This window comes from Micromonospora sp. NPDC048905 (assembly GCF_040649655.1).
Taxonomy (GTDB): Bacteria; Actinomycetota; Actinomycetes; order Mycobacteriales; family Micromonosporaceae; genus Micromonospora.
This window is the reverse complement of the sequence record NZ_JBEZFV010000015.1, coordinates 1-56,189: the sequence shown is the minus strand read 5'-3', so window position 1 is coordinate 56,189 and position 56,189 is coordinate 1. Positions and strand designations below refer to the sequence as shown.

Sequence of the window (56,189 nt, the reverse complement as noted above, 5' to 3'; positions counted from 1 at the left end):
GCGGGCGGTCCTGGTCTACCTGGAAGCACCGGAGCGCCTGGACGGTCTGCTGGCCGAACTCGACAAGATCAGAGAGACCGGGCACAAGGCCGAGTGGCTTGATCTGACGTGCGTGCCGCCCGCCTGAGAGAGGACGTGAACGATGACGGAACTGCGCAGATTCGACCTGGACGGCGGCGGCTCGGTGGTGGTCGAGGTCGACGGTCGGGCCGGCGTGACGCCGGCCGGCAACGCCGGCAAGGTGGTCCGTGAGGCGCGGGCGACGTTCGACCGGGCGCTCTCGGAGGTACGTGATGCCGCCTCCGCCGCGCTCGGGCAGTTCCAGTCGATGGCCCACCGTCCGGACGAGGTCGAGATCTCCTTCGGGGTGCAGTTGACCGCGGAGGCCGGCGCGGTGATCGCCCGCACCGGCGTCCAGGGTCAGTTGACGGTCACGGTGCGCTGGCAGCGGCCACCACACGGCCCCACCCCACCGCACCCCGAGGCGCCCGTCTCGCCGGAGTGATCAGGAGGTTCGCCCCCGGTCTCAGGCCGGGGGCGAGCCTCCTGATCGAGGGAACACCTAGGCGCCTGGGCGGGGGAAGGCCACCGGGCTGCGGAGGTTGTTGTGGCCCACCGCGCGGATGCCGAAGAAGACGTTGTCCTTGGACAGGTCGATGCTGACCTCGGTGACGTCACCGACGCCGATCACCCGCTGCCACTCGGCGGCCGTGGTCTCCCGCCACACCACCTCGTAGCCGGCCAGGCCCGGTTCGTCGCCGCGCTGCCAGCGCAGGGTGGTGTTGTTGGTCAGGTCGGTGGTCACGATGATGGCGCCCCGGGGTGTCCCGGGCGCCTGGGCCAGCGACCAGAGCGCCGCGCCGTTCACCCGGGCCACCCGGGCGATGTACGCGAAGTCGCAGAACTCCGGCAGGTCACCGAACTGTTGGCCGTCCTGCATCCGGACGTCCTGGTGCTGGTGGGCGAAGTCCTCGTTCGGCTCGGTGAACCGGGCCGCCGGCCAGCCCTCGCGCAGGAACGAGATGTGGTCGCTGCCGCGCAGGTAGCGGTCGCGGCGGTAGATCACCCGTACTCGCATGGCGGTGGCGTCGTTCTCCGCCACATCTCGAACGAACCGGGCGAGCTGCCGTGACGGTGAGTCGTTCTCGCCGCCGACGGACTGTCGGGTGGTGGCCTCCGCCGGGGTTTCCGCCGTCGGCACCCCCTCCGCGAAGAGTCGCACCGCGTGCGGGTCGCGGGTGCCGTCGTCGGCGGTGCTGCTGCCCACGATGTCGTCGCTGAACATGCCCTGCACGTCCGCGCCGGCCGCCTTGAGCTGCCCGGCGAGGTACGCCGAACCGTACAGGCCCTGCTCCTCGGCGGCGACCGCGGCGAACACGATGGTGGCCGCGGTGGGGCGGGTGGCCATCAGTCGGGCCAACTCCAGCACCACCGCCACCCCGGAGGCGTCGTCGTCGGCGCCCGGCGCGTCGCTGACGGCGTCCATCACGTCGGTGACCCGGGAGTCGTAGTGGCCGGTCACCACGTAGGTGCGGTTCGGCGCGCTCTGGCCGCGCAGGGTGGCCACCACGTTGGTGATCCGGGTGGCGGTGGGGATCCGCGACGCGGGTTGCTGCACGTACGACTGGAGTTCGACGGTCATCCGGCCGCCGGAGGTGGCCGCGTACTCCTGGAGCCGGGCGTGGATCCAGTCCCGGGCGGCGCCGATTCCCCGCTGGGGGTCGTCCTGGCTGGAGAGGGTGTGCCGGGTGCCGAACGCGGCCAACCGCCGTACCGTCGCCTCGATTCGGCGCGGATCGACCTGCCGGAGCAGTTCGCGCAGTTCACGGTCGGGTCGCTGGGCGCGGGCCGGGCGCCCGGGGCCGGCGGGGACGGGGTCGGCGGCGGCCGGCGCGGCGAGCGCGGGCACCGCGACGGTGGCGGCGGTCGCGGCGGTGGCGGCGGCCGAAGCGGACAGGAAGGTGCGGCGGGTCGGCCTCGTGGGCCGTGCGCCGGTGTCGTCTGATCCCATCCCGGCATCCTGCCCATCGACGGTGGTGTCTGTCTATATCGCTGCTCGTGGATGTTTCGCCGCTCGCACCCGAGCGGCGGTTCCACGTTTGTCCTGGGCTTCGACGGGAAACGGCCCGCAATGACGAAACCTCGTGTGGTGATCGTGGGGGCCGGGTTCGCCGGTTACCACGCGGCGAAGACGTTGAGCCGGATCGCCCGTGATCGGGCCGAGATCGTGGTACTGAACTCCACCGACTACTTCCTCTACCTCCCGTTGCTGCCCGAGGTGGCGGCCGGGGTGGTCGAGCCCAAACGGATCGCGGTGCCGCTGACCGGGACGCTCAAGGGCGTACGTGTGGTGGTCGGCGAGGCGGACCACGTCGACCTGCAGAACCGGTGGGTCGGCTTCACCCAGGCGGAGGGGGAGAAGAACCGGTTGGCGTACGACCGGCTGATCCTCGCCGTGGGCAGCGTCAACAAGCTGTTGCCCATCCCGGGGGTGACCGAGTACGCGCACGGCTTCCGCGGTCTGCCCGAGGCCGTCTACCTGCATGATCACATCGTTCGTCAGGTCGAACTGGCCGAGCAGGCCGAGGACCCGGCCGAGCAGCAGGCCCGCTCCACCTTCGTGGTGGTCGGGGCGGGTTACACCGGCACCGAGGTCGCCGCGCACGGGCAGTTGTTCACCGACGCGCTGCACGCCCAGCGGCCCCGGCTCACGGTCCGGCCGCGGTGGATGCTGCTCGACGTGGCGCCGCGGGTGCTGCCCGAGATGGACGAGCGGATGTCGAACACCTCGCACCGGGTGCTCAACCGCCGGGGTGTGGACGTGCGGCTGGGCACCTCCGTGGTGGAGGCGACCTGCGACGGGGTGAAGCTCACCGACGGCGAGTACGTGCCGACCTGCACCCTGGTGTGGTGTGTGGGGGTGCGCCCCGACCCGTTCGTCAACGAGTTGGGCCTGCGCACCGACCGGGGGCGGCTGGTGGTCGACGAGTTCCTCAACGTCCCCGGCTACCCGGAGGTGTTCGCCTGCGGCGACGCCGCCGCGGTGCCCGACCTGGTGAACCCGGGCAAGATCTGCGGGATGACGGCTCAGCACGCGCAGCGGCAGGGCAAGCGCGCGGCGCACAACATCGCCGCGTCGTACGGCTTCGGCAAGCGCAAGCCGTACAAGCACCACGACCTGGGTTGGGTCGTCGACCTGGGGGGCAAGGACGCGGCGGCGAACCCGTTGCAGGTCAACCTGGGCGGGCTGCCGGCCAAGACGGTCACCCGGGCGTACCACCTGATGGCGATGCCGGGCAACCGCACGCGGGTCAGCGCCGACTGGGTGCTCGACGCCGCGCTGACCCGCTCGGCGGTCCAGTTGGGGCTGGTCCCGGCGAACGCGGTGCCGTTGGAGAGCACCACACCCGAGGTCGCGTCCCGAGCCCGCTGAGCGGGGAGCCCACGCGCCGGCCGGTCAGCCCCGAGGGGCGGGACCGGCCGGTCGCCGCGCGCCGGGACCGGCCGGTGGGGCGGGTCGCAGTCGGCGCGGGCCGTACTCGCGCAGCAGGGCCTGGATGATGCCGGCGGCGGGGATGGCCAGCAGCGCGCCGAGCAGACCGGCCAGCTCCGCCGCGAGCAGCACACTGACCAGTACGGTCAGCGGGTTGAGCCGGACCGCCCGGGACAGGATGAACGGCTGGAGCAGGTGGTTCTCCACCTGTTGGTAGACCACGAAGAAGACGAGCACCACCACCCCGGCGGTGGGGGAGTGCAGGAAACCGGCCCCGGCCGCGATCACCGCGCCGAGCGTGGCGCCGACGAGCGGGATCAGGTCGGCCACCGCCACCAGCAGGGCGATCACGGCCGCGAACGGCACGCCGGTGAGGGCCAGCACCACGTAGGTCAACACCCCGCAGATGACGCTGATCAGCAGGTTTCCGGTGAGGTAGCCGGTGACGGTGCGCGACACCTCCCGGCCCACCCGGCGCAGCCGCTCACCCTGACCGTCCCCGGCCGCCGCGAGCAGGCCGCGGGTGATCCGCGGCGCCTCCAGGACCATGAGGTACGCCAGCACGATGACCGTGACCACCCCGGCGACCGTCTCGACGACGCCGCGCAGCACGCCCACCGCGGGTTGCCGCAGTCGGGTGCCGAAATCACGGAGCTGGTCGGAGTGCTCGCTGACGTAACGCCGCACTCCGGTGCGTTCCAGCAGTTGCCCCAGCGGGCCACGACCGGCGCGGGCGTCGTGCAGCAGCTCGGGCGCCCGGTCGGCGAACCGGGCCAGTTCCCCGGACAACGGCACCAGGATCAGCGCGGCCAGGATCGCCAGCAGCACGAACGCGACGAGGAACACCAGCAGCGTGGCCAGCGAGCGTCGCCGCACGAGACGGCGTTGCACGCGGTCGACGAGGGGTTTGAGCGCCACGGCGAAGAACGCGGCGACCACCGCCCAGACCAGCACCCGGCGGGTCGCGTACACGAGGACCAACGCGAGCGCGGTCGCGAGCAGCAGACCGATCACGATCAGGGTCCGGCGGGCGGTCGCCCGGTCGTCGGCGGTGCTCATCCGCCGCGCCTTCCCCGCACTCGCCGTCGGAAACCCGGCATTGCGGACGGAACGGCCGCTCTGGTCCTTCCGTACGGGTCAGCCGCGCTCGTCGGCGTCGGTGACCGGGTGCGCACCGGCGACGAACGTGTCGAGCGCGGCGGCGTGCAGCAGCCCGCCCGGCACCGGGTCCCGCAGGGCCGCCACCGCCAGCCGGCCGACCGGCAGCCCGGCGGGTCGGGACGTCGCGGCCAACACCAGGTTGCCGTACCGACGACCGCGCAGCATCCGCCGGTCGCCGAGCACGCACACGTCGGCGAAGACCGCCCGCAGGGTGGCCACCTGCACCCGGGTGGCGACGAGCGGCGGCAGGTCCGTGACGTTGACCAGGAACATGCCGTCGGGGCGCAGGACGCGGGCCACCTCGGCGGCGAACTCGACGGTGCGTACGTGCGGGGGCATCCGGGCCGCCCGGTAGATGTCGGCGATCACCAGGTCGTGGGAACCGGCCGGGGTGGCGCTGACCGCGTCCCGGGCGTCGGCGACCTCCACCCGTACCTGCGGCGGCAGCGGCGGCAACTCCCGGGCCACCAGCTCGACCACGGCCGGGTCCCGCTCGACGACGCGTTGCGGGGAGCCGGGGCGGGTGGCGGCCAGCCAGCGGGGCAACATCAACGCGCCGCCGCCCAGGTGCAGCACGCTCAGCGGGACGCCCGTCGGGGCGGCCAGCTCGACCGCGGCGGCGATCCGTCGCACGTACTCGAAGTGCAGGTGGCGGGGATCATCGACATCCACGTACGACTGCTCGACCCCGGCGGACAGCAGGATCCGCCCGGTCCGCCGGACCGGGTCGGCGACCAGCTCCAGCCGGTCGGCGGCGCGGTTCATGACGGGCACGCTAGCCCAGGCCGACGACCGAGCCGGCGCGCGGCCCGGCACGGCCGACGGGCCGGCGGAGCGGGAGGTCCCGCGTCCACCGGCCCGGCGGTGCCGTCGTAGCCGATCAGCTGCCGGCCATCCCGGCACCCACCTCGTCGATCGCGTCGTCGATCCGGTGGGCGAGGTCCACGTCGAGCGCGGTCACCCCGTTGGCCTGACTGGTGCGCACGGTCAGGACGGCGGCGGTGTCTCCCGGACGTCCGATGCTCGGCCCGCGTCCGCTGTCCTGGCGCATCCGGTCGAGCCGGTCGAGCACCCGGTCCAGGTTGTCCGGCGGCAACGCGACCACCCGGTGCAGACCCTGGGTGTCGCCAGCCCAGTAGGGCAGGTCGTCCAGCGCCGCGTCGACGGCGTCCGGGTCCAGGGTGGGCGTGGTGGTGGAGGCGCCCACCAGGCCGCCGCCAGCTTCCGGTGGGTTCAGCAGGTCACGCAACCCGTCGGGTACGTGCAACGACTCGACGAGGTCGCCATCCTGCTCGGCGAGCGCGGCGATCGTCGCCTCCGCCTGGTATCGGGCCTGCTCGGGGGTGTTGCCACTGATCCGGCCCACCTCGGCGAGGAAGCCGGGCAGGTCGCGGTGTCGCTCGATGCCGTCGACGGGCAGCACGTCGTGCAGCGACGCCGGCACCGCCGCGAGCAGGCGTTGCCGCTCGGCGGCTTCCAGGGCGAAGGCGAGGACGAGCACGGTCGCCTCGGTGCCGACCTTCGCCGTCTTGAAGTCGACCCCGGCCCGACGCCGGACCTCGTCGACCAGGTCGTGGTAACCCATGCTGCTGACCCCGGCCGCGCCGGTCGGCGGGGACGGCTGCGGCCTCGGATTGTCGGCGCTGCCGACCGGCGGCGGCGCCGGCCCGCCGCGCGTACTGTCCGGCTTGTGCGGTCCGGCCGCCGGTGGACCGGATCGCCTGCTCTGGTCCAGGCTCGTGAGTTGCTTGGAAGCGCTCAGGCTGGCACCGATCTCACTGGGCTGGCGACCCTGTTCGCGGGCCTGCCGGGCCAGCGCCCGACGCCGCTGGTTGTCGCCCTCCATCTGCTTACGCATGGTGGCACCCCTTCCGCTGGGGATCGTGGGCTGTGTCAGTCGCGTTCCCGCCGCCCCGGGAGCCGAAACGGGCGCCGCCGGGGCGGGTCGGCCCGGTGTCCGCGACGCTTCATCCGGCGGGGGTGAGGGGTGCTCACCCGCTCGGAGCGCACGATCGGGTCAGGACCGAAGTTCTTCCGAGGTACGCGGAAGGAAGGTCGTCATGAAGCAGATCGTCGAGATCGTCCCCGCCCGACGTGGCTGGTACGCCCGCTGGCAGCTCACACCCGAGGTCACCAGGTGTTACCCGGTGAGCCTGTGGGCCCTGCTGGAGGAGGCCGACGGGACCGGCCGTGAGGTCATCGGGATGGACTGCATCGGCCAGTGGCCCGGCGCGGACGACAACGAGGCGGGTGGGCAGTTCGTCCGCTACCTGTACCAGACGCCCGATTCGGGAGAGCCCGACGACGTCGATCCGGCCCCGACGGGCGAGCTGCGCGAGAACGGGCCTCGACTCCAGCCGATGACGACACCCTAGAGACATTCCTCCGGCCCCCGACCCCAGGTCCCAGGGTCGGGGGCCACCCCGGCTGCCCGGAGGTGGCCGCGAATCAGCCGATGGCGCGCAGGTCGTCGGTGGCGTGCTCCACCGTCAGCAACTCGGTCAGACCGGTGCGGTCCAGCATCCGTTGCAGTTGCGGGCCGGCCCCGGTCAGCCGGATCGCCCCGGCGGCGTGGTGCACCACCAGCAGCGCGCTGAGCCCGGAGGAGTCGCAGAGGCTCACGCCGGTCAGGTCGACCAGCACCTGCTGGTCGTCGCGCAGATCGGCGGCGGCGGCGATCAGCTCGGGCGCGGAGGCGTAGTCGAGCTCGCCAGTCAGCCGCAGTCGGACGTGCCCGGCGTCGAGCCGGGTGGTCTCGATGATCAACAGCTGGTCGGACATCCCACCATGTTCCCAGCCCGGTGGGCGAATGCAAATCGGGGGCCGGCGACACGCCCGCTCGCGCTCGCCCAGCCGCTGGTGGCGGCACCTCGCCAGCCACGCTGAGATGCCGCTTCGCGCGTCCCGGCGTAGGGTGGGCGGGAGAGTTTGGACCATGGACGCCGGTTCCGGTACGGGTTCGGGTGGACGACAAGGAGTGAGGCTCAGCTGGTGACTGCATCCGACGTCAGGGACTGGGACCCGGGCGACGGACGGGTCTTCACGCCGAGCACGACACAGTCTCCGGCGTGGAGCGCCGACATGTCGCCCCGCCCCGCCGCGGCCCCGCCGCCCCGATCCGCCCCGGGCCTACCGCCGACGGCCCTCGACCGCGATGACGCCGCGTCCGACTGGTTCGAGGTCGCCGAGCACCTCCGTGAGGGCCTGGTGGTCTGCGACGTCGACGGCGTCGTGCGGTACGTCAGCCCGGTGGCCGAGCGGTTGCTGCCCGGTGTGACGCCCGGCGAGCCGCTCAGCGCGGCCGGTGTGCCCGGCCTGAGTGAGGGCGACCCCGGCGGCTTCACCCATCGCGGACGTCGGCTGACCGCCCGCCAGGTGCCGCTCTCCGGCGGCCACTGCTGCTGGTACGTCGAGGACGTCACCGACCGTCTCGGCCGCGCCGACGCGCTGCTCGCCGAGCGGGCCCGCTCGACCTTCCTGGCCGTGGTCGGTGACAAGCTGGGCAACCCGCTGCACCCCGCCCGGGCCGCAGCCGCGATCGTCCGGCTCGCCGTGCCGACCCTGGCCGAGGTGGCTGTGCTGGTTCTCGCACCGCGCGCCGGTCGGGCCGGCTGGTGGCGGGCCGCGGGCACTCCCGACGAGCAGGCGTTGGTGGACAACGGTGTGCTGGCCGCCGGCGAGCTGCCCGCCGCCATCGCCGACGGGCTGACCGGGGTCGAGCCGCACGCCCTGGACTGGCTGGTCGAGCAGGCGGTCGACGCCGGCTGGCTGCCCGAGTTCGCCGGCGTCGCGACCGCGGCGCGGGTCGTCCCACTGCCGGGCCGGGACGCGCCTGTCGGTGTGCTGCTGGTCGCCCGTCGCGCCCCCGACTCGTACGACGAGGCCGACGCGGAGCTGATCCGCGCGTTCGCGGCCCGCGCCGGCGCGGCGATGACCACCGCGCTGCTCTACCGCGACCAGACGGAGGTCGCCGACACCCTCCAGGCCAGCCTGTTGCCGGTCGAGCCGGCCGAGGCCGCGGGCGTGCAGTGGGGCGCCGCGTACCGGCCCGCGCAGGCGGGGCTCCGCATCGGTGGCGACTTCTACGGATCGCACCGGCTCGCCGACGGCGGCTCGGTGTTCTTCCTCGGCGACGTGTCGGGCAAGGGGGTCGAGGCGGCCGTCTTCACCGGCCAGCTGCGCCAGTGCCTCCAGGCGCTGCACCGCTTGGAGTCGCACCCCGGGCGGTTGCTGCGGCTGCTCAACGACGCGTTGCTGGAGACGACCCAGGCGCACGGTCAGGGCCGCTTCGCCACGATCGTGCTCGGCCTGGCCCGTCCCCACCGCGACGGTGGCCTCACCCTGACCATGGCCGGCGGTGGGCATCTGCCGCCGCTGGTGCTGCGCGCCTCCGGCGAGGTGGAGTCGGTGCCGCTGCGCGGCATGCTGATCGGGGTCGTGCCCGACCCGCGCGTCGGCGAGGTGACCGTCCGGCTGGCACCGGGCGAGACCTGCCTGCTCTACAGCGACGGGGTGACCGAGGCCCGCGGTGGCCGCCGTGGCGACGAGCAGTTCGGCACCGAACGGCTGGTCGCCACGGTGACCGGCTGCCAACGGATGCCGGCGCCGGCCCTGGCCGAGCGGGTCGAGCAGGTCACCTGCGACTGGTTGGCGCAGGGCGATCACGACGACATCGCGGTGCTGGCGCTGCGGGCGGCCGGCCCGGGTGGGCGCGCGTCGCGGCACCTGCACTCGGTGCCCGCACCGGCCCTCTTCGAGCAGCGCGGCGAGGTCGAGGCGTGACCGCCGCCCCGGCCCGCTCCGACCAGCGCGGCGAAACCGCCGCCACCGACCCGGGCGACGCCTACGTCGGTTACCTGGACTGCCTCGCCGACGCCGACGAGGACGCCGCGATCGACCTGGCGATCGGCCTGCTCGACGCGGGAGTGCCCGCGGAGCGGGTGCTGCTCGACCTGGTCGCGCCCGCCCAGGCCGAGGTGGGTGAGCGGTGGGCGCGCAACGAGTGGAGCGTCGCCCAGGAGCACGCGGCCACCCACATCAGCGAGCGGGTGGTGGCGGCGGTCGCCACGCACGTCAACCCGCGCCCGACCGGCGGGCGGGTCGTCGTCGCGTGCATGGACGGCGAGTGGCACGCCCTGCCGCCCCGGCTGGTGGCCGAGGTGCTGCGGTTGCGGGGCTGGCAGGTGACGTTCCTGGGCGCCAGTGTGCCGGCGGCCCACCTCGTGTCGTACCTGCACCGTTATGACGCGCACGCGGTCGCGTTGGCGTGCGCGCTGCCGATGCGGCTGCCGCACGCCCACCGGATGATCGAGGCCTGCCGCCGCTCGGACGTGCCGGTGGTGGTTGGTGGGCGCGGGTTCGGTGCGGACGGCCGGTGGGCGCGTCGGCTCGGCGTGGCCTGGGCGCCGGACGCGCCCTCGGCGGCTGAGCTGATCTCCGACGAGCGGGCGTTGCGCAGGGTGCCGCCGGCGCGGCTGGGCCACCTGGCCGACGACGAGTACGCCAGCCTGGTGCGGCGTCGTGGCGAGCTGATCGACAGCGCGTTGGGCGACCTGCGGGAGCGGGTGCCGGCGACGCACACCTACACCGCCAGCCAGCTCGACTCCACGGTGAGCGACCTGGGTCACCTGGTGGATTTCCTGGCCGCGGCGGTCTACGTCGACGACGCCTCGTTGTTCATGGAGTTCGTCGAGTGGCTGGCGGGGATCCTGTCGAGTCGGGGGGTTCCCGGGTCGGCGCTCGCCCGGTCCCTGGAGCACTACGCCGGCACGTTGCGCGACTTCCCCCGGGCGGAGCGCATGGTGGCCCTGGGGCGCGCCGGGCTGCCCGCCGCCGACCGCTGAGGGTCCACCCGCCGACGTCGCTGTCGATCACCGCGCCCTACGGCCGATGCGCCGACCCTGCGTATACTTGCCGCACCGCAAATGTCCACCCGCGGGTGGAGCGAGGGGGAGAACGGTGACGTTCAGCGTCAGCTACGTCGAGCGCGACGGCGGTGGCGCCTGCCTGCGTCTGGCGGGTGAGCTGGACATGAGCACGTCCCCCGAGCTGACCGCCGCGATCGACCGGCTCACGGCCGCCGGCGAGTCCCGGGTGCTGCTCGACCTCACCGACCTCACCTTCTGCGATTCCACCGGGATGGCGGTGTTCGTCCGGGGGGACAATCAGGCTGCGGCCGACGGTGGTTGGCTCCGGCTCGTCGGCGCCAATGGTCGCGTCGAGCGGGTGTTGCGGATGACCGGTCTGGCCGACGTGTTGAGCTACGAACCGGAATCGGTCGACCCCGCGTCCCGCAGCGCCTCCTGATGGGCTAGATTTCCCCGCCAGCGCGGTGACCGTCAGGTCCCGTCCCCGCCGACCCGAGGCAGGTAGTGATGGGCGCAGACAGCCCGCAGCCGGTACGCATCCTGGTGGTCGACGACGACCCCGGTGACGTACTGATGATCGAGGAGGCGTTGGCGGACTCTGACGTCGACAAGGTCATCGACGTGGTCAGCGACGGCGAGGAGGCGATGGAGTTTCTCCGCGCCGAGGGCCGGCACGAGCAGGCCCGCCGGCCCGACGTGATCCTGTTGGACCTGAACATGCCCCGGATGGACGGCCGGCAGGTGCTCAGTGCGGTCAAGCAGGACGAGGATCTGCGGACCATCCCGATCGTGGTGTTGACCACGTCCAACGCCGACACCGACATCGTCGGCAGCTACACGTTGCAGGCCAACGCGTACGTCACCAAGCCGATCGACCTGGACGACTTCAACGACGTGGTCCGCCGCATCGACGAGTTCTTCGGCCGGGTGGTCGTGCTGCCCAAGCGCGCCTGACGCGCCCCCGTGCGCGCATGCTGAACATTTTTCCCGAACCCCCTCGGTCGTCACCGTCGCGGCCGAGGATCCAGAAGGGGAAGTAACAGCGGCTGCCTGGGGGGCGACGGGATGAGGTTCTCCATCGTTGAGACCGGTTACGACACGCGGCAGGTGGATTCCTGCCTGGACGAGTTGGGGATCCGGCTGTCCCGGCTCGCGGCGCGCGCCGAGGGGGCCGCCGACGCCTCCGGCGAGTGGGACGAGATCCGGCAGGAAGCGGCGTGGCTCAGCGGGCTCCTCCAGCGGTTGGACCTCGGCGACACCACCGTCACCCGGGACGCCTCCGCCGGGGAGCGACGGGCGGCCGCCGAGATCCTGGCCCAGGCCCGCGCCGAACTGGACGAGGCCCGCGCGGAGGCCCGACAGGTGCGCGAGCAGGCGTACGAGGAGGCGGTGCAGGCCCGGCGCGACTTCGAGGCGGCACTGTACGTCCGGCGGCGGCGCGAGGCGCAGGTGGACCAGCTCCTCGGTCAGGTGACCGAGGATCAGGTGCCCGCCGACACCCCGACCGCGGCTGCCGGCCTGGCGGGGCGCCGGGTGGGAGTCGGCGGGCTGGACGCGGGTGCGGAGCCGCCCTCGGGCCGTCGCTGAGAGCGGTCGGCGCGGAGTTGAGCTGTCGGCTCAGGTGGTGAGCGCCGCCGCGACGGTGGACGCCCGATCCTCGTGCTGGGCGTACGCGTCGGGGTAGGCGGAGATCTGCACGGCCTGGGCGGCGGCGGTCACGCTCATGTCCTGCCAGCCGGGGATCTCGTTCAGCGCGCTGTAGAAGGCCCGCGCGGCGTACGACGGGCGCATCAGCTCGGCCACCGTGCCCCAGCCGCTGCTGGGCCGTTGCTGGAACAACCCGAGCGAGTCGTGGTCGGAGCCGCTGCCCTGGTTCGGGTAGTCGGCCGACTCGGGGAGGACGTCGCTGGCCAGGTTGTAGAGGTTGCTCTCCTGCATCGCGGTGGCCAGGGCCACCACCAGGGCGCGACGCGGCATCTTCATGTCCCGGCCGACGTCCACGATGATCTTCGCGTTGTCCATCTGTGCCTGGTCGAGACCGGCCACCGGACGGGGTCGGCGGGGCTTGACCGGCTTCTTCGGCGCCTTGCGGGCGACGGTGGGCGCGGGGGTCGGCGTCGCCGTCGGGCTGGGCAGGACCCGCGCGGGGGCGAGCTCACGGTCCAGCGACCGGGAGGCGCGCTCGTCGGCGATGGCGGCGCGGTCGGCCACCGCCTCGGCGAGCGGCTCCACCGAGCGGGCAGACTCGTCGTCGTTGCCCCGGGCGGTGGCGACCGCGACGAGGCTGAGACAGCAGGTGACGCCGGTGGCCAGGGCTACCCGGATCGGGGTCGAGCCCAGCAGGGGCCGCCGGGGCGGTTCGGGGACGCGGTGCCGGCCGATCGTCCGTTCGGTTGATGCGACATCGCCCGATGGGGTGCTCGGATGCGCGTCGGTCAGCTTCTGGTCGGAGGGGTCGTCGGGATGCACCTGACGAGGTTAAAGACCCAATTGCTCGAATTCGCCGGCCCGTGGGGTGGCCTGCGCCACAATTTGCCCCGATCCGGGGGATTTCCAGGGGCGAAGGTAGTGCAAGGCCTACCAACCTCGCGGATCGGGCCAGACCGGCATTTCCGATTGGCTGGGCGAAGGCGGTCAATTGACCGAGTCGCCGTGTCGAAGCGTGCCGTCGAGGGGGCCTCACCTCTTCGGGTGAGCCCCCCTCGACGGAACGGGCCAGTCCGGTCTGCCCGCCCGGTCCGCAGGGATAGAGGTCTCCCCACGCGTCGCCTGACGTTGAATCGTCCGGCCAGACCTCAGTGTCGACCGTTCTCCGCCGGCGTGACGGTCAGCCGATGCCGGCTCGTGTCGCCGCTGGAGAACGGCCAGAGCCGGTCCGCGTACTCCACCAGGTCGGCCAGTTGATCTCGGCTCAGGCCGGCGGACGAGATCGAGGCGTGCACGTCGGCCCGGTACAGCCCGTCGTCGTCGCGCCCCAGCTTCGCCTCCGCCCGTACCTGCACGGTGTGCGCCTCGTTGGTGATCTCCCCGGCCGCCTCCACCGCCGCGTGATGCAGGCAGGACGCGAAGGCGGCGGCCAGCAACTGCTCTGGTCTCAGCCCCGTGCAGTGCGCCGCCAGCGGCGAGGCCAGCGGGGTGGAGAGCCCGCCATCGTCGGTGCGTACGTGACCGCCCTCGGCGGTCGCGGTGGCCTCACGCAGCCAGGAACTCTGATCCGGCATCGCGTTTCTCCCGTCGCTCGGCAGGTCGGCTACCCGGCCGCCGCCCGCCGAAACGCCCGTGCGCCTCCGGTCAGCGCCCGGAGGCCCCCTCCGGCTCGTCGAGCAGGACCACCGCCTCGGTCGCCTCGGTGGCGGCCCGTTCGGTCCACTCCGACGTCGGCACGGGCCGGCGGGCCGTCGGCATCGTCATCGGGACGTACACCCGGGCGTCCACGGCCTCGGCCAGCAGCAGCGCCGCGACCATGCTGCTCGGGCGCAGCGCGGGATCGTCGGCCAGGCAGGAGCGGCACAACTCGGCCACCTCCGGCGGCAGCCCGTCGATCTCGGGCAGCGGCTCCGGTGGCTGACAGCGGCGTACGCCGAGCAGTTCGTTGAGGGTGGCCGCGTGGTACGGCAGACGGGCGGTGAGGCTGTAGTAGAGCAGGACGCCGAGGGCGTACATGTCGGCGGCGGGGGTTGCCGGCGCCCGCTCCAACTGCTCGGGCGCGAGGTAGGCCGGGGTCCCCAACACCATCCCGGTCGGGGTCGGATCGGGTGCGCCGGCGGGGACGGCGATGCCGAAGTCGAGCACCTTCACGCCCGACGGGGTGAGCATGACGTTCGCGGGTTTGACGTCGCGGTGCACGATGCCCTCGGCGTGCGCGGCGGCCAGCGCCGCGGCGACCTCCGCGCAGACCCGTACCGCGATCCGCCAGTCCAGCGGCCCGGCCCGCAGGTGCGCGGCGAGCGTCTCGCCCTCGGCCAGCTCCATCACGATGTAGGGCACGGCACGGCCCGGCCAGGTGGAGGCGGTGCCGAAGTCGTGCACGCTCGCCACGTTCGGGTGCACCAGGCGGGCGGCCGACCGGGCCTCCGCGCGGATCCGGTCCACCGGGCCGCCCTGGCGGTGCCGGCCGTCCTGGTCGTCCGGGCCGGGGAGGATGAGCTTCACCGCGACCGGCCGGTCCAGCACCTGGTCGTGCGCCCGCCACACCTCCGACATCCCACCCACACCGATGCGCTGCTCGAGCTGATACCGCCCGTCCAGTGTGCGCATCGACCACTCCTCGCCCTCGCTCCGCCGACGGCGGGTGCTCCGATCGCGGTACCCGAGCGTCAAGCTGGGCAAACCGCAGCGGTGTTCGGGCGATCGGCGCTGCGCCGACGGTGGCGGGTGCGGTAGCTTGCGAGCCAGAGCCGGCGTCACCGATTGTGTCGGCACGGTCACCCGAGGGGGCGCCGCGATGAGCGAGGTCACCGTACGCTTCGTCGGCGGGCCCGCGGACGGCCTGGTCCGCCTGCTGCCGGCCGGGTCGGACGGCGCCCCACCGCAGCGCTGGATCATGCGGCACCCGGACGGCACCGGGCCGGTGCAGCCCGGCCCCGACCACCTCTACGAACGCGGCCAACCCGACGACGCGGGCGGTTGGAGCATGCGGTTCGTGCGCACCGACGCGTACGGGGTGTCCGAGTGACCACGAGGCGGGGCTGACGGTGGTGAGGCCGGCGTCCCGTCGGGTCGACCGCACAGCTGGCGCACAGCTCCCGCAGGGGCGTGGCACAGGCGTCGCGGCCACGATGGGACCCATGGGCACCAACGGGCAGGCCGCGCTGAGCCGGATCGAATTGCGTCGTCCCGACGGCGAGCCCGTCCGGGTGCTGGTGGTCGACGACGAGGCGACGCTCACCGACCTGCTGTCGATGGCGCTGCGCTACGAGGGCTGGCAGGTCCGCAGCGCCGGCGACGGCATGGCGGCGTTGAGCGCCGCCCGACAGTTCCAGCCGGACGCCGTGGTCCTCGACGTGATGCTGCCCGACCTGGACGGCTTCCAGGTGCTGCGCCGGCTGCGTGAGCACGCCCCCACCGTCCCGGTGCTCTTCCTGACCGCCCGCGACGCCGTCGAGGAACGCATCGCCGGCCTGACCGTCGGCGGCGACGACTACGTGACCAAGCCGTTCAGCCTGGAGGAGGTGATCGCCCGGCTGCGCGCGCTGCTGCGCCGCTCCGGCTTCGCCGTCGCCGCCCGGGAGGACGCGGTCCTCACCGTCGGTGACCTCAGCCTGGACGAGGACAGCCACGAGGTCCGCCGCGACGGCCAGCTGATCACCCTCACCGCAACCGAGTTCGAGCTGCTGCGGTACCTGATGCGCAACCCGCGTCGCGTGCTCAGCAAGGCGCAGATCCTCGATCGGGTGTGGCACTACGACTTCGGTGGCCAGGCCAACGTCGTGGAGCTGTACATCTCGTACCTGCGCAAGAAGATCGACGCCGGTCGCGCGCCGATGATCCACACGCTGCGCGGCGCCGGCTATGTCCTCAAGCCCGTCGAGTAGCCGCCACCCCCTGCGCGCCGTCCGCCGGTGGCTGGCCGGCCGCTCCCTGCGTACCCGACTGGTGTTTGCCCTTCTCGCGCTGCTGGCGGTGGTCAGCGTCGCCGTCGCCGGCCTGACCACCGTGGCGCTGCGGCACGTCCTGATCGACCGGCTGGACGCCGAGTTGGCGCCCGCCACGGTGATGCGGGGTGACCGCCCGGGACGGCCGGCGTTCCCGGGCAGCGGCCCGGCCATCCCACCCGGGTCCCCGTCCGGCACGGTGGTCGCCGAGATCACCGACGGCCGGGTGACGAGCGCCCGGACCCTGACCAAGAGCCCGTCGGGCGACGACCCGTTCCCCGACGAGCAGACCGTCGCAGTCGGGGAGGTCGCCGCACTGGCGGACCTGCCGGTCGACGCCACACCGCGCACCGTCGACCTGGGCGCCCGCGGCGACTACCGGGCCGTGGCCCGGCAGTACTGGGACGGCCGGGTACGCGTCGTCGCCGTCCCCCTGGCCGGGGTGCGGGAGACCGTCCAGCGGCAACTCGCCGCACAGGCCGCGGTGGTCGCCCTCGGGCTGCTCGTCGCGGGCGCCGCCGGGGCACTGATCGTGCGGGTCACGCTGCGCCCGCTCAGCCGGGTGGCCGCCACCGCCACCCGGGTCACCGAACTGCCCCTGGACCGCGGCGAGGTGGCACTCGCCGTCCGCGTCCCGACGGCGGACACCGATCCGCGTACCGAGGTCGGCCAGGTCGGCGCGGCGCTGAACCGGATGCTGGGCCACGTCGCCGACGCGCTGTCCGCGCGGCAGGCCAGCGAGACCCGGGTACGCCAGTTCGTCGCCGACGCCAGCCACGAGCTGCGTACGCCCCTCGCGGCGATCCGCGGCTACGCGGAGCTGGCCCGGCGCGGCCGCGACGAGGTTCCCGCCGACGTGGCGCACGCGCTGCGCCGGGTGGAGTCGGAGAGCACCCGGATGACCAGCCTCGTCGACGACCTGTTGCTGCTGGCCCGCCTCGACTCCGGTCGCCCGCTCGCGGCGGACCCGGTCGACCTGACCGCCCTGCTGGTGGACGCGGTCAGCGACGCGCACGTCGCCGGCCCCGACCACCGCTGGCAGCTCGGCCTGCCCGAGGTGGCGATCCGGGTGCCCGGCGACGCCGCGCGACTGCACCAGGTGGTGGCGAACCTGCTCGGCAACGCCCGGGTGCACACCCCGCCCGGCAGCACGGTGGTCACCACGTTGGCCGTCGACGCCGACAGCGCCGTGCTCACCGTCGCCGACGACGGACCCGGGGTGCCGCCGGAGCTGCGACCGGAGATGTTCGAACGGTTCGCCCGCGGCGACAGCTCCCGGTCCCGGGAGCACGGCAGCACCGGCCTCGGCCTGGCGATCGTGGCGGCCGTGGTGGAGGCCCACCACGGCACGGTCGCGGTGGACAGCCGCCCCGGCCGGACCGTGTTCACCGTCCGGTTGCCCGGTCCCAGCACGGACACCTGATCGGTCCGCGCGGACACCCGTGGGTCAGCCGCGCAGCACCTCGGCGAGGACCTCGACGACGCGTCGCGTGGAATGTCCGTCGGGGTCCTCGTCGGTGTTCAGGTCGGTCACGCTCATTCCGAGCAGCCGGTCGGCACGGGCCAGCGGGGTGACAAGCGCGATCAGGTCGGCCCAGCGCAACCCGTCCGGCTCGGGGTAGGTCACCGCGGGCAGATCGCGCGGGTCCACCACGTCCAGGTCGAGGTGCAGCCAGGCCGGCCCGTCGGAGTCGGTGGCCAGGCCCGCCCCGACCGTCGCAGCACCTCGGCGCAGCACCTCGGCGGCGTTCACCTGGCGGATCGCCGGGTCGATCCGGGCCGCCTCGACCCGGCTGCTCTCGTCGGTGGCCGGGCGGTGCCCGAGCAGACAGACGCGGCTCGGCGCGATCAGCGTGCCGTCCGGGCCGACGGCGGCGGCCGGGCCGTGCCCGGTGACCACCGAGAGGTCCATGTCGGCGGCCTCGCCGGTGGGGGAGGTCGCACCGTCGAGGAAGTCCGGGTGGGCGTCGACGAACCACAGCTCGGTTCCCGGCGGCAGGGAACGGCAGATGCCGGGCAGGATCGCACAGTCCCCGCCGAGCACCAGCGGTCGGTGGCCGTCCGCCAGGAGCGCGCCAACCCGCGCGGCGATCGCGCCACCGGCCCGGACCAGGCCCGCGGCACCGATCACCCCGCTGGCCGGGTCCCGGACCGGGTCGCGCAACCGGGCCTCGTCGATCTGCCCGTCGTCGTCGGCGGACAGGGCGTCGATCAGGCCGGCCCGGCGCAGCGCGGCGGGGGCCCGTTCCTCGCCGCGCCCAGCGCCGGAGGAGTCCAGCGGCGCGTCCACGATCATCCAGCGCACGTCCGCAGCGTACCGGTGCGGTCGGGCGTTTCGACCACATTCTGTGGCGAGGCTGGGAGTACGCCGATGTGCCCGCGACGGCGATGACGAGCGGCGTACGGTGTGGGACAAGTCCGGCTTTCTGGGTCAAAAGCCTCACCGGTATTGCGGCCGGGACGCCGGTGTCGAAACGGCGAGCGCAAGGAGCGATCGGTGATACATCTGGCCTACCTGGACGCGGGATCCGGCAGCCTGATCGTGCAGGCGGTCGTCGGCGGGGTGGCCGGCGCAGCGGTCGCCGCCAAGCTCTACTGGCGACGCCTCGTCGACCGGTTCCGCCGGCAACCGACCGACCAGCGGTGAGCGGACCGGTCCCGACGATGGCGATCTCACCCACCGAGGTACGACCCGAGCCGGCCTCCTTCCGCGACCCCGCCAACCGCGTCTTCCACGTCGGCGACGAGGTGCTGCGCGGGCTGGACCCGCAGGCCGCCGAGCACTGGCGTGCCCTCACCGGCAGCACGTTCTTCCCGGCCCTGGTCGCCGCCCGCAAGGTCTGCGCCACCGAGGACGCCCCGTCGACACTGGTGCCCGCCGCGACCGGCGCGCCGTGGGCCGCCGTGCTGCGCCACGAGCGCATCCCGTTCGTCTCCCACCCGTACGAGTGGTCGTTCGGCATGCTGCGCGACGCCGCCCTGCTGCACCTGGAGATTCTGCACGCCGCGCTCACCGACGGCTTCACCACCAAGGACGGGTCGGCGTACAACCTGCAGTGGCGCGGCGCCGAGCCGGTCTTCATCGACATCGGCTCCTTCGAGCCGGTCCACGACGGCGAGCCGTGGGCCGGTTACCGGCAGTTCTGCCAGACCGTGCTCTACCCGCTGATGCTCACCGCCCACCTGGGCGTCGACTTCCAGCCCTGGCTGCGCGCCCGGGTCGACGGCATCGAGGCCGACGAACTACGGCCCCTGTTCGGCGGGACCCGTCGGCTGCGCCCCGGCGTGCTGACGCACGTGCACCTGCACGGCGCCATGCAGCGCCGCAACGCCGCCGCCAGCACCACCGACGTCCGCGACCAGCTCCGGGCCGCCGGCTTCTCCCGGGAGTTGCTGCTGGCCACGGTACGCGGCATGCGGAAACTGGTCCGCAAGCTGGACCATCGTCCGGCGGAGACCCACTGGTCGGACTACCAGCAGACCTGCGGCTACTCGGCCCGCGACCGCGTGGCGAAGGAACAGTTCGTCGCCGCCGCGGTGGCCGCCGGCGCCCGCCCCCGCCTGGTGCTCGACCTCGGCGCCAACGACGGCCGGTACTCCCGACTGGCCGCCGGGCACGCCGACTACGTGGTCGCCGTCGAGCAGGACCCGGCGGTGGTCGACCAGTTGTACCGGACCCTGCGCGCCGAGGGGCAACGGCGCATCCTGCCGCTGGTGCTGGACCTCGCCGACCCGTCGCCCGGCGGCGGCTGGCGGGGCGTCGAGCGGGCCGGCTTCGCCGAACGGGCGTCCGCCGACGTGGTGCTCGCCCTGGCCGTGGTGCACCACCTGGCGATCGGGCGCAACGTGCCGCTGCCGGAGGTCGTCGACTGGCTGACCGGGCTGACCGCGCCCGGCGGCGCGGTCGTGGTGGAGTTCGTCGACCCGCAGGACCCGATGGCGACCCGACTGCTCGCCAACAAACCCGCCGGCCTCTTCCCGGACTACCGACGCGACACGTTCGAGGCGTTGCTCGCCGCCCGGGGCCGGATCACCGACCGGCTGGAACTGCCCTCGGGCACCCGCACGCTCTACCGGACGGTGGTGGGTGGCTGACCCGGCCGCCCACCCACCAGCCCCGGACGCCCGGTCGCGACCGGCCGCCACCCGCTGGTACCGGGGCTGGCGGGGCGAGCTGGGCCGGCTGCTGGAGGTGGTCGCCCTGGTCGGGCTGGTCGTCACCCAGCCCCTACTGGACGTACTCGGGCGCAGCCCCGACTTCTTCCTGTTCCACCGTGCCGACCCGGCCCAGATCCTGCTGCTGACCGCCCTGGTCGCGGTGCTGCCCACGACTGCGGTGGCCCTGCTCGGCGCGCTCAGTCGACTGGCCGGCCGGACCGCCCGCGCCCTCACCCACACCGGCCTGGTCGGGCTGCTGCTCGCCGCCCTCGCCGTGCAGGTGGGCCGGCACGTGACGCCGCTTCGGGGCGTACCCCTGCTGCTGGTGGCCGTGCTGGCCGGTGCCGGCGGCGCGGCCGCGCACCGGCGGTGGCGGGCGCCGGGCCGGGCGCTGCGACTGGCCGCCGCCGGGCCGGTGGCGTTCGTGGCGCTGTTCCTGCTCGTCTCACCCACCTCGGCGGTGGTGCTGCCGCGCGGCGACGGCGGCGCGGCCGGCACCGCGCAGGGCACCGGCGTACACCCGCCGGTGGTCATGCTGATCCTCGACGAACTGCCGCTGGTCAGCCTGCTCGGGACGGACGGACGGATCGACGCCACGCGGTACCCGCACTTCGCCGAGCTGGCCGCCGGCTCGACCTGGTACCGCAACGCCACCGGGGTCAGCGGCTGGACGCCCAACGCGCTGCCCGCCATGCTCACCGGCCGGTACCCGGCGAAGCCCGTCGCCCCGCACTACTCGCAGTACCCGGACAACATCTTCACCGCCTTCGGCGGCCTGTACGACATCCGCGCCGAGGAGAGCATCACCCGACTGTGCCCGCCCAGTCGCTGCGAACAGGCGGTCGCCCCCGAACAGGGGCTCGGCGTGCTGGCCCGGCAGACCGGCAGGCTGCTCGGCCAGCTCGCCGGGCCGACGGAGAGCGCCGTCGACCCGGAGGACTCCTACCGGGAGCAGACCCGGGCCGAGGCCGGCCTGGACGCCGCCGAGCCGGTGCCGGCCGACCCGACGTTCCGCTGGGACAGCCTGGACGACAACCAACCGGCCCGGTTCACCACCTTCCTGGCCGGGCTGAAACCGACGTCCCGGCCCACCCTGCACTTCCTGCACCTGCTGATGCCGCACTCACCGTGGGCCTACCTGCCCTCCGGGGCGCGCTACGACGCCCCCGAGGACCTGCCCAACGACGGCGCCGGCTGGATCGACCTCGCCCGGCAACGCCACCTCGCCCAACTCGGCTACACCGACCGGCTGATCGGCGAGACCCTGCGGACGCTGCGCGCCAGCGGCCTCTACGACCAGGCCCTCGTCGTGGTCACCGCCGACCACGGCGTCAGCTTCCGCCCCGGCGCGCAGGGCCGGGGCATGGACGCGATCAAGGCCGCCGCCGGTGAGGTCGCCTGGGTGCCGACGTTCGTCAAGGAGCCGCGGCAGCGGACCGGGCGGGTGGACGACCGCAACTGGGAACACGTCGACCTGCTGCCGACCGTCGCCGACGAGGCCAACCTCCGGCTGCCCTGGCCGGTCGACGGCCGCTCCGCCCGGCAGGCCCCCCGCGCCGACGGCACGAAACACTTCTACGACCGCCCGGGCGTTCCGGTCACCTTCCCCGGCGGGGTGCCCGCCCCACCGCCGCCGCCGACACCGCACCCCCTGGTCGGCACCGAGGTGCGCGCCGGACCGGCCGGCGGCAACGCCCGGGTGGCCGACCTGGCCGCGTTCACGGCCATGGACCCGGACACCGGCACCCTCCCGGCGCTCGTCTGGGGCGACGTCCCGGACCGGATCCCGGACGGCACGCTGCTGGCGGTGGCCGTCAACGGCCGGATCGGGGCGGTCGTCCCGGTGGTGCCGCCCGACCCCGGCGGTCGTCGGTTCGCCGCGTTGCTCACCGACGACAAGCTGTTCCACGCCGGTAGCAACCAGCTCGACGTCTACCAGGTCGCGACGGACGGTACGCTGCGACGCCTCGCACTGTCCTGAACCGGTCGTCCCGCCCACCGGGAAGCCGGGTTTCCCGGTGGCCCGGTCGGGAATCGGGTGACGCATACCTCACCGCCGAACCACGGCGGGCGTTGTCCCCCGAGCCGCAATTACGGTAGAAGCGAAGGCAATTCAACGTAGATCTGCCGGCGAAGCGAGGAACCACATGACGGAAGTCAAGCTCGATCACCCCGGTGGGCAGCTGTCGATGCCGGTACACCCAGCGGTCGACGGCCCCGCCGGTATCGGGGTGAGCAAGCTGCTGAAGGAAACCGGGATGACGACATACGACCCCGGTTTCGTCAACACCGCGGCCGCCTCATCGGCGATCACCTACATCGACGGCGACGCGGGGATCCTGCGGTACCGGGGATACCCGATCGAGCAGCTGGCCGAGAAGTCCTCCTTCCTGGAGGTCTCGTACCTGCTCATCTACGGTGAGCTGCCGACCGAGCAGCAGCTGACCGAGTTCACCGAGTGGATCCGGCGGCACTCGCTGCTGCACGAGGAGATGCGCCGCTTCTTCGACGGCTTCCCCCGGGACGCCCACCCGATGGCGGTGCTGTCGTCCGCGGTGAGCGCCCTGTCGACGTTCTACCAGGACAGCCTGGACCCGTTCGACTCCGAGCACGTGGAGATCTCCACGGTCCGGCTGATGGCGAAGGTCCCCACCATCGCCTCGTACGCGTACAAGAAGTCCATCGGGCAGCCGCTGCTGTACCCGGACAACTCGCTGGGGTACGTGGACAACCTGCTGCGGATGACCTTCGGCGTGCCGGCGGAGCCGTACGAGGTCGACCCGGTGATGTCGAAGGTGCTGGACATGCTGTTCGTCCTGCACGCCGACCACGAGCAGAACTGCTCCACCTCGACCGTCCGCCTGGTCGGCTCCAGCAACGCCAACCTGTTCGCCTCGGTCTCCGCCGGCGTGAACGCGCTGTTCGGCCCGCTGCACGGCGGTGCCAACCAGGCGGTGCTGGAGATGCTCCAGAAGATCCACGCCGGCGACGACGACGTCCGCTCCTTCGTCCGCAAGGTGAAGAACAAGGAGGACGGCGTCAAGCTGATGGGCTTCGGCCACCGGGTCTACAAGAACTACGACCCGCGGGCGGCGATCGTCAAGAAGGCCGCGCAGGACGTGCTGGGCCGGATGGCCAAGCCCGACCCGCTGCTGGACATCGCCATGGAGCTGGAGGAGATCGCCCTCGCCGACGACTTCTTCGTCTCCCGTCGGCTCTACCCGAACGTGGACTTCTACACCGGCCTGATCTACAAGGCCATGGGCTTCCCGACGAAGATGTTCACGGTGCTCTTCGCGCTCGGCCGGCTCCCCGGCTGGATCGCCCAGTGGCGCGAGATGATCAGCGACCCGGAGACCAAGATCGGCCGTCCTCGGCAGGTCTACGTCGGCGCGCCCGAGCGGGACTACGTCCCCTTCGCCGAGCGCTGACACCCGCTCCTCGCTTCACCAGCAGGCCGTCGACCCCTTTCGGGTCGGCGGCCTGCCGCTTTCCCCGGCGTTGGCTGCCCGACCGTGGTCGGCCGTCCGTCGGCGGGGCTCGCGCGTGATCGACTCGGCTTTCGTGGTGCCGGGGCGTCAGAAGGCGGAGATGTCCTGTGCGCGCTCGCTGCGGCTCAGGGCGCTGATCAACGCGGACTGACCACGGCGGCGTACGGCCAGGCGCACCAGCAGGTCGCGCACCGGATCGAAGACCTCCGCGGGAAAAACTGGCGTGGGTACGCCGACGCTCACCGCCAGGTCGTCGGAGTGGACCACGATCTCCAACTGGCGGGTGAGCAGGAAGTCGTTGCGGCGCAGCGCCCAGCCCTGCCACGGGATCGGCACGACGTCACGAGCGCCACCTCCGGAGAGCAGGTGATCCACTTCCTTCAAGGCGAGGACGGATCGGGCGCGCAGGCGGGCCAGGCCCTGTGCGGCTTCGGCTTCGTCGGGACCCGCGGCCACCGACTCCTCGTCCGGAGAGCCCTCGGTGACCCAGGCGGCCCGCTCGTAGTGGCCGTCGGCCGACTCCAGCAGAGGCAGGTCGGTCGACATTGGCAGCAGGTGCGCCGCGTGTACCGTCTGCCGTCCCAGGTGGCACGCCAGGGCCCCCACGGACAGGTGCGGCAGCGCGCTCGGACGCGACCACCGCTCGGACACCTCGGGGCGCCGGATCAGGTCCAGCGCGATCGAGGCGGCGACCGGAAAACTGGCATCCAGGGCGTCGACAGGGCGAGACATTCGCACATTCTGACAGGCGCCGGCCGGTCGGGCTGGCGTGCGCCGACCGGCCGGTGCCGAGCGGCGCGGTGCCGGCTGGCGCGGCGTGATCGACTCGGCTTCCGGGAAGTCGGGGTGTCGCGGGCGCTGGGACACCCCGACTTCAAGGAAATCGAGTCGATCAAGCGCCGGGCCGTCGATCACGCGCAAACGGGCCAGGCCGCCGATCACGTAGCGTCAGCGCAGGCCGGCGGCGGCGAGCAGGTTGCCCTCGGGCAGCGCCGGAAGCGCCCGGCCCTGGGACATGCGCTGCTCGGCGCGTTGGGCGGTGAACGCGGCGTCGCTGGCGATGGCGGCGGCGTAGCTGGCGGCGGTGCGCTGGGCGATCGCCGACCAGCCGTACTGGTCGTGGACCATCCGGCGGGCACGGCGGGCCATGACGCGGGAGCGGTCGGGGTCGGACAGCAGCGCGCCGATCGCGTCGGTGAGTCCGTCGGGGTCGTGCGGGCGGAAGGTCATCCCGGTCACGCCCGGCTCGACGATCTCGCCGAGGCCACCGGTGGCGGCGACGGCCAGCGGTGCGCCGGCTGCCGCGCCCTCCAGGGCCACCATGCCGAACGGCTCGTAGATGCTCGGCACGGCGAAGCAGTCGGACGCGGCCATCAACGCCGGCAGGTCGGTGCCGCCCAGGAAGCCCGGCATGGTGACCATCCCGCCGAGGCCGCGGCGGTGCACCTCGGCCTCCAACTCGGCGCGGTACGGGCCGTCGCCGGCGATCACGGCGCGCAGCCCGGGGTGCCGCTCGCGCAGCCGGGGCAGCGCGGCGATCAGGTGCTGGACGCCCTTCTCGTAGACGAGGCGGCCGGCGAAGGTGATGAGCGGGCCGTCCCCGGCGAACCGGGCGCGGGCGGCGGCCACCGCGCGGGCCGGCACCCGCCAGCGGTGCGGCTCCACGCCGTTGGCGACCACGTCGACCCGGGCGGTCGGTACGTCGAACAGGGCGTTCACCTCGTCGCGCATGTACCCGGAGCAGACGATCACCCGGCCCGACTCACTGGTGAGCCACTGCTCGACGCCGTGGATGGTGCGGTTCATCTCCTCCGGCAGCCAGCCCTGGTGCCGCCCGGCCTCGGTGGCGTGGATCGTGCTGACCAGCGGGATGTCCAGGTGGTCGCGCAATGTCATCGCGGTGTGGGCGACGAGCCAGTCGTGGGCGTGGATGACGTCGTAGGCGCCGGCCTGGGTGGCACGCAGCGCGGTGCGGGTGAGGGTGTGGTTGAAGGCCATGGTCCAGGCCAGCAGCGAGTCGGTGGCCAGGGGGAAGGCGACCGGGTCCTCGGGGGCGCGCAGGACGCGGACGCCGTCGGCGTACTCCTCCATGGGAGCGCCCTCGGTGTGGCGGGTGACGACGGTGACCTCGTGGCCGGCGGCGGCGAGGGCGACGGAGAGCGCGTGCACGTGCCGGCCGAGGCCGCCGACGAGCACCGGCGGGTATTCCCAGGACAGCATCAGGATGCGCTGGGTCTGCGGGGGCACCCCGGCGCCGGGCTGCGCCGGCACGGCCGCGCCGGGCTGCGCGGTGAGACCGGGCTGCGCGGTGTGACCGGGCTGGGTCGGGAGCGGGGACCGGGAGGTCAGGGTGGGCCGGTGGGCCCGGTCCTTGGTGGCTGTGTGCTGCTCGTCGACCCGCAGGATCACATCAATCTCCGTCCATGCATGGTGGTACGCCGGCGTCAGTGGCGGCGGAGTGAGGTGTAAGGGGTGGCCGAGTGGCCTGGCGGAACACGCGCGAACGCTTGTCCCCGGTCAAGGAAAGTGCATCGGGCCCGAGAACGCACCTCGAAAAGGGTCATCGTGACGGAGGACACCTGAGGGTGTTGCCCGCATCAGACGGGTGGTTTTCCGTCACCGCCTGAAAGGATGGATTGGCGCTGCCGGGCGGGGGGCAATACCTGCGTGCGCGCGGGCATGCGTCGGCCGGTGCGGGCACAACCATGGTCTAAGGAGCAACATGCAGGTCTGGCCGGGCGAGCGGTACCCCCTGGGCGCCACCTACGACGGGATGGGCACCAACTTCGCCATCTTCTCCGAGGTGGCCGACAGGATCGAGCTCTGCCTTTTCGACGAGTGGGACACCGGCGCGGAGCGCCGCGTCGAGCTGCGTGAGGTGGACGCCTACGTGTGGCACGCGTACCTGCCGGGCATCGAGCCGGGGCAGCGCTACGGCTACCGGGTGCACGGCCCGTACGACCCGGCCAACGGGCTGCGCTGTAACCCGCACAAGCTGCTGCTCGACCCGTACGCGAAGGCCATCGACGGTGACGTCCAGTGGGACCCGGCGGTCTACGACTACGACATGGCCGAGCCGGAGAAGATGAACGAGGCCGACTCGGCGCCGTTCATGCCGAAGTCGGTGGTGGTCAACCCGTACTTCGACTGGGGCAACGACAAGCCGCCGCGCACCCCTTACCACCACTCGGTGATCTACGAGGCGCACGTGCGCGGGCTGACCATGCGCCACCCGGACATCCCGGAGGAGCTGCGCGGCACGTACGCGGGCATCGCCTCCCCGCCGATGATCGACTATCTGACCCGGCTCGGGGTGACGGCGATCGAGCTGATGCCGGTGCACCAGTTCATCCACGACAACCGCCTCAGCGACCTCGGGCTGCGTAACTACTGGGGTTACAACACCATCGGGTTCTTCGCCCCGCACCACGGCTACTCGGCGCTGGGCCGCACCGGCCAGCAGGTGCAGGAGTTCCGGGGCATGGTCAAGGCACTGCACGCGGCCGGCATCGAGGTCATCCTCGACGTGGTCTACAACCACACCGCCGAGGGCAACCACCTCGGCCCGACGCTGAGCTTCAAGGGCGTGGATGCCCCCAGCTACTACCGGCTCAGCGAGGAGGACCGCCGCTACTTCGTCGACTACACCGGCACCGGCAACAGCCTCAACGTGCGCAGCCCGCACTCCCTGCAACTGATCATGGATTCGCTGCGCTACTGGGTGACCGAGATGCACGTCGACGGTTTCCGCTTCGACCTCGCGGCCACCCTGGCCCGCGAGTTCTACGAGGTGGACCGGCTCTCCACGTTCTTCGAGGTGGTGCAGCAGGACCCGGTGGTCAGCCAGGTGAAGCTGATCGCCGAACCGTGGGACGTCGGCCCCGGCGGCTACCAGGTGGGCAACTTCCCGCCGCTGTGGACGGAGTGGAACGGCAAGTACCGCGACACCGTGCGGGACTTCTGGCGCGGCGAGCCGGCGACCCTCGCCGAGTTCGCGTCGCGGATCTCCGGCTCCGCCGACCTCTACCAGGACGACGGCCGCCGCCCGTTCCACAGCATCAACTTCGTCACCGTGCACGACGGGTTCACCCTCAACGACCTGGTGTCGTACAACGACAAGCACAACGAGGCCAACGGCGAGGACAACCGCGACGGCGAGAGCCACAACCGCTCCTGGAACTGCGGCGTCGAGGGCGACACCGACGACGAGGCGGTGCTCGCCCTGCGCGCCAAGCAGCGGCGCAACTTCCTGGCCACCCTGATGCTGTCACAGGGCGTGCCGATGATCGGCCACGGCGACGAGTTGGGCCGCACCCAGCACGGCAACAACAACGTCTACTGCCAGGACAGCGAGCTAGCCTGGGTCGACTGGGACAACGTCGACGAGCAGTTGCTGGAGTTCGTCCAGACGTTGACCGCGTTCCGCAAACGCCACCAGGTGTTCCGCCGTCGCCGGTTCTTCACCGGCCTGCCGGTGGGCGGGCGCGGCAGCGACGAGCCGCTGCCCGACCTGGCCTGGCACACCCCGGACGGGCGGGAGATGACCGGCGACGACTGGGGTAACGACTTCGGCCGTTCGGTGGCGCTGTTCGTCAACGGCGAGGGCATCCGCGAGCGCGGCCAGTACGGCCAGAAACACCACGACGCCTCGTTCCTGCTCTGCTTCAACGCCCACGACGCGCCGCTGGACTTCACCATGCCCGGTTCCGAATACGGCCAGAAGTGGGAACGGGTGATCAGCACGGCCGAACCCGAGCCGGGCGACGCCACGGTGATCAGCGCGGGCGGCACCATCCGGGTGCCGGACCGCTCCCTCGTCGTGCTGGAGAGGACGATCTGACATGCCGGCCACCCCTCCGCAGGCCACCTACCGCGTCCAGGTCCGCCCCGGCTTCGACCTGGACGCCACCGCCGCGATCCTCGGCTACCTCGCCGACCTGGGCGTGAGCCACCTCTACACCGCCCCGCTGCTGACCGCCACCCCCGGTTCGCAGCACGGCTACGACGTGGTCGACCACCGGGCGGTCAACCCGGAGCTGGGCGGCGAGGCCGCCCGGCAGCGACTGCTGGGCGCGCTGCGCGACAGGCAGCTCGGCCTGGTCGTCGACATCGTGCCCAACCACGCCGGTGTCGCCGTGCCGCCGGCAAACCCGGCCTGGTGGGACGTGCTGCGCCGGGGGCGCGACTCGTCGTACGCCGACTGGTTCGACATCGACTGGGACCGAGGCCGGCTGCTGCTGCCGGTGCTCGCCGACGACCCGGCCGCCCTGGACGACCTCAAGGTGGTCGACGACGAGCTGCGCTACCACGAGCACCGCTTCCCGATCGCCGACGGCACCGGCCACGGCACCGCCCGGGAGGTGCACGACCGGCAGCGCTACGAGCTGGTCTCCTGGCGGCGCGGTGACGCCGAGCTGACGTACCGCCGGTTCTTCGCCATCGCGGGCCTGGCCGGTCTGCGGGTGGAGGACCCGGCGGTGTTCGCCGCCACCCACGAGCTGATCCTGCGCTGGGCCGCCGCCGGCGAGGTCGACGGCATCCGCGTCGACCACCCGGACGGCCTGCGCGACCCGGGCGGCTACCTGACCCGGTTGCGGGCCGCCGCACCGGACGCCTGGCTCGTGGTGGAGAAGATCCTGGAGTACGGCGAGGAGCTGCCGGACTGGCCGGTGGACGGCACCACCGGCTACGAGGCGCTGGCCGCGGTCGGTGGGCTGTTCGTCGACACCGACGCCGAGGGTGACTTCACGGTGCTGGACACCCAGCTCGTCGGGCGCCGCACCTCCTGGGAGGACCTCACCCACGCCACCAAGCTGGCCGCCGCCACCGGGCTGCTGGCCGCCGAGCTGACCAGGCTGGCCGCGCTCGCCCCCGAGGTGCCCACCGAGCAGGCCCGAATGGCGCTCGCCGAGCTGGCCGCCGCGTTCGAGGTCTACCGGGGCTACCCGCCGCACGGTGCCCGGCACCTCGCCGCCGCCCGCTCCGAGGCCGGCCGCCGCCGCCCCGACCTGGCCGGCGCCCTGGACGCGATCACCCGCCGACTGCGCGACCCCGCCGACGAGCTGGCGCAACGGTTCCCGCAGCTCACCGGCGCGGTGATGGCCAAGGGCGTGGAGGACACCGCGTTCTACCGGTGGACCCGGTTCGTGGCGCTCAACGAGGTCGGCGACAGCCCCGCCCACTTCGGGGTGCCGCCGGCGGAGTTCCACCGCTTCGCCGCCGCCCAGCAGGTCCGCTGGCCCGCCACCATGACCACCATCTCGACCCACGACACCAAACGCGGCGAGGACGTCCGCGCCCGCCTCGCCGTGCTCAGCGAGCTGCCGGGCCGCTGGGCCGAGCAGGTCAAGACCTGGATGGAGTACGCGCCGCTGCCCGACCCGGCGTTCGCCCACCTGCTCTGGCAGACCGCCGTCGGCGCGTGGCCGATCGAACGGGAACGGCTGCACGCGTACGCCGAGAAGGCCGCCCGGGAGGCCGCGGCCTCGACCAGTTGGGCGGACCCCGACCCGGCCTTCGAGCAGGCCATGCACGCGGTCATCGACCGGATGTACGACGACCCGAGCCTGCACGACGAGCTGACCGAACTCGCCGCCGCCATCACCCCCGCCGGCTGGAGCAACTCCCTCGGGCAGAAACTCGTGCAACTGACCATGCCCGGCGTCCCGGACACCTACCAGGGCACCGAGCTGTGGGACAACTCCCTCGTCGACCCGGACAATCGGCGCCCGGTCGACTTCGACGTACGCCGAGAGCTGCTGGCACGCCTCGACGCCGGCTGGCGTCCCCCGATCGACACCGACGGAGCGGCGAAGCTGCTCGTCGTGTCGCGGACCCTGCGGCTGCGGCGGGCGCACCCGGAGCTGTTCACCGGCTACCGGCCGGTGCCGGCGCACGGGCGGCTGGGCCGGCACGCGGTGGCGTTCGACCGGGGCGGCGCGATCACCGTCGCCACCCGCCTGCCGCTGGGCCTGGCCCGCGCCGGCGGCTGGTGCGACACGGCCCTGTCACTTCCCGTTCACGAGATGAAGGACCTGTTCACCGGCCGGGTCTACAGTGGTGGGGAGACCCCTCTGGACGACCTTCTGTCCGACTATCCCGTCGCACTGCTGGCTCCACCCACCGCTGCCGTGGAGGCTGCGTCATGACCGAATTCTCCGTGTGGGCACCGGACGCCACCCGCGTGCGGCTGCGCCTGACCGGTGACGCCGACCACGAGATGCGCGCCGCCGCCGACGGCTGGTGGCGCGTCGACGTCCCCAACGCCGGCCTCGACTACTCCTTTCTGCTGAACGACGACGAGACCCCGCTGCCCGACCCCCGGTCACCGTGGCAGCCTGCTGGTGTGCACGGTCCCAGCCGCCGCTACGACCACTCGGCCTTCGCGTGGTCCGACACCTCGTGGACCGGCCGGCAACTGCCCGGCAGCATCCTCTACGAGCTGCACATCGGCACCTTCACCCCGGAAGGCACCTTCGACGCGGCCATCGACCGCCTCGACCACCTGGTGTCGCTGGGCGTCGACCTGATCGAGCTGCTCCCGGTCAACGCCTTCAACGGCGAACACAACTGGGGGTACGACGGCGTCTGCTGGTACGCCCCCCACCAGCCCTACGGAGGCCCCGACGGCCTGAAACGGTTCGTCGACGCCGCCCACGCCAAGGGGTTGGGGGTGATCCTCGACGTTGTCTACAACCATTTCGGGCCCTCCGGGGCCTACGCGCCGCAGTTCGGCCCCTACCTGGCCGAGCAGAGCAACAGTTGGGGCCGCTCGATCAACCTGGACGGCCCGCACTCCGACGAGGTACGCCGCTACATCATCGACAGCGTGCTCATGTGGCTGCGCGACTACCACGTCGACGGCCTGCGCCTGGACGCCGTGCACGCCCTGCCCGACTCGCGGGCGGTGCCCATCCTGGAAGAGCTGACTCTCGCCGTCGAGTCGCTGTCGACGCATCTGGGGCGGCCGTTGTCGCTGATCGCCGAATCCGACCTCAACGATCCGCGGCTCATCACGCCTCGGGAGGCGGGCGGGTTCGGGCTGCACGCGCAGTGGAACGACGACGCGCACCACGCGCTGCACACGTTGCTGACGGGGGAGCGGCAGGGGTACTACGGGGACTTCGGCTCCTTGGAGACGCTGTCTGACGTGCTGACGGGTGGGTTCTTCCACGCGGGGACCTGGTCGAGCTTCCGTAACCGTCATCATGGGCGGCCTCTGGATTCCCGCGTCCCGGGTCATCGGCTCGTGGCGTACTTGCAGAACCACGATCAGATCGGGAATCGGGCTACCGGGGATCGGATCTCGGCTTCGCTGTCGCCTTCGCTGCTCCGTGTTGGGGCTACGTTGCTGTTGACGGCTCCGTTCACTCCCATGCTGTTCATGGGGGAGGAGTGGGCTGCCTCTACGCCTTGGCAGTTCTTCACCTCGCATCCGGAGCCGGAGTTGGCGTCTGCGGTGCGGACCGGGCGGCGGCGGGAGTTCGCGGCGCACGGGTGGCCGGAGGGGGACGTGCCGGATCCGCAGGACCCGGAGACGTTCGTGCGGTCGCGGTTGGACTGGGCGGAGCTGGACAAGCCTGAGCATGCTTCGATGCTGGCCTTCTACCAGCGGTTGATTGGGCTGCGGCGGTCTTGCCCTGATCTGTCGGATCCTCGGTTGCACGCGGTGTCTGTGCAGCATGGGGACCAGTTTTTGGTGATGCGGCGGGGGGACACGCTGGTTGTCGCCAACCTGGCTGGGCGGGGGCAGGGGGTGTCGCTGCCTGGGGTGGCTCGGCGGGTGCTGCTGGCTACGGGGGAGGGGGTCACCGTGATGCGGGACCGGATCCAGTTGCCGGCGGAGACTGCGGCGATCGTGGCGCTGTGAGCACCGCGGGGAGTGAACGGTAGGTGCCGCACGGACAACCGTGCGCACCGTGCGTAGGCAGATCTGCCTAGCCTTTGGTCGGACCAGCCCGAGCCGGCGGCGGGGATCTGCGAGTCGCAGAGCATCAGAGCACCGACATTGACCTGCATTTATTACGCCGGCATGATAGGCGGCTGGAACCGGTTCATCATCTCGACACTTTCGCCTGTCGGTCGCCGCCGTCAAAGTGCTGACCGCCCCGTGGTGGGACGGCGGCGGCGCGAAGTGCGACGAGCTCGTCGCCTACACCACCAGCTTGATGCGGCATGTCTTCGCCGACGCCGGCTTCGCCGGCCAGCTCGGTCAACTATGGCAGCGTCCTGCCCCGCGCCACGCTCGCGAATCGTCGCAACCTACCGGTCATTAAACACGGCCTTCACCTGCGGGGCTCGGTTGTTGGGGTCCACCCTGGGTTGGCTCACTGCCCTCCACCGTGCGGCCGGCGACTACGAAACCTATCTAGGCACATTAAGGCCATGATCCGCTCGGCTCGCATTGGCGACCTACTGCACTACTCAACCGACGGGCACCTGCCCGCAGCGCATACCTCAGATACTGAAGCAACGTCGGATATCCGACTAACGCTCATGTGAAACCCCTTCCTGAAGGGCGAGTTTCGCAGATGACGGTATTGACGCCAGCACTCCCGTGGAGTTGAGTACAAGCGTAAGGTGCGTGGCCTCTAGAGGCGGAAACGCCCAAGCAGTTAAAGCTACAGTTCGCGAGAAAGTGTGTGTGATCTTGGCGTCTGATGGTCCTAGCCTCCGGGTCGGCACGCGTTACAACGTTGAGCTCGTTGGGACGCGCTCGTCGTACGCCTTGACAGCCGAGGTGGTAGAAGTCTTCGAGACCGACGTTAGGCTAAAGACGGACGATGGCAGAGAAATCAGGGTCCCAATTGGGGCGGTTGCGTCGGCCACTGTACAGCGTGGGTCCCGGCAGCCCGCCCCTCGGCAGGGAAAGGCCATTAGGCCTACATCTCAGCAGGAGCCGGATCATGTTCGTAGACAAGCTGATATCGCGCGGGGTTTCCGGGAAATGCTCCAAGATGCAGCTTTGCAAGTTGACTACACGAAACGGGCAGAATTTATTTCCGCTCGTCTTGCGCAAGACCTTACTTTCATCACGTCTAAAGTGAATCGCCAGCGGGGACACGCAGTACTTGAAGTGGCCAGACAGCTCCTTCCTCTACTTCAATGCCGTAACGACGTTGAGGCTTCGGACTCGGACGCGCGAACTAATTTCTTCAAGGCGGAACGAAACGCAAGAAGAGGTCGAAGCTATCAGGGTAGGACCGGGACGTTGCCGGCAGCTCTCGATGAGATTTTCGAGTCGATTATTGAGATAGAGCGTCTACATTCGGCGGCCTTAGTCGAAAGGGGAGGCTCTGCACCGCGGATTCTGACTCAAGATACAGTGAATGTAACGCGCGGCTACGACAACGAATTCGAGCTTCCGGTCAGGGTGTCGCTAGATCAGCCCTCCATGAGTGTGCGGAATGTTCGCCTGGTTCTCGATAAATTCAGGAGTCTGAAGGTAATCGGGAGCCTTCCCGTTGTTGAGGAGTTGAAGGCTGGCGAGTCTCTTATTCTGACAGCAAGAATGAGAGACAATAGGAAGCAGGGATCTAGAACGGATGTCCGGGTTGACGCGCATCTGGCTTTCACCGAACCTAGCGGGGTAATCTCACAAACGCCTCGGCAAACTCTCATCGTTAAAATCCACGGAAAGGAAGAACACCAGGAAATCGCCAACCCCTTCCGGGCGTATGCCGGGGGTCTTCCTGTCTCTAAACGTGATATGTTCTTTGGTCGTCAAATCTTGATTGATGAATTCATCACGGAATTGGCAAAGATTCCTGGAGGCATGTGTTACGCGTTATATGGGCAGCAGCGGACCGGGAAGTCGAGTGTCCTAGAGCAGGTTAGGATTCGGTTGACCGAACGAGGGGCTGTCGTTGCGAGCCTGTCGATGGGAACAATCGATAGAAGAAGTATGACGGTAGATTTTGTCGAGGAGATTCTCGATCAGTTTCGCGTCCAATTGGACCGCAAATTGCCGCCAGAATTGTCAGATCCGCTCTTGGCGCGTTGGCCGGATGCGGCAACGATCGAAAGGCGTCCGCTTCGAAGCCTGCAACGAGCACGAGAAGCCGGTCGAGCCGTTCTGCGGGTGGCGGGATTCTCCAACACGCCGTTTGTCATTGTTGTTGACGAATTCACATACTTGCACGAAATCTTGCGTCGTCGGGGTATTGAACCTCGCGAGCACAACGAACTCCGGGACTTCATGCGACAGCTTAAGGGGATCTTAGAGGCTCGGCTTTTCTCGGCTCTGCTGGTGGGGCAGGATACAATGCCGAGATTCCTAGAATCCTACCCCAATGAATTCAGCGTGATGACTACTCGAAGACTTGATTATTTAAGCCTGGAAGAAACCCAGGCTCTGGCTGATGTTCCCGTGCGGACGCCGCGGAACGCTAGTCGATATTCAGGTTATGCACTGAGCACTATTGCAACGTATACCGACGGCCACCCCTTCTTTACGCAAATACTTTGTGATCGAATAATTGAATTAGTAAATTCAAGACGGCGGTCGAATATAACGCAAAGCGACGTCGAGGAGGCAGTAGAAAGTCTACTTTCGGGAAATGATTGCATTGAGCTACACAAGTTCGATTGTTTGGTTAGTGCTGACAATACCCACACATTGCTGTCGACCATGGGTCAGGAAGACGAAGAGGGTGGCTCACGTCTCGCAACGGAGGTTTTGCGTCGGATTGCGCTCTTGTCTGGGAGTCAGAACCACCCAGTCCATATCGAGGCGCTGCAGCTTGAAGCAAGGCAGATGAGGGCGCTTGAAGACCTACGAATGCGAGGAGTTGTTCGCGAGACGGACGCAGGTGTTGTAATACGTGTTCTGCTGTATGCAGACTACCTTAGGCGGAGGGCATCATGACTTCCCGGATGGAGCTCCCCGAGCGAGTTCGTGCTCTTTTAAGTGCGCCAGCTAACGTTGCTGTACACGGCAGTCCAGGATCCGGAAAGTCTTGGATTTCAGATCGCGTCATCGCAAGTCTCAATGGCGGCCGTGCTCACCTTGTTAGGGTAGACCTATCGACGGTTAGGTCTGGGCTAGAGCTTTTTGCTGAAATAGCCACCCTAACTTCGCAGAATCCACGACGAGAAGTTGGCACTTCGCCTCCGCCGCATACCCGTGCAGCATGGAAGGCGGCACGTCTGCAAATCGAGCAGGCAGGTCGTCATGTCATACTTATCCTAGACCAATTTGACCGCGTCCTGCATTTCGACGATGGACAAGACTTCTTGCTGCTGTTTCGTGAACTTGTTCACCGTCCGGAGACTTTGCCATGCACAGCTCTCATCCTTTCCCGAAGATCTTTGCAATCTATTGAGGCAAAGGTTACCGGGATTTCGACGCTCGCAAGTGTGTGTTACACAGAGTTTCTGGGAAGCATGTCTCCCGACGATGTCGATTCCTTTGCGCCTAGCGTCGATAGCGTCAGTGCAACCGATGCCTACGAATGCTTAAAGTGGTCGGGGGGTCATCCGGCGCTTGTGAAATACTGGCTGACAATTCGTCCAGACCGCAATCCGGCACGCGCCGCCGATCTCGAACGATCAAAGCTCTTGCTGCGGGTCATCGACTACCTCAGCGAGATTGATTTAGTTGATGCTGCCGCACAGTTTGTGCTAGGGCCAATAATCGACGACATGCTACTCGAAAAACAAGAGCTGGAGCTCCTTGGAATACTTTCATTGCGGAATGAGGAAAGCACTTCCGATGAAGTTTGCTTAGCCGACCAGGAGGTATTTCGCGATGCGCTGAGGAGTCGTACCTGGAGTCTGGACCCGTGGGGCATTCTCGGTCACGCCGAAGTGCGGTTGCGTGCGATTGTGGAGGCCCGAATGGTGGAGCATTACGGTGGTGATTGGCCAGCGCTACTGACGAAAAAGAGTCCCGCTATCATGCGGGCGTGGAACGAGGCGATTGTAAAGATGGAGCGCGACCAGAAGATGTTTGCGCGACAGGCTCCCTGGCTTTCTTACACTTATCCTGGTGACCTGTGGACGATCATTCAAGTTGAATGGGAGCATTTTCAACAAGTTTTCGAAAAGAATGACAAAGTTTATTGGAGGAGCGTTCTAACCGGGCTATCTCAATATAGAGCACCTCTCGCCCATGGTCGGCCAGAAGTTCTCGGCGAGGCCCAACGGGCGCAATGTCGGATTTTTGCCAATGAAGTCATACAATCGGTCAACCGGTTCGAGGCGAGCGCTCGAAAACTGCCGCATCAAGATCATCGGAGCCTGAGCCTTCGGGCGGAGGTGCGAGATTGAAGCTTATTTGCAGGGCGCCAGCGAACGCCTGAGTCGACAGATTGAAGGGCAGGGTTGCTGGAGGGCGTGGAAATACGCGGGTGCGCCCGCCAATAGTAGCCCGGTGGATAATGGCCCCTAAGGCGTCGGGGTGGGTTTCTTACGCGGACGCATTCATATCCTTGGGTCCTGATTGAAGGACGGCAGCGCGGGTTTGCGGAAGGGGAGATATACCGTCGAGTGGCTATCGCGGGCATGCATTGCTGCAAGAACACGCGGGGCGACGTTCTCGGGAAGACGTTGTTGAGCATCTCGACCCGTCAGGAAAGCGGCGTCCTCCAGTTCATGTGCAGGCAGCTTCAACTCGTCGAGGTCTCGCATCTGTCCGCAGTCGAATGTGAAGCTGACTATAGAGCGTGGCCGTTGCCCGGCGGGCGCTGCCCAGTCCACGACGAGCAGTTCGCCGACGGTTACAGAAGTCCCCAGCTCCTCCCGGACCTCTCGGGCGCAGGCTGCGTGTGGGTATTCGTCCTCGTCGACGTAGCCGCCCGGAAAGGCCCAGTGGTCCCTGTACGTCGGCTTGACGAGCAGCACATTGCCCGCCGGGTCGGTGATGAAGGCCGCAGCGGCGGCGTAGAAGGAAGCCAAATTCGCGTACCACGTGGCGGGCTCCGTCCAGGTCACCTCGGTGACGTTAGCGGATGTGTCTAGGTGCGCTCTCGCTCTAGATGGTTGCCGGCACGACCGCGAGGGTATGCAAGGTCTCGTTGACCTGTGGTGATGGCTGCTGCGAGCTGAGCGTGGTTGCGAGTTCGCGGACGCGCTGCTGGACACGCGCCGAGTGGATGCCCACAGCATGCTGCCCGAGCTTGGAGGCCCATTCGCAGGCGGCGTCGGTGTCTCCAGCACGGGCATGAGTCGTGGCGATGAGGGCGGTGTGTAGGACACGCGTTCGGGTGTTCCGGCTGCCGAGGTTGAGCGCGTCGGGAGCATGTCGAAGGGCCTGCGTGTACAGATGCAGGTCGCCTAGGCACCGCAGCGCTGCCCCGGCGAAATGGGCAGGGCTGAAGTAGCCAACCCAGCGCGGGCCGGGGTCTGTTCCCATCCGATCGAGCGCATACTCGGCCTTTGTCAGTGCGAGCTGGCAGGCGCGCCGCTCGCCTGACTGGCCGTATGCGGTAGCGGCAGTGGCGTACAGCCGAGCGAGGGCTACGGCAGGTGCGCGACCAGCGCCGTCGATTGCTGCTTCGGCGAGCCGGGTCGCCTCTCGGGCGTGCCCCAAGAACACAGCCTGTGTGGCAAGGTTCGCCAGCAGGTGAGCACCGTAGAGACGGTCGCCAGCGGCCTTGGCGAGACGCAGACCGAGGGTCACTTGATGTTGCGCCATGGCATGTTCGCCCGCGTCGTACGACATGAAGGCCAGTTGGCCGGAGAGGGTTGCCGCTGCGCGCATGAGGTCGCGCCCCACGGCATCGGTGTAGGTGCCGTGCAACATCGGCGCAACCTGACGCACCAGAAAGTCGGCCATGACAGCACGGGTACGCGGAGAACCGCTCCCGTGACGTCGGTCGAGGTCGGTGAAGTGGTCCGCCAGCGCATATAGCGACTGAACATCGGTGGAGGTGACCTGTTGCCGGCCGTTCCGGCTGACCGCCTTGTCGGGTAGGTCATACCGCCAGCCAAGCGCCGCCTCTAGCGCTTTGCCGCTGTCGAACGCCCCGCTGGCCTGTTGGTTGAGGCGCTTGGCCAGCCTCGTCCAAATCTGCTCGGCGGTATCGATCGCCCCATCGACAGTCACGGGGTAGACACACATACCGATGCTGTCGCTCGCGCCGAAGCCCAGCTCGGCAATGGCGACCGGGCGCCCGAGCTTGCGGGCCAGGGTCTCGGCCATCGCAGCCTGAACGGGCTCGCCAGGCCGGCGACCGCGTAACCACCAGTAGACGCTGGCGGCGTCGTAGCGCCAGGCGCCCTCGTTGCGGCCGGTGTGATTGAGCTGTCGGGCGAATGCAGCGTGGGAGTTGGCGTAACCCGCAGCCAGCAGAAGTCCTTCGAATGCCGCGTTCGTCACCGGTCGCGCCATCGTGTCGCCTCCAGGCATCGATCAACTACCAACAGTGACGATCCTATGGGTTGCCGAGGTCCTATGGTGACCCGCGCAACCCTGCGCAACCCACGTCCTGAGCAGCGCAACCGAGCGCATCGCTTGCCATCTGGTCCGTCCACCGGCAGCCCGCTTCGCTGATCGCAGGGGTCCTGAGTGACGGCAAGTCTGAACGTCACGCCCCGGCCAGCGGAGGTGTCGATGCAGAGCGACGAGTCGGCGAGCAAAGGCGAGCAGTTGGAGGCGGCCGAGCGGGAGGCTGCCAAACAGCGTCTCCTCGCCCAGGCCGAGGCGGACCGCGTACCCGTGGACGACACGACCCGCGCGGTCCCGGACCGGCGGTGGCGGCGTGACCAACGATGACCTCCCGATCGGTCGCCGGGTTGCCCGCTGGCGGGTGCGGCGGTCGATGACGCAGCAGATGCTCGCGGACCGGCTGCGCAGGTCGAAGAGCTGGGTGGACAAGGTGGAGCGGGGTGTGCGCGCCCTGGACCGGTACTCGGTGATCCAGGAACTGGCCCACGTCCTGCGGGTCGATCCGGAGGTGCTGCTCGGTCAGCAGCCGAGCACTCCGGCGGGCACGCCGGACGGGGTGGACGACATCCGCGCCGCCCTCGCCCGCTACGACATCCCGCAGGCCCCGGCACAGGCGCCGGAGGAGCTGCGAAGGCAGATCGGGTACGCCTGGTTGTCCTACCAGCACGCGCACTACGGGCAGTTGGTGCGGGTGTTGCCGGGTCTGCTAGACGCCGTCCAGGGCGCGCGGTCGGCGGAGGTGCTGGTGCCGGCGTACCGGATCACCTCATCGCTGCTGGTCAAGCTCGGCGAGGCCGACCTGGCCTGGCTGGCCGCTGACCGGGCGATGGCCGCCGCCGGAGACAACCAGATCCTGGCGGCAACGGCAACCATCGCGGTAGCCCAGGCGCTCCGCGCGTCCAACCGCGACCACCTGGCCCTAACAACGGCCCTAACGGCCGCGAACCGCATCCTCCCCTCCCTGCCCGGCCTTGGTGATCAAGAGGTTTGCGGGAGTGTTGGAGATCAAACCGCACGCAAACCTCTTGATCACGGGGGCGTGGGGCGGGGGTGGTCGGCGGCGGAGTGGGCTTTGGGTGGGACGCTGCTGGTCCAGGCCGCGCTGGCCGCCGCCGGCTGCGGCGACCACCACCGCGCCGGGGAGCTGACCGACCGGGCCGCGGGGGTCGCCGCACACCTTCGGGGGTACGACGATCAGCACCGCACCGGCTTCGGACCGGTTGTCGTCGAGGTGGCTCGGGTGGTGCTGGCGGCGCAGCGGGGTGACGCCGACGAGGCGCTCCGGCGGCACTCGGCTGTGGTGCGGCGGGAGGCGTGGCGGCGGTTGCCGGCCGAGTATCGGGGCGCGTACCTCGTTGACGTCGCGCGGGCGTACCTCCAGGTTGGTGACCTGCGCGGGGCTGCCCGCGCCCTGGTGGACGCGGACAGTGTCGCGCCGGCTGAGGTTCGGTGCCGGCCTCTGGCGCGTACCGTGATCGCCGATGTCGCCCGCGCACAGCCGGCACCGGCCGGCGTGGCGCGCTTGGCCACGCTCGTCGGCCTCACCCGCTGACTGGCCGGCTGCTCCGGCCCAGCGCGATGGCGCGTGACCACGCCGGGGCGTCAGGACGCGCGGTCCTGACCCCGATGCCCGGCATCGCGATCAGGACCGCAGCCCGGGGCCTGCTCGACCCGCGACGGAAGTAGCTGCGCCGCCCCAGCCACCGGTACCGGCTTCGGCGGGGTAATCCCGCAGCGGACTCACAGAATCGTCGTCAGCACACCGCCATCGACGCGTACCGCCGATCCGTTGATTGCGGACGCGGCGGGACTGGCGAGGAAGGTCACGGTGTTTGCGATCTCGCTCGGTTCGATGAAGCGTCCCAGTAGGGAGGTCTGGTTGGCGCCAATGATCGCCACCTTCAGGTCATCCTCAAGGAGGGATTGGGCATCGGCCAGCGACCTGACCGTTTCGGCGACGCCAGTGGAATAGGTGGGGCCGCCCAGCACCGAGTTGACGGTCACCGCAGTGCCCTTCGTCAGCTTCGCCAGGCCGTTGCCCACTGCGAGCATCGCCGTCTTGGACGTGCCGTAATGAATCATGTCGGCGGGAATGTTGACGCCCGACTCGCTGCTCACGAACACGACCCGGCCCCACCCCCGATCGAGCATTCCCGGCATGAGGTGCCGCGCAAGCCGGACCCCGCTGAGTACGTTCACCTCGAAGTAGAGCCGCCACTCCTCGTCGGAGATGAGGTCGAAGGGTTTGAGCTCGAAGAGCCCGACGTTGTTGATGAGAATGTCGACGCTGGGCAGTTCGTCGCACAGCCTGTCGACGTCCTCGACAACCGAGAAGTCGGCTTGGATACCAGTGACGGACACGCGGGGCGCCTCCCGACGCAACACGTCGACAGCCTCGGCCAGCTTTGCCGGGTCGCGGCCGTTGAGGACCACGTTGACACCCTCGCCGGCCAGGGCCTTCGCGGTTGCGTAACCGATGCCTTGACTGGATCCGCTGATGAATGCGGTCTTGCCGCTGAGCTGCAGGTCCACGTGCTGTTCTCCTCGTGAGTGGTCGCCGATTGGTGCCAGAACGCTGCACCTGCCGGACGTCGGCCGGCGTTCCTCTCGACCTTGCCGCAGACCGATGAGCATCTGATGAGCACCGCGTCAGTGGCGGACGCTGGTGTGGTCGGGACCGTTGGCGCCTGCGGCCACCCCAACCGGACGATCCGCACGTCAGCTGCCGATACCGCCTCCGCACCCCACAGTGTGGGTCGGAGCCGTTGTGCACGACGACGGTTTGGCCGGATCGATCATCGCTGGCCCCCGACCGGGCGACGGCCGCTGGTCGACGCGGGCAGCGTCGCGCCGGCTGAGGTTCGGTGCCGGTCGTTGGGGCGTACCGCGGACGTCGAGGTCGCCCGCGCGCAGCCGGCGCCGGCCGGTGTGGCGCGACTGGCGACGGAACAGTTCCTCGATGCTCCAGCGGGAGCCGGCGACGGTGACGATTGTGTGCAGCGGCACCGGGCCGGGTGACCAGCACAGGTAGAAAGCCAGCTCGCCGGTGGTGCGGCTGCGGCCTCGTCCAGGACGACCCGCCACCCGGTCGGGTCCACGCTGTGGCACGCGGCCACCGCACGATCTTCGCTTGTCCTCACAAACCACCGATGATCAACGCGGTGGCCGTCCTCCGGGCTCGCCTTCCCACGCCTGTGCGGTCACGGTTGTCAACAAACGGGGGTGGCAGACCGTGCCGCACGGTCTGCCACCCCGCCTTGCTGAGCCCCGGTCAGACCGCGGTTCTTGTCCAGCGCTGGTTGTTGGCGCTTCCGCAGGTCCACTGCTGGATGTCCGCGCCGTCTGCGGTTCCCGACTGGTACACGTCCAGGCACTTGCCGCTGTGCCGGGCCACGAGCCGGAAGTTGCTGCCCTGGGACTGCCATTGCCACTGCTGGTTCTGGCCGCTGCCGCACGTCCACTGGACGATGTTCGCGCCGTCTGCGGTGGAGGCGGAGGCGACGTCGAGGCACTTGCCGCTGTTCTGGTTGACGATGCGGAAGTAGCCGCTACCGGCGTCCTCGAAGCGCCATTTCTGGTTGCTGCCGCCCAGGTAGCTCCATTGCTTGATCTCGGCGCTGTCGGCCGTGGACTGCCCGATCACGTCCATCGCCTTGCCGCTGTTGACGTTGTTGATCCGGTAATGGGTCCCCGATGGCGGAGGTGTCGTCGGGTCGCCGCCGCCGATGGTGTCGCCGAAGGCATAGCGGATCCGGTCGGCGCCAGATGTGTTGCGGATGGTCAGGTTGAGATTGGTGCCGCTGCCACTGAGGGCGAACATCGAATACCAGTCGTGGCCGGAGCCGGAGTTCTTGCCGCCGAGGGCGGGCCAGTAGGTGCCGCCCATCTGGTTGTCACGCATGACCTGAGCCATGGCACGGATGTGGCGCACGAAGTTGTCGGTGCTGTTCGCGTCGGCGTAGTTGAGGCCGTTGTCCATGGGACCGCCGAACTCGGTCGCGACCGCTCGGGAGGCACAGTTGCCCAGACGCGTCTGCATGTGACTTCGCCAGGCGTCGTAGGTCATCGAGCCGTAGAAGAAGGCGTAGTGGTGGAAGGACAGCAGCGTGCCGTTGAAGCGGCTGTCGTTGCAGACGTCGCGCAGGTCCTGGCTTGCGCCAGTGCCGCCGATGAGCACCCGGCTGGGCACGGCCGAGTAGTGGGTGCTGAGCCAGGTGGCTGCGATGTCGCGCCACTGTGCCGAGCTGTAACCGCCCGGCTCGTTCATTGGCTCGAAGTACACGTTGGTGTTCGAGCCGTAGGCGCTGGTCACGCTGGACCACATCGTGTTCCACGCGGCGAGGTTCGCGATCCTCGCGCCGGAGTTGTGGTCCGTCCAGAAGGCGAGGATGACCTTGAATCCACGGGCGGTGGCGGCGTCAATGGCGCCCCGGTAGGCGTTCCACCAGGTGGTGTTGGCCACCGTCTGAGTGTTGATGGGCAGCCGGACGGTGTTGATCCCCATGGTGGAGGCCATGTCGTCGTAGAGGGCGTTGGCCTTGGCCTGTACCGTCGCGTAGCTGTCGGATTGGCTCAGGCCCTGCACGACGAGCGGGCTGGTGCTGAAGTTGTCACCCAGCTGAGCCCAGTTCATGCCTCTGAACTGGCTGGTGGCGGCAGCGGCTGGGCCGGCGGTAGCGGTGATGGCGATTGCCGCTGCGGCAGCCGTGGTCGCCATCACCGCACTGGTGGCCACGAGCCTGGCCATTCGCGACAGGGGGCGGCTGAACATGGCAGGTCGCATTGCGTCGTCCTTTCTGTTGGGGGACGGGGACGGGGACGGGACGATGCGGGTCCTACTGGTCGTCCGGCGCGAGCGGCATCACGGCCGGACGACCCCGACGGCATCCACGACGAGACTGCCGCTGCGCACCATGATCTGCACGGTGTGCGTGCCGGCGCCGAGGTTGCGCAGGGCGTACGTCTGAGAGAACTCGGGAGAGGCGAGCGTGCTGGCTGCGGAGTTGACCACCGTGCCGTCCACCGTGACCTGCAGGACGGCCGAGCCGTTGTTCGGCCCGATGATGTCCAGTCCGGTGCCGGCGAACGTGTAGGTAAGCGTCGAGCCGCTGCCCTGGCTGGTCGACAGGCTCCGCTGAACGTTGTACATACCCTTACCGTTTTCGTGCGCCCAGGACCCGCCGTACACCAGCTTTCGGGCGGGCGGGTTGGCCAGGTCGGACATCTCCAGGTTGTCCAGCACCTCGGAGTAGTACGGCGGGCTTCCGTCGACCGTCTCCACCTTGAGGTTGTCAAACCGGGTGAAGTAGTAGCCGCTGCCCAGCGTGATCCGGCCGGACAGCTTGGGATTCGGGTCGGTGTAGGTGGCCAGTGTGACGCCGTCGAGGTAGGCGGTCACCGTGCTTCCGACGCCTTTCAGCGCGATGTTGTGCCACGCGTTGGGAGCGGTGTTGAACCCACTGATCCGCACGCCGCCGGCGCCGCTGACCACGTTGCCGCTGGCGACCGCAGTGTTGTTGACCAGCAACTGCCAGCCCCCGTCGAAGGTGAACCGCACCGAGTACGGCGCACCATTGTCACCGTGCTGCTCGCGGATGCCCAGCCGGGCGTGGTTGGCGCCGTTCTGGGTGCTGCTGTTCTCGAAGGAGACGTCGACACTGGCCTTGTAGTTGAGCCACCGGCTGTCACCGATCCTGGTGACCGCGTCCCCCCCGTTCCACGCACCGCCCAGGCCCTGGCTCGGGCTGTCCAGCTGCTGGCGCAGCACGTAATTGGTCGATCCGTCCGGCTGGAATGCCTCGAAGGCGCCGTTGCGGTCGCTGGCGTAGCGCGGGATGACGCTCTTGGCGCCGCCACGCGAGGTGATGAAGTCCTCGGTGCCCGTGATGGTGCCGCCACTGCCGATCACCGGGACCGTCTTGCCGGTGTAGTCGAAGCCGTCGGCGTAGAGGATGTTGTCGCTGGTGCTCTGCACGTCGCCGGAGATGTCGGTGTCCAGCACGGTGCGCTGGCCCTCCACCGGCAGGGGTTCCAGGTACTCGGGCTTGGTGTGGTTGGCCAGCGTCGTCACGGTGACGACCGAGTTCGGCCGGACCGTCACGGTGTACACCCCGCCGTCACCGGCCGGGACGCTGCCGAGGTGCTTCAGGTAGTTGGCGTTGAACGCCTGGCCGGGGTCGGCCGCGCGGGTTTCCCACAGCTGTAGGGCCGGAGTGCCGGAGTAGGCCATGTTCACCGGCTGGAGGCGGTACGACTGGGTGTACTCGCTGTCGTTCATGAAGACCGTGGAGAAGTTGCGCCGGTCGGGCGCGGCGAGCGTGAGATAGCTGGGCGTGCCGTTGCGTCCGACCACCGGGTTCGTCCCGGTCGCTCCGGTGTAGCTGGATTCGGGGACGGCGCGCCAGATACCGGCCGTGTTGCTGGAGTTCTCCCAGCCGGTCTTGGCGAACCAGCTGAAGTGCCGCAGCACGTCGATGGCGGCGTCGTAGTGCAGCCAGCCCGACCAGGGATCACGGGCGCTGACGACCTCCTTGTAGGAGTACTGCCCACCCTCGTAGAAGGACCCGATGGCCGGTTGGTAGATAAAGTTGGTCCGGCGCGAGTTGACGAATCCCTTGATGATGGTGTTTCCCATCTCCAGGGCGCTGTTGGTGCCGCCGATGCCGGTTCCGACCACCGACGGGGACCGCATGTTGTTGTTGGGGCGCAAGGCGGAGTTGCCGAAGGTCGCCTGTGCTTCGCTGTTCCAGATCTCCTTGTCGTAGTCCATCGCCAGGCGCTTGAAGTTGCCGGCGCTGTCGTCGTCGGGGCTGTAGTGGTAGCCGGCCGCCGCCACCAGGTCGCGCAGGCCGGCGTCGCTGATCATGCTGCCGCCGAACGACCCGACACCGACCTCGTCGGAGATGACGACCTTGAGCTGGTTGTACCGGGATTGCTCAGTCGAGTTCGCGAAGTCGGCACTGTCGGTCCTGACCCGGTTGGCATAGGTCTTGGTCCAGTTCAGGTCCGCCCCGCGCTCGTTGAGACCCGGGTTGACGTAGTCGACCATGAACCCGTAGGTCCGGTACGCGCTCAGGATGGTCTTCTTGAACCAGGTGTAGACCTTGTCGTTGCTGTTCACCCAGCCGGGGGAGTTCCAGCGCAGCAGGGACACCTTGACGTTGGGGTTGACCTTCTTCGCGTCGGCCGCGAGTTGGAAGCCCTGCGCACGCTTGACGTTGGGCGTCTCGGACTCCCAACGCATGGTCGAGGGGTCCGGTCCGGTGGAGTTGTTGCGGTCGTTGCCCATCTCGATCTTCACGTTGGTGAAGACCGGACTCTCCCCACCGAAGAGGACCCGCAGCAGCTGCGCGTACGCGGTCGGGCTCTGGGCCTTGTAATCCATCAGCAACTCGCTGGTGCTGTTGGCGCTGAGCGCGCCGAAGCCCTTGAACGTCAGGCCGTTGACGTTGCCGGCGCGGATGTTGTTGCCGTCCACCGTGATCGTGCCCGATCCCGGAGTCGACACGTCAGTGACGATCCACTGCTGGTTGGTGCTGCCGCTGTTCGCGTACTGGACGAGGTTGGCGCCGTCGGACGTGCTGCTTCCGCCATCCAGGTACAGCCCGTTGGCCCGGTTCCTGAACTTGGCGTAGCCGCCGGAGTCCTCCCGGGTCCACTGCTGGTTGGTGCTGCCGGTGTCACTCCACTGGCCGCAGATGGATCCGCCCGTCGTGCGGCCCATCCCGTCCAGGTACAGGCCGGTGGCCCGATTCCTGATCCGGACGTAGTCGCCGACGGCATCGATCGTCCACTGCTGGTTGTCGCTGGACGACGAGGAGTACTGGCCGACTGCGGCGCCGTTGGTGGTCCGGCCCATGCCGTCGATGAACTTGCCGGTGGTCCGGTTGCCCAGTTTGACGTAGGTGGCGGCTACTTCCATGGTCAGGCCCACTGGGGTGGATGCGGCCGGCATGGCTACCACGTACGCCAGGGCAAGCGCTGCGATCGACAGCATGCTCAGCGCGGTGGGTCTGACGCGGGCACGGCGCGGGCGGGCTACTCCCGGAGTCTGCCGAGGCGGAGCGGATCGAGGGCTGGTCATGAGATCTCCAGTCAACCGGTCAGGGTGGTGGTGGCAGGCGACGCCTCGGGCTCGCCGGCCTGCGGTGTCCAGAGGTGGCACGCCATCGTCTGATCGCATCGAATCATATTTATACGATCCGGATCAAGAGATGCCATGAAACGGACCGAGGCGTTCAAGAACGTTCAGACTCGATCATTCGGCCGTCATGCTGGAGGGCCGCGATTTATCCACCCAGCGGTCGGGGGCCACGCTGGGGACAAGGTCTCGCGCTTGTGGACGCGGACGACGAGGGAGCGGCTCGTCGCTGGATCAGGCGGCGTTGTGCTGGCCGTTGACCGGAGGGCTGATGGTGCACCGGCTCGCCGCATCCAGCCGGGCGGACACGCTTTCCGGCAGTTCGAATGCGAGGCCGGCCAGGTTGGCGTTCAGTTGATCGGCGGAGCGAGGGCCGAGGACCACCGAGCTGATCTCGGGGCGGCTGCCGAGCCAGGCGAGCGCCACGGTTGGCGTGGTCGTTGCCAGTTCGGCGGCGACGGTGGTGACCTCGTCGACGATGTCGAAATGCCGCTCGGCGAGGAGGCCGGTCACGAATGCGCGTGCCATCGGGCTGGGCATGGCCGCCCACTCGGCGAGTCGGGATCCGGCGGCCGGCGCGGTGCCGCGCTGGTATCGACCGGCGAGCAGACCGCTGCCGAGCGGGCTGTAGGCGAGGATGCCGAGCCCGTATTGCTGGCAGGTGGGCACGATCTCGGCCTCGATCGCGCGCGCGATCAGCGAATAGTTGGCTTGCAGGCTGATGAAGGGTGTGCCGCCCAGGCGTTGCGCTGCCCATTGGGCGCTGACGATTCCGGCGGCGGTGAAGTTGGAGCAGCCGACGTAGCGGACCTTGCCGGAGCGTACGAAGCCGTCGAGCGCTGCCATGGTTTCGTCGATCGGGGTGTCCGGGTCGGGCACGTGGCACTGGTACAGGTCGACGTAGTCGGTGCCCAGTCGGCGCAGGCTCGCCTCCAGGGCGCGAGTCAGGTGGGCGCGGGACAGGCCCCGGTTGTTGGGTCCGGCGCCTTGCGGTGCCGCCCCCTTGGTGGCGAGGACGACCTCGGAGCGGCGGTGGGCGATGGCTCGGCCGACGACCTCTTCGCTGGTGCCACCCCGGTAGGTGTCCGCGGTGTCGATGAAGTTGTGGCCGGCGTCGAGGAACTCGCCGATGACGCGGCGGGCCTCGGTGGCCGGCGTCGGTGCCTGCGGATCGGTGCCGAAGTTCATCGTGCCCAGGCATGCCCGGGAGACGTGGAGGCCGGATCGGCCCAGTGTCGCGTACCGCATGCCACCCCTCGTACAATCGGAATTAGCATTCCGCTTCAACATACGGAATCTGGATTCCGATTGTCAACGGTATTCGATCGGAGGAGGCCGGCATGATCCGCTCGGATGCGGCGCGCAACCGCGCGAAGGTGCTCGAAGCGGCCGAGATCGTGCTCGACGAGCAGGGACCGACCGCCCGCATGGACGAGATCGCACGCCGAGCCGGAGTGGGTGTCGGCACCCTGTACCGGCACTTCGCGACCAAGGAAGCCCTCTACGCGGCGATCGTCTCGGCGCGTGTGGACCTGCTGCTCGACGAGGCCGCCCGGTTGCGCGCCGCCGCGGAGCCACAGACCGGGTTCTTCCGATTCTTCGCGCAGGTCGTCGCGGACGCGGCGGGCAAGAAGACCCTGACGGACGCGTTGCGCAGCGCGGGGATCGACGTCAAAGCAGAGCAGGCGGGCCAGCGTACGCGGATGCGTGAAGCGTTGGCAGAGCTTCTGCGCGACGCCCAACACGTCGGCGCCGTACGCCCCGACGTCGGCCTGCCCGAGATACTCGCCTTGCTAAGGGGCGCCAGCATGGCGGCCGAAACCGGTGACTACTCCGGCCCCGTCATCGACCGGACCCTCGCCGTTCTGTTCGACGGCCTGCGCCCGCATTAACGGCATAACGCAGCCATCGGCGGTGCTACGGTTCGGCCCGGGCTGAAGGTACTTGTCAGCGGATGCTTGCAGGGGCAGGCGCTGCGGTACAACGGCAGCAGCGTGATCTATGACGGCTCGTTCACCGGCCGTACCGTGCCCGGACGGGGAGTAGCCGCAGAGGAACTGCTCCGTCACGGCATGCCGGTGTTCCACCAGGGACAGCTTGCGCAGGCCGCGGCGATGCTCACTGACCTGGAGACGTCACCGCGCCGCACCGGCCAGCAGAATCCGCAGTCTGAGGTCAGGGAGATCGACACTTGAACGCATTGTGATGCGTTCAAGTGAATGGATATGCTGGAGGTATGTTATCCGCCTATTCGGAGGAGCCCGGCGCGACGGGATCGCGGTGCGACCTGCGGGTGTGCTTCTTCGGTGACTCGTTCACGACGGGGGTTGGCGATCCGTCCGGTGTGGGCTGGGTGGGGCACGTGGCTGCTGCCGCCCGCGCGCAAGGCCATGATCTGACCGTCTACAACATGGGGGTTCGCCGGGACACATCCCTGGACGTGGCCCAACGCTGGCTTCCTGAAGCCCGTGTCCGCCTCAAGGACGGGCAGGCTTTCGGGGTCGTGTTCGCGTTCGGGACCAACGACGTGGACATGCAGCTCGACCAGGTTCGTGTCCCGCCGGGCCGATCACTCGCGCTGCTCGCCGCGATGCTCGACGACGCCCACGCCGCACGGTGGCACACGCTTGTCGTGGGGCCGCCGCCGGTGCTGGACCCGCAGGCAAGCAAACGGGCAGCCGATCTCGCCGCCGCGATGGCGCGGGTTTGTACCACCCGAAGCGTGCCATTCGTCGATGTCACGGAGCTCTCCGCGGACCCGGTCTGGTGCCAGGAAATCGCTGCGGGTGATGCCTATCATCCGTTCGCGGCTGGTTATACCCGCCTCGCCGCCCTGGTAGAGCCGGGTTTCCTGCGGTGGCTGGCCGGCATGCAGGCCGACCTGAGGCACTCTCTGGGACTAGCGGGCGTCGCGCCGACGACGCGCGCGCTCGAATTCGGCGACATCTGACATCCAGGGACCGTGCTGTTCGAGTGCGGCACAGCCGCCACGCACGAAGGCGGTCACCAGACTTCGATACTCGCCGATCCCGTCGACCAGGCGGTACTCGACCTGGTACTGCGGATCCGACCCGGCTGCCCCGTGCCGCACCGTCGTGATCCGGGCGATGGAGTCCGCGTAGAAGTGCAGTTGAATCCCCTCGCCCAGTTCCTCGTCCTCGATGGTGAACACTTCGTTGTCCCCGGCGGAGCGATCGGCGACGAACTCCCAGAACTCGGCGGAGGCGGTGCGAGAACCGTCCCGTACCCACGTCTTCTCGCCGCCCTTGTCATCGGTGAACGACAGGGCCGCCTTTCCCGCACTCGCACCGACGTCGGCGGCCTCCTCGTCATCGTCCGCAGGGGTGCTCCGGGAGCGGTCCGCCGCCTCCGAGCACATCAGGAAGCTCACCGTACGGACCGCGTCATCGACGAGTTCGGGGTGTGCGCGGCGCACGGCCGCGTCAACCGTCGCCGCCATCCGATCCCAGTCGCGCTTGTCCGTGGCCCGGTTTCCCCGCCGCGGATCGAGGTCGATCCGCATCCCGGCGCACGCCTGCTCCGCGGTGGCGATCACACGCATGACCTGGGGCAGCAGCGCGGGGGCGACGGCATCGGGGCTGCGCCGTGGCACCGTCGCGCCATGCAGGTACCGGCCCGTGTACCTCAGGATCTCCGCATCGAGTGGCCCGAGGACCACTCCGCGCTCGGCGCGACGGCGGTGCGCGTGATACTCCTGCGCACGTTTCTCATCCGACCCCTCCGTCGCCGTGCGCATCGCCGCGCAGACCTGACCGCGCCCAAGTAGCGCGATGTCGGCACCATGGGCAACGAGTCGGCTCCGGTCCCACCGGATGCGCCGAAAGAGCGCGTCGACGTCCGCGGGTGGGGAGAGCAGGACCGGATCCAGGAGCGCGACGGCAGCGTCCTCGTCGAGCTGGCCCCGAGTGCCGGCGGCGTCGCACAGTGGGAGGACCGCACTCCACAGCAGCAGGTGTCTGGCCAGGTCGTCCCGGATCACCGCGAGGTGGGCTTCCCCGATCGGGAACGCGAACGTACGAGGGTCGTGGTTGGCGTCGGCCCCGGCGGCGAGCATCAGTCTCAGTTCGCCGTCCTCGCGGATCACCGTCGGGATCCAGCCGCTGCCGCTACGCGTGAAGACGATGTCCCGCACGGCTCACGACCACCGTGCACATTCGACGTCGAGGCGTGGGTCCGTCCGCACCCAGACTTCGCCCCCGGCGGCGTCGGCCGGGGCGTCGACCTGTTCGAGGCCGAGGAAACCGATCAACTGGAGCAGTTCGGCTCGTTCGGCTCGGTCCTCGTCGACATCATGCGAGTCGAAGAAGACGTAGTACCTGTCGCTCGGGTCGACGATGCCGGAATCTGCCCAGATCCGGGCGACTTCTTCGACTGCCGCCGCTTCCGTCGTGAACGTGGCGGCGCGGGCGGCACCGCGGGTCTCCGGTGACGCGTCGAGATCGGAGAGGTCGGGAAACCACTGGCCGAAGTGGTCGAGGCCGGCGTATCCGTTCTCGAAGAACAGCATCGCGCTCGGAAGGTAGCGGTTGCCCCTGTCGACCAGGAGATGTTCGGACCGAGGTTGGTCCGCATCCTTGATCCGGGAGATCGCACCGCGACCGGGCCTGAGCACCACACTCTGCTTCGCCGCTTCGTCCCTGATGGTGTAGGTGTCAGACTCTCGACCTCGGAAGAACGCAGAGAACGCCACGTACGCCTCCTGCGGGTCGCCCACCGAGACGTGTTGATCGTTGCCAGCACCGGCGGTGAAGACGAACAGCTTCGGTCCGGGACTGTAGGGGCGGGCCATGTGTGTCCTTCGTTCACGTGTGACAGCTCTGCCAGCGTAGTGGATCGAGCTGACACGCCCACGGCCTGATCATGAGCGTGCAGCCGTACGGCAGCTTGTGTATCGACGTGTCGTACGCCAGCACCGCCGATGGCACGGCCAACAAGCAGTGGACCTGCAACAGCACCGCCGCCCAGCAGTGGAACCTGCGCGGTTGGTAGAACCGATCGGCGGGCACTGGGAACCACGCGGTCCGGTGCTGCACCACTAAACTGCTGCCCCAGTACTCGGTGGTGATGCCAGGACGGGGGCGGCGATGAACGCCGAAGATCGCATCGAACGAACCAGGACGCTCTACGACCAAGCCGTGTTGGGTGGCGATGCGAGCGCGCTGGCCGACGCCGATCGGGACCTGGACGGGGTGGAGGCCGACACTGCGCTGGCCCGTGGGCGGATCCTGCACGCGCGGTTTCTCATCGCACGCGCCAGTAGCGGCTCGCCTGCCGTCGAGGACCCGGCTGAGCTGCCGTTGTTCGAGCGTGCGATCGAGCTGTACGAGGCGTTGGGCGACGTCCGCGGCCAGGCCGAGACGTCGTTCTGGATCGGCTGCCTGCATCAGGTCATCCGAGGTGACAACGAGACCGCGGTTCCACACCTGGAAAGATCCCGCGAGATGGCGGCGCAGGTCGGCGACAAGACGACCCAGGCCGAGGCACTGCGACACCTGGGCATCGCGGCGCACGCTGCGAGTCGACTGGACGAGGCACGCGAGCGGCTGGAGGAGTCGTCGCGGCTGCGCCGAGAGCAGGGAGCGCTGGGCAGCGTGGCCGCCAACATGGTCGGCCTGGCCTACGTCGCCGCCGCCCAGGACCGTCACGAGGACGCGCTCGCGACACTCGACCGCGCGGACGCCCTCGCCCAGGCGCACGGCGCCCACGCCATCGTGCGGCAGATCGAGCACGCACGGACGCAGATCTAGGCACGCGATGACGCCAGGTAACCCGACCTGCCGACCCAGGCCCGACCACGACCGCCACCCGAGGCCACCGCGAACCACCCGCGTCCGGCGACGGCCGGGAGCGGGGTTTCCGGGAACGTGAGATCCGGGCATGTACTTCGGCACTGCTGGAGGGGAGAGACAGCAATGCTGGTGACTGGTTATCTCGGCGCGGTGCTCATCGGTGCCCTCGTCGGCCTGCTCGGCCGACTCATCCTGCCGGGGAGGCAGCGGATCGGCCTCTTCGCCACGTTCGTCATCGGCGTCGGCTCGGCGGTGCTGGGCACAGTGGTCGCCAGGGCGCTCGACATCGACGACGGAGCCAGCATGCGGGTGTGGGTGCTGCGGTGGGACTGGGTCGTGCTCGCGATCCAGGTCGGCGTCGCGATCGTCGTGGTGGCGCTGGCGAACATGCTCACCTTCACCAGGCTTGCCGGCGGCGACGACAACCCCCGTCGGCGGGCTCGTCGTAGGCCGGCCAAGGGCTGACTGAGGACACCCGTCCAGGTGGCGGGCTGGAACACCGCGAGACGTCGTAGCCGCGCCTACTCGCAGAAGACCCGCACGGTGGCATCGGGTGAGTCCACCTCCACGGTCACCTCGTCGAGGTGCTCCACGAGCGCCTCCAACTGCTCGGGCTTGAGCTGCGTCAGGTCGATCGGCACACCCGAGTCGCTGAGTGAGGCGTTGGCCTTGACCAGGGCCTGCGGCGGGACCAAAGCCGCCAGCCGTACGCCGGCGCGCAGCAGTTGCAGTGGCACCCGCACGTTGACCCGCGACGGCTCGCCGTTGTCGGTGGCGTCCACCAGCACCCGCAGGTACTTCACCTTGCCCTTCGGGCGGGTGTCATGACCCGCCGTCGCCGGTGCCTGGTCGCGTTCGAGGGCGGCGATGAGCTGCTCCGCCTCCTCGGCGGTGATCTTGCCGGCGGCCAGCAGGTCGAGGATGTCCTTGCGTTGTTCGGTCATGCGAACGTCTCCTATCGGATAGCCACGAGCACGGCCGTGCGGCCCTGCTCGATGTCGAAGCGGGCGCCGGGTAGCGCGCAGATGACACGCCAGGCGGCGCCGAGTGCCCGCACCACACCGATGCGGAACACAAGGCAGGCCACGATCGCCGCCAGTACGACCAGGACCACGACCGGGAAGAGCACGAGCGCCACGGGAAGCACCGGAACCCAGACGCGGACGGGTCGGCGGTCCGGGCGGTTGACCTTGACGGTCACCAGCTGCGGCATCACGTCCGGCCGTCCAGCTCGGCCAACGCCTGCTGTGCGGTGATCTCACCGCGGCGCAGCCGGTCGATGATGTCGGCCCGCGAGGGCGCCGGGTCGGTCTCGACGAAGTCGAGCATCTGCGTGATCCGGTTGAGTCGTGACTTGATCGTCGGGTAACTCACCCCGAAGATGCGTTCCATCTCCTTGATCGAACCGTGGCAGCGCACGAACGCCGTGACGAAGACCTGATCCTCGACGTTGAGCTGAGCCAGTTGCGGCGGCTCGAACTCGCCCTCGATCGCGACGCCGTTGCTCGCCAGGCGCACCCGCTCGACGACGAACGGCTGCCCCCGCGTCAGGCTGGTGAGGTCCTGCCATTCCATCGCCTGATCTGTCATACCTGAAGTTCTAGCTCAGAAATCCTCAACTTCCAAGAGGTTGATATTAATTTTCTTAAGCTAGAGCCGCGAGCTGCGCCACGACGGTCCGAAGCGCGAGGCTCGTGAGCACGGCCTGATACTCCAACGTCACGTGATCTGCCGGCTGGCTTACTCGGCTAGCTCATGAAGAAGATCATGGCCGCGAGGCTTGCCCCCATGCCCAGGTGTTCCCAACGGAGCAGGTCCGTGATCGGTCGATTGCGCAGCCGGACGAGTGCGGCCGCCATCCAGCAGAGGTAAGCCGCCGTGGCGGCGCGTAGCAACACGAGCGCCGCGTCATGGCCGGTGACGGTGCCGTGGTCCATCCGGGGCCCGCCGGTCAGGTGGTGGATGGCCATCGACCCGCCGTGTTGATGCATCAGCACGGCGAGCGCCATGAGCACGGCCCCGGCCGTACGGTGCCACTCCACCTCCGGGCCGCGCTCGGTCGGACCGCTGGTGACGAGTGCGACCGCGAAGGCGAGGAGCAGCAGCGCGCCCGCGTACTGCACAACCGGTGCGGCGTCGAGGGTCACCGCGACCATGGCAGCCACCATCGCACCCGCGAGCATCCGGGCCCTGCGGCACGCGCCCGCCCGCGGCGCGACGCAGCAGCAGGCCGACACCGCGGCCGACCCGAGCATGATCATCTCGAGTGTCAGGACGTCACCGCCGACGTAACGCCGGGGCGTGACCATTGGGCGGTGGGGCGGCCGTTGAGCCGCCACGGGTGACCACTGACCCGCGGCCAACCTTGGGGTGAGTTCTCCCAGTTCTCTTGCCGTCCGTACACGGTGAGGTCCAGGGCGTGGTAGCTGGTCATCAGCGCCTCCACGCCCCGCCCGGTGGTCCAGTAGGTCTCGTAGACCTGGTCGCCGTCGCGCAGGTAGCAGGCGATGAACCCGAAGTCACGACCGTCGGCCAGAGCCGGGTCGGAGTCTTTCGCCGAATACCAGGGGAACGGGTAGCCCATGAACTCCGCGAACGGGGCACTTTCGTCGTAGGGGCCCTGGCAGAACACGGCGTAGGTGACGTCCCGGGCATGCAGGTAGTCCAGCGTCTGCATGTGACAGGTCGAGAAGGTGCACCCCTCACACTGATGCTCGTGCGGCTTGCCGTCGTGCCACATGTGGAAGTAGGCGATGAGCATCCGGCGGCCCTCGAAAACCTCCACCAGCGGGGTGTCCCCGCCGGGGCCCTGGACCGTCACCGTCGGCATCAACGTCATCGGCAGCTGACGACGAGCGGCTGCGATCGCGTCTCCTTCGCGGGTATGGGCCTTCTCCCGGACCAGCAGTTCGTTGCGCTCGCGCAGCCAGGTCTCCCGGTCGACGACCGGGGGCGTGGCTGCGCTGGACGCGGGGGTTGCCGTCATGGCTGTCTCCATAAGATTGTTGATGTCCGGGATCGATGTCTCGGATGCCCGGAGCGGTGGGGTGTGGCTGATGGCTGCTTGCCCGTGGTGGTTCCGAAGGA

The 56,189-nt window shown here is 69.5% G+C and carries 54 protein-coding genes (1 of these 54 running past the window's edge); 29 read left to right on the top strand and 25 right to left on the bottom strand.

Annotation, left to right across the window (positions count from 1 at the left end; translation table 11 throughout):
* Positions 1–127, top strand: partial view of an extracellular solute-binding protein gene (locus AB0C01_RS29110; protein ID WP_357572648.1) — the 3' portion only. It extends 1,274 nt beyond the left edge of the window; the window shows 127 of its 1,401 coding nt (coding positions 1,275–1,401); the start codon falls outside the window, past its left edge; the stop codon is at positions 125–127.
* 15 nt (positions 128–142) lie between these two features.
* Positions 143–505, top strand: coding sequence for a CU044_2847 family protein (locus AB0C01_RS29105; protein ID WP_357239135.1), 363 nt, complete (start codon positions 143–145; stop codon positions 503–505).
* Between the two features lie 57 nt (positions 506–562).
* Here the strand turns inward: AB0C01_RS29105 and AB0C01_RS29100 are convergent, their stop codons facing one another.
* Entirely contained in the window at positions 563–2,011 is a 1,449-nt protein-coding gene (locus AB0C01_RS29100) for a M20/M25/M40 family metallo-hydrolase (RefSeq protein ID WP_357572647.1), read from the bottom strand.
* A gap of 120 nt (positions 2,012–2,131) precedes the next feature.
* Here AB0C01_RS29100 and AB0C01_RS29095 point away from each other — a divergent pair, with 120 nt between their 5' ends.
* The gene (locus AB0C01_RS29095; protein WP_357572646.1) at positions 2,132–3,433 is read left to right on the top strand and encodes an NAD(P)/FAD-dependent oxidoreductase; all 1,302 of its coding nucleotides are present in this window, start codon (positions 2,132–2,134) and stop codon (positions 3,431–3,433) included.
* A gap of 24 nt (positions 3,434–3,457) precedes the next feature.
* Here the strand turns inward: AB0C01_RS29095 and AB0C01_RS29090 are convergent, their stop codons facing one another.
* The 3 genes from AB0C01_RS29090 to AB0C01_RS29080 all read right to left on the bottom strand — a co-directional run bounded on the left by AB0C01_RS29090 (position 3,458) and on the right by AB0C01_RS29080 (position 6,512).
* Positions 3,458–4,552, bottom strand: a complete 1,095-nt coding sequence (locus tag AB0C01_RS29090) for an AI-2E family transporter (RefSeq protein WP_357572645.1) — start codon at positions 4,550–4,552, stop codon at positions 3,458–3,460.
* A gap of 78 nt (positions 4,553–4,630) precedes the next feature.
* Complete coding sequence (locus AB0C01_RS29085; protein WP_357572643.1) at positions 4,631–5,419, bottom strand: fused MFS/spermidine synthase; 789 nt, start codon at positions 5,417–5,419, stop codon at positions 4,631–4,633.
* Positions 5,420–5,534: 115 nt separating this feature from the next.
* On the bottom strand, positions 5,535–6,512 hold the full coding sequence (locus AB0C01_RS29080) for a DUF2267 domain-containing protein (protein ID WP_357572641.1): 978 nt from the start codon (positions 6,510–6,512) through the stop codon (positions 5,535–5,537).
* A gap of 202 nt (positions 6,513–6,714) precedes the next feature.
* Here AB0C01_RS29080 and AB0C01_RS29075 point away from each other — a divergent pair, with 202 nt between their 5' ends.
* Positions 6,715–7,029, top strand: coding sequence for a hypothetical protein (locus tag AB0C01_RS29075; protein ID WP_357572640.1), 315 nt, complete (start codon positions 6,715–6,717; stop codon positions 7,027–7,029).
* A 73-nt stretch (positions 7,030–7,102) separates the two neighbouring features.
* Here AB0C01_RS29075 and AB0C01_RS29070 read toward each other — a convergent pair whose 3' ends face one another.
* Positions 7,103–7,435 carry an STAS domain-containing protein gene (locus tag AB0C01_RS29070; RefSeq protein WP_357572639.1) on the bottom strand — a complete coding sequence of 111 codons (333 nt, stop codon included), beginning with the start codon at positions 7,433–7,435 and terminating at the stop codon, positions 7,103–7,105.
* A 210-nt stretch (positions 7,436–7,645) separates the two neighbouring features.
* Between AB0C01_RS29070 and AB0C01_RS29065 the strand changes: the two genes are divergently transcribed.
* The 5 genes from AB0C01_RS29065 to AB0C01_RS29045 all read left to right on the top strand — a co-directional run bounded on the left by AB0C01_RS29065 (position 7,646) and on the right by AB0C01_RS29045 (position 12,108).
* Positions 7,646–9,436: a PP2C family protein-serine/threonine phosphatase gene (locus AB0C01_RS29065; protein ID WP_357572638.1), complete on the top strand. Its 1,791-nt coding sequence runs from the start codon at positions 7,646–7,648 to the stop codon at positions 9,434–9,436.
* Entirely contained in the window at positions 9,433–10,497 is a 1,065-nt protein-coding gene (locus AB0C01_RS29060; protein ID WP_357572637.1) for a cobalamin B12-binding domain-containing protein, read from the top strand. The genes AB0C01_RS29065 and AB0C01_RS29060 overlap by 4 nt, the downstream gene beginning before the upstream one ends.
* 115 nt (positions 10,498–10,612) lie before the next feature.
* Positions 10,613–10,960 (top strand): STAS domain-containing protein, encoded by a 348-nt coding sequence (locus AB0C01_RS29055; RefSeq protein ID WP_357572636.1) that lies wholly within the window; start codon positions 10,613–10,615, stop codon positions 10,958–10,960.
* A gap of 68 nt (positions 10,961–11,028) precedes the next feature.
* A complete protein-coding gene (locus AB0C01_RS29050) occupies positions 11,029–11,475 on the top strand; it encodes a response regulator (protein WP_357239103.1) in 447 nt (148 codons plus the stop codon).
* Positions 11,476–11,586: 111 nt separating this feature from the next.
* Complete coding sequence (locus AB0C01_RS29045; RefSeq protein WP_357572635.1) at positions 11,587–12,108, top strand: ATPase; 522 nt, start codon at positions 11,587–11,589, stop codon at positions 12,106–12,108.
* A 30-nt stretch (positions 12,109–12,138) separates the two neighbouring features.
* Here the strand turns inward: AB0C01_RS29045 and AB0C01_RS29040 are convergent, their stop codons facing one another.
* The 3 genes from AB0C01_RS29040 to AB0C01_RS29030 all read right to left on the bottom strand — a co-directional run bounded on the left by AB0C01_RS29040 (position 12,139) and on the right by AB0C01_RS29030 (position 14,778).
* Positions 12,139–12,990: a hypothetical protein gene (locus AB0C01_RS29040; protein WP_357239098.1), complete on the bottom strand. Its 852-nt coding sequence runs from the start codon at positions 12,988–12,990 to the stop codon at positions 12,139–12,141.
* Between the two features lie 326 nt (positions 12,991–13,316).
* Positions 13,317–13,742 (bottom strand): OsmC family protein, encoded by a 426-nt coding sequence (locus AB0C01_RS29035; protein ID WP_357239095.1) that lies wholly within the window; start codon positions 13,740–13,742, stop codon positions 13,317–13,319.
* Positions 13,743–13,812: 70 nt separating this feature from the next.
* Positions 13,813–14,778: a serine/threonine-protein kinase gene (locus AB0C01_RS29030; protein ID WP_357572634.1), complete on the bottom strand. Its 966-nt coding sequence runs from the start codon at positions 14,776–14,778 to the stop codon at positions 13,813–13,815.
* Positions 14,779–14,965: 187 nt separating this feature from the next.
* Between AB0C01_RS29030 and AB0C01_RS29025 the strand changes: the two genes are divergently transcribed.
* From AB0C01_RS29025 to AB0C01_RS29015, 3 genes are all read left to right on the top strand, one after another.
* A complete protein-coding gene (locus AB0C01_RS29025) occupies positions 14,966–15,196 on the top strand; it encodes a hypothetical protein (protein WP_357239088.1) in 231 nt (76 codons plus the stop codon).
* A gap of 112 nt (positions 15,197–15,308) precedes the next feature.
* The gene (locus AB0C01_RS29020) at positions 15,309–16,055 is read left to right on the top strand and encodes a response regulator transcription factor (RefSeq protein WP_357239085.1); all 747 of its coding nucleotides are present in this window, start codon (positions 15,309–15,311) and stop codon (positions 16,053–16,055) included.
* 31 nt (positions 16,056–16,086) lie between these two features.
* Entirely contained in the window at positions 16,087–17,538 is a 1,452-nt protein-coding gene (locus AB0C01_RS29015) for a HAMP domain-containing sensor histidine kinase (protein WP_357240631.1), read from the top strand.
* Between the two features lie 24 nt (positions 17,539–17,562).
* On the opposite strand, the gene AB0C01_RS29010 is transcribed toward AB0C01_RS29015, so the two are convergent.
* Positions 17,563–18,411, bottom strand: a complete 849-nt coding sequence (locus tag AB0C01_RS29010; protein ID WP_357572690.1) for an arginase family protein — start codon at positions 18,409–18,411, stop codon at positions 17,563–17,565.
* Between the two features lie 201 nt (positions 18,412–18,612).
* Between AB0C01_RS29010 and AB0C01_RS29005 the strand changes: the two genes are divergently transcribed.
* The 4 genes from AB0C01_RS29005 (at position 18,613) to AB0C01_RS28990 (ending at position 23,704) form a co-directional block, all read left to right on the top strand.
* Positions 18,613–18,762: a hypothetical protein gene (locus AB0C01_RS29005; RefSeq protein ID WP_007459587.1), complete on the top strand. Its 150-nt coding sequence runs from the start codon at positions 18,613–18,615 to the stop codon at positions 18,760–18,762.
* Between the two features lie 17 nt (positions 18,763–18,779).
* The gene (locus AB0C01_RS29000; protein WP_357572689.1) at positions 18,780–20,210 is read left to right on the top strand and encodes a class I SAM-dependent methyltransferase; all 1,431 of its coding nucleotides are present in this window, start codon (positions 18,780–18,782) and stop codon (positions 20,208–20,210) included.
* Positions 20,203–22,254 (top strand): sulfatase-like hydrolase/transferase, encoded by a 2,052-nt coding sequence (locus tag AB0C01_RS28995; RefSeq protein WP_357239082.1) that lies wholly within the window; start codon positions 20,203–20,205, stop codon positions 22,252–22,254. The genes AB0C01_RS29000 and AB0C01_RS28995 overlap by 8 nt, the downstream gene beginning before the upstream one ends.
* 166 nt (positions 22,255–22,420) lie before the next feature.
* Complete coding sequence (locus AB0C01_RS28990) at positions 22,421–23,704, top strand: citrate synthase (protein WP_357239079.1); 1,284 nt, start codon at positions 22,421–22,423, stop codon at positions 23,702–23,704.
* 147 nt (positions 23,705–23,851) lie between these two features.
* On the opposite strand, the gene AB0C01_RS28985 is transcribed toward AB0C01_RS28990, so the two are convergent.
* Complete coding sequence (locus tag AB0C01_RS28985) at positions 23,852–24,496, bottom strand: hypothetical protein (RefSeq protein ID WP_357572633.1); 645 nt, start codon at positions 24,494–24,496, stop codon at positions 23,852–23,854.
* A gap of 216 nt (positions 24,497–24,712) precedes the next feature.
* On the bottom strand, positions 24,713–25,984 hold the full coding sequence (locus tag AB0C01_RS28980; protein ID WP_357572687.1) for a glycosyltransferase family 4 protein: 1,272 nt from the start codon (positions 25,982–25,984) through the stop codon (positions 24,713–24,715).
* 502 nt (positions 25,985–26,486) lie between these two features.
* On the opposite strand from AB0C01_RS28980, the gene glgX reads away from it, so the two are divergent.
* The 3 genes from glgX to treZ are packed head-to-tail and all read left to right on the top strand — an operon-like array spanning position 26,487 to position 32,633.
* Positions 26,487–28,604: a glycogen debranching protein GlgX gene (gene glgX, locus AB0C01_RS28975; RefSeq protein WP_357572632.1), complete on the top strand. Its 2,118-nt coding sequence runs from the start codon at positions 26,487–26,489 to the stop codon at positions 28,602–28,604.
* A gap of 1 nt (position 28,605) precedes the next feature.
* Complete coding sequence (treY, locus tag AB0C01_RS28970) at positions 28,606–30,912, top strand: malto-oligosyltrehalose synthase (RefSeq protein WP_357572631.1); 2,307 nt, start codon at positions 28,606–28,608, stop codon at positions 30,910–30,912.
* Positions 30,909–32,633: a malto-oligosyltrehalose trehalohydrolase gene (gene treZ, locus AB0C01_RS28965; RefSeq protein ID WP_357572630.1), complete on the top strand. Its 1,725-nt coding sequence runs from the start codon at positions 30,909–30,911 to the stop codon at positions 32,631–32,633. Before treY ends, treZ begins: the two co-directional genes overlap by 4 nt.
* A 187-nt stretch (positions 32,634–32,820) precedes the next feature.
* Here the strand turns inward: treZ and AB0C01_RS28960 are convergent, their stop codons facing one another.
* A complete protein-coding gene (locus AB0C01_RS28960; protein WP_357572629.1) occupies positions 32,821–32,979 on the bottom strand; it encodes a hypothetical protein in 159 nt (52 codons plus the stop codon).
* Positions 32,980–33,710: 731 nt separating this feature from the next.
* On the opposite strand from AB0C01_RS28960, the gene AB0C01_RS28955 reads away from it, so the two are divergent.
* A complete protein-coding gene (locus AB0C01_RS28955; protein ID WP_357572628.1) occupies positions 33,711–35,630 on the top strand; it encodes an ATP-binding protein in 1,920 nt (639 codons plus the stop codon).
* A gap of 8 nt (positions 35,631–35,638) precedes the next feature.
* Positions 35,639–37,033, top strand: coding sequence for an ATP-binding protein (locus AB0C01_RS28950; RefSeq protein ID WP_357572627.1), 1,395 nt, complete (start codon positions 35,639–35,641; stop codon positions 37,031–37,033).
* Between the two features lie 153 nt (positions 37,034–37,186).
* Here the strand turns inward: AB0C01_RS28950 and AB0C01_RS28945 are convergent, their stop codons facing one another.
* Both AB0C01_RS28945 and AB0C01_RS28940 read right to left on the bottom strand, forming a co-directional pair.
* The gene (locus AB0C01_RS28945) at positions 37,187–37,696 is read right to left on the bottom strand and encodes an NUDIX hydrolase (RefSeq protein ID WP_357572626.1); all 510 of its coding nucleotides are present in this window, start codon (positions 37,694–37,696) and stop codon (positions 37,187–37,189) included.
* Between the two features lie 40 nt (positions 37,697–37,736).
* A complete protein-coding gene (locus AB0C01_RS28940) occupies positions 37,737–39,083 on the bottom strand; it encodes a hypothetical protein (RefSeq protein WP_357572625.1) in 1,347 nt (448 codons plus the stop codon).
* Between the two features lie 189 nt (positions 39,084–39,272).
* On the opposite strand from AB0C01_RS28940, the gene AB0C01_RS28935 reads away from it, so the two are divergent.
* Positions 39,273–39,479, top strand: coding sequence for a hypothetical protein (locus AB0C01_RS28935; RefSeq protein ID WP_357572624.1), 207 nt, complete (start codon positions 39,273–39,275; stop codon positions 39,477–39,479).
* Positions 39,466–40,704 (top strand): helix-turn-helix domain-containing protein, encoded by a 1,239-nt coding sequence (locus tag AB0C01_RS28930; RefSeq protein ID WP_357572623.1) that lies wholly within the window; start codon positions 39,466–39,468, stop codon positions 40,702–40,704. Before AB0C01_RS28935 ends, AB0C01_RS28930 begins: the two co-directional genes overlap by 14 nt.
* Before the next feature lie 188 nt (positions 40,705–40,892).
* Here AB0C01_RS28930 and AB0C01_RS28925 read toward each other — a convergent pair whose 3' ends face one another.
* The 4 genes from AB0C01_RS28925 to AB0C01_RS28910 all read right to left on the bottom strand — a co-directional run bounded on the left by AB0C01_RS28925 (position 40,893) and on the right by AB0C01_RS28910 (position 48,540).
* Positions 40,893–41,684, bottom strand: a complete 792-nt coding sequence (locus tag AB0C01_RS28925) for an SDR family oxidoreductase (protein WP_357572622.1) — start codon at positions 41,682–41,684, stop codon at positions 40,893–40,895.
* A gap of 739 nt (positions 41,685–42,423) precedes the next feature.
* Entirely contained in the window at positions 42,424–43,935 is a 1,512-nt protein-coding gene (locus AB0C01_RS28920) for an RICIN domain-containing protein (protein WP_357572621.1), read from the bottom strand.
* Between the two features lie 78 nt (positions 43,936–44,013).
* A complete protein-coding gene (locus tag AB0C01_RS28915) occupies positions 44,014–47,148 on the bottom strand; it encodes an RICIN domain-containing protein (protein ID WP_357572620.1) in 3,135 nt (1,044 codons plus the stop codon).
* A gap of 378 nt (positions 47,149–47,526) precedes the next feature.
* Positions 47,527–48,540, bottom strand: a complete 1,014-nt coding sequence (locus AB0C01_RS28910; RefSeq protein WP_357239033.1) for an aldo/keto reductase — start codon at positions 48,538–48,540, stop codon at positions 47,527–47,529.
* Positions 48,541–48,632: 92 nt separating this feature from the next.
* Between AB0C01_RS28910 and AB0C01_RS28905 the strand changes: the two genes are divergently transcribed.
* The 3 genes from AB0C01_RS28905 (at position 48,633) to AB0C01_RS28895 (ending at position 50,242) form a co-directional block, all read left to right on the top strand.
* Positions 48,633–49,184 carry a helix-turn-helix domain-containing protein gene (locus AB0C01_RS28905; RefSeq protein WP_357239030.1) on the top strand — a complete coding sequence of 184 codons (552 nt, stop codon included), beginning with the start codon at positions 48,633–48,635 and terminating at the stop codon, positions 49,182–49,184.
* A 102-nt stretch (positions 49,185–49,286) separates the two neighbouring features.
* Positions 49,287–49,487, top strand: a complete 201-nt coding sequence (locus AB0C01_RS28900; RefSeq protein WP_357239027.1) for a hypothetical protein — start codon at positions 49,287–49,289, stop codon at positions 49,485–49,487.
* Between the two features lie 41 nt (positions 49,488–49,528).
* A complete protein-coding gene (locus tag AB0C01_RS28895; RefSeq protein WP_357239024.1) occupies positions 49,529–50,242 on the top strand; it encodes a GDSL-type esterase/lipase family protein in 714 nt (237 codons plus the stop codon).
* On the opposite strand, the gene AB0C01_RS28890 is transcribed toward AB0C01_RS28895, so the two are convergent.
* Complete coding sequence (locus AB0C01_RS28890; protein ID WP_357239021.1) at positions 50,192–51,445, bottom strand: DUF6357 family protein; 1,254 nt, start codon at positions 51,443–51,445, stop codon at positions 50,192–50,194. The genes AB0C01_RS28895 and AB0C01_RS28890 overlap by 51 nt on opposite strands.
* A gap of 3 nt (positions 51,446–51,448) precedes the next feature.
* A complete protein-coding gene (locus AB0C01_RS28885) occupies positions 51,449–52,102 on the bottom strand; it encodes a hypothetical protein (RefSeq protein ID WP_357239018.1) in 654 nt (217 codons plus the stop codon).
* A gap of 71 nt (positions 52,103–52,173) precedes the next feature.
* Here AB0C01_RS28885 and AB0C01_RS28880 point away from each other — a divergent pair, with 71 nt between their 5' ends.
* From AB0C01_RS28880 to AB0C01_RS28870, 3 genes are all read left to right on the top strand, one after another.
* The gene (locus tag AB0C01_RS28880; protein ID WP_357239015.1) at positions 52,174–52,302 is read left to right on the top strand and encodes an RICIN domain-containing protein; all 129 of its coding nucleotides are present in this window, start codon (positions 52,174–52,176) and stop codon (positions 52,300–52,302) included.
* A gap of 95 nt (positions 52,303–52,397) precedes the next feature.
* On the top strand, positions 52,398–53,060 hold the full coding sequence (locus tag AB0C01_RS28875; protein WP_357572619.1) for a tetratricopeptide repeat protein: 663 nt from the start codon (positions 52,398–52,400) through the stop codon (positions 53,058–53,060).
* 165 nt (positions 53,061–53,225) lie between these two features.
* Positions 53,226–53,567 carry a GlsB/YeaQ/YmgE family stress response membrane protein gene (locus AB0C01_RS28870; RefSeq protein WP_357239009.1) on the top strand — a complete coding sequence of 114 codons (342 nt, stop codon included), beginning with the start codon at positions 53,226–53,228 and terminating at the stop codon, positions 53,565–53,567.
* A gap of 56 nt (positions 53,568–53,623) precedes the next feature.
* On the opposite strand, the gene AB0C01_RS28865 is transcribed toward AB0C01_RS28870, so the two are convergent.
* From AB0C01_RS28865 to AB0C01_RS28845, 5 genes are all read right to left on the bottom strand, one after another.
* Entirely contained in the window at positions 53,624–54,046 is a 423-nt protein-coding gene (locus AB0C01_RS28865) for a hypothetical protein (protein ID WP_357239006.1), read from the bottom strand.
* Between the two features lie 11 nt (positions 54,047–54,057).
* Entirely contained in the window at positions 54,058–54,315 is a 258-nt protein-coding gene (locus tag AB0C01_RS28860) for a hypothetical protein (RefSeq protein ID WP_357239003.1), read from the bottom strand.
* Positions 54,315–54,692 (bottom strand): DUF2089 domain-containing protein, encoded by a 378-nt coding sequence (locus tag AB0C01_RS28855; RefSeq protein ID WP_357572618.1) that lies wholly within the window; start codon positions 54,690–54,692, stop codon positions 54,315–54,317. Before AB0C01_RS28855 ends, AB0C01_RS28860 begins: the two co-directional genes overlap by 1 nt.
* A gap of 158 nt (positions 54,693–54,850) precedes the next feature.
* Positions 54,851–55,258 carry a hypothetical protein gene (locus tag AB0C01_RS28850; protein WP_357572617.1) on the bottom strand — a complete coding sequence of 136 codons (408 nt, stop codon included), beginning with the start codon at positions 55,256–55,258 and terminating at the stop codon, positions 54,851–54,853.
* Between the two features lie 113 nt (positions 55,259–55,371).
* A complete protein-coding gene (locus AB0C01_RS28845; protein ID WP_357572616.1) occupies positions 55,372–56,088 on the bottom strand; it encodes a DUF899 family protein in 717 nt (238 codons plus the stop codon).
* Positions 56,089–56,189: the final 101 nt, after the last annotated feature.

Bases quoted from the DNA above. Each gene is read 5' to 3' on its own strand.
- AB0C01_RS28895 (WP_357239024.1), top strand. From the start codon at position 49,529: ATGTTATCCGCCTATTCGGAGGAGCCCGGCGCGACGGGATCGCGGTGC.
- AB0C01_RS29085 (WP_357572643.1), bottom strand. From the start codon at position 5,419: ATGAACCGCGCCGCCGACCGGCTGGAGCTGGTCGCCGACCCGGTCCGG.
- AB0C01_RS28845 (WP_357572616.1), bottom strand. From the start codon at position 56,088: ATGACGGCAACCCCCGCGTCCAGCGCAGCCACGCCCCCGGTCGTCGAC.
- AB0C01_RS29035 (WP_357239095.1), bottom strand. From the start codon at position 13,742: ATGCCGGATCAGAGTTCCTGGCTGCGTGAGGCCACCGCGACCGCCGAG.
- AB0C01_RS28985 (WP_357572633.1), bottom strand. From the start codon at position 24,496: ATGTCTCGCCCTGTCGACGCCCTGGATGCCAGTTTTCCGGTCGCCGCC.
- AB0C01_RS29030 (WP_357572634.1), bottom strand. From the start codon at position 14,778: ATGCGCACACTGGACGGGCGGTATCAGCTCGAGCAGCGCATCGGTGTG.
- AB0C01_RS28980 (WP_357572687.1), bottom strand. From the start codon at position 25,984: ATGCTGTCCTGGGAATACCCGCCGGTGCTCGTCGGCGGCCTCGGCCGG.
- glgX (WP_357572632.1), top strand. From the start codon at position 26,487: ATGCAGGTCTGGCCGGGCGAGCGGTACCCCCTGGGCGCCACCTACGAC.
- AB0C01_RS28905 (WP_357239030.1), top strand. From the start codon at position 48,633: ATGATCCGCTCGGATGCGGCGCGCAACCGCGCGAAGGTGCTCGAAGCG.
- AB0C01_RS29105 (WP_357239135.1), top strand. From the start codon at position 143: ATGACGGAACTGCGCAGATTCGACCTGGACGGCGGCGGCTCGGTGGTG.
- AB0C01_RS28850 (WP_357572617.1), bottom strand. From the start codon at position 55,258: ATGGTCGCGGTGACCCTCGACGCCGCACCGGTTGTGCAGTACGCGGGC.
- AB0C01_RS28865 (WP_357239006.1), bottom strand. From the start codon at position 54,046: ATGACCGAACAACGCAAGGACATCCTCGACCTGCTGGCCGCCGGCAAG.
- AB0C01_RS28875 (WP_357572619.1), top strand. From the start codon at position 52,398: ATGAACGCCGAAGATCGCATCGAACGAACCAGGACGCTCTACGACCAA.
- AB0C01_RS29095 (WP_357572646.1), top strand. From the start codon at position 2,132: ATGACGAAACCTCGTGTGGTGATCGTGGGGGCCGGGTTCGCCGGTTAC.
- AB0C01_RS28920 (WP_357572621.1), bottom strand. From the start codon at position 43,935: ATGCGACCTGCCATGTTCAGCCGCCCCCTGTCGCGAATGGCCAGGCTC.
- AB0C01_RS29090 (WP_357572645.1), bottom strand. From the start codon at position 4,552: ATGAGCACCGCCGACGACCGGGCGACCGCCCGCCGGACCCTGATCGTG.
- AB0C01_RS28855 (WP_357572618.1), bottom strand. From the start codon at position 54,692: ATGACAGATCAGGCGATGGAATGGCAGGACCTCACCAGCCTGACGCGG.
- AB0C01_RS29080 (WP_357572641.1), bottom strand. From the start codon at position 6,512: ATGCGTAAGCAGATGGAGGGCGACAACCAGCGGCGTCGGGCGCTGGCC.
- AB0C01_RS29045 (WP_357572635.1), top strand. From the start codon at position 11,587: ATGAGGTTCTCCATCGTTGAGACCGGTTACGACACGCGGCAGGTGGAT.
- AB0C01_RS28955 (WP_357572628.1), top strand. From the start codon at position 33,711: ATGCTCCAAGATGCAGCTTTGCAAGTTGACTACACGAAACGGGCAGAA.
- AB0C01_RS28870 (WP_357239009.1), top strand. From the start codon at position 53,226: ATGCTGGTGACTGGTTATCTCGGCGCGGTGCTCATCGGTGCCCTCGTC.
- AB0C01_RS28910 (WP_357239033.1), bottom strand. From the start codon at position 48,540: ATGCGGTACGCGACACTGGGCCGATCCGGCCTCCACGTCTCCCGGGCA.
- AB0C01_RS29050 (WP_357239103.1), top strand. From the start codon at position 11,029: ATGGGCGCAGACAGCCCGCAGCCGGTACGCATCCTGGTGGTCGACGAC.
- AB0C01_RS28915 (WP_357572620.1), bottom strand. From the start codon at position 47,148: ATGCTGTCGATCGCAGCGCTTGCCCTGGCGTACGTGGTAGCCATGCCG.
- AB0C01_RS29100 (WP_357572647.1), bottom strand. From the start codon at position 2,011: ATGGGATCAGACGACACCGGCGCACGGCCCACGAGGCCGACCCGCCGC.
- AB0C01_RS29075 (WP_357572640.1), top strand. From the start codon at position 6,715: ATGAAGCAGATCGTCGAGATCGTCCCCGCCCGACGTGGCTGGTACGCC.
- AB0C01_RS29070 (WP_357572639.1), bottom strand. From the start codon at position 7,435: ATGTCCGACCAGCTGTTGATCATCGAGACCACCCGGCTCGACGCCGGG.
- AB0C01_RS29000 (WP_357572689.1), top strand. From the start codon at position 18,780: ATGGCGATCTCACCCACCGAGGTACGACCCGAGCCGGCCTCCTTCCGC.
- treZ (WP_357572630.1), top strand. From the start codon at position 30,909: ATGACCGAATTCTCCGTGTGGGCACCGGACGCCACCCGCGTGCGGCTG.
- AB0C01_RS28990 (WP_357239079.1), top strand. From the start codon at position 22,421: ATGACGGAAGTCAAGCTCGATCACCCCGGTGGGCAGCTGTCGATGCCG.
- AB0C01_RS29020 (WP_357239085.1), top strand. From the start codon at position 15,309: ATGGGCACCAACGGGCAGGCCGCGCTGAGCCGGATCGAATTGCGTCGT.
- AB0C01_RS28880 (WP_357239015.1), top strand. From the start codon at position 52,174: ATGAGCGTGCAGCCGTACGGCAGCTTGTGTATCGACGTGTCGTACGCC.
- AB0C01_RS28950 (WP_357572627.1), top strand. From the start codon at position 35,639: ATGGAGCTCCCCGAGCGAGTTCGTGCTCTTTTAAGTGCGCCAGCTAAC.
- AB0C01_RS29025 (WP_357239088.1), top strand. From the start codon at position 14,966: ATGAGCGAGGTCACCGTACGCTTCGTCGGCGGGCCCGCGGACGGCCTG.
- AB0C01_RS28860 (WP_357239003.1), bottom strand. From the start codon at position 54,315: ATGCCGCAGCTGGTGACCGTCAAGGTCAACCGCCCGGACCGCCGACCC.
- AB0C01_RS28885 (WP_357239018.1), bottom strand. From the start codon at position 52,102: ATGGCCCGCCCCTACAGTCCCGGACCGAAGCTGTTCGTCTTCACCGCC.
- treY (WP_357572631.1), top strand. From the start codon at position 28,606: ATGCCGGCCACCCCTCCGCAGGCCACCTACCGCGTCCAGGTCCGCCCC.
- AB0C01_RS29010 (WP_357572690.1), bottom strand. From the start codon at position 18,411: ATGATCGTGGACGCGCCGCTGGACTCCTCCGGCGCTGGGCGCGGCGAG.